Origin of the sequence: Methylomonas koyamae (assembly GCF_001644025.1) — a bacterium.
GTDB lineage: Bacteria > Pseudomonadota > Gammaproteobacteria > Methylococcales > Methylomonadaceae > Methylomonas > Methylomonas koyamae_A.
In genome coordinates, this window is the sequence record NZ_LUUK01000209.1 from 1 (window position 1) to 52,229 (window position 52,229).

At 57.9% G+C, this 52,229-nt stretch carries 48 protein-coding genes and 1 pseudogene; 31 read left to right on the forward strand and 18 right to left on the reverse strand.

Features of this window, described 5'->3' with window-relative positions; translation table 11 throughout:
* From A1355_RS26285 to mgtA, 8 genes and pseudogenes are all read right to left on the reverse strand, one after another.
* Nucleotides 1–225 (reverse strand): annotated as a pseudogene (locus A1355_RS26285) (hypothetical protein); the annotation flags it as partial.
* A gap of 502 nt (nt 226–727) precedes the next feature.
* Entirely contained in the window at nt 728–1,549 is an 822-nt protein-coding gene (locus tag A1355_RS20760; protein WP_064031194.1) for an alpha/beta fold hydrolase, read from the reverse strand.
* A 52-nt stretch (nt 1,550–1,601) separates the two neighbouring features.
* On the reverse strand, nt 1,602–1,778 hold the full coding sequence (locus A1355_RS25400; RefSeq protein ID WP_157197981.1) for a hypothetical protein: 177 nt from the start codon (nt 1,776–1,778) through the stop codon (nt 1,602–1,604).
* Nucleotides 1,779–1,794: 16 nt separating this feature from the next.
* Entirely contained in the window at nt 1,795–2,178 is a 384-nt protein-coding gene (locus tag A1355_RS20765; protein WP_064031195.1) for a four-helix bundle copper-binding protein, read from the reverse strand.
* A gap of 183 nt (nt 2,179–2,361) precedes the next feature.
* Nucleotides 2,362–2,640 carry a CsbD family protein gene (locus tag A1355_RS26290; RefSeq protein WP_231883745.1) on the reverse strand — a complete coding sequence of 93 codons (279 nt, stop codon included), beginning with the start codon at nt 2,638–2,640 and terminating at the stop codon, nt 2,362–2,364.
* Nucleotides 2,641–2,698: 58 nt separating this feature from the next.
* Entirely contained in the window at nt 2,699–2,881 is a 183-nt protein-coding gene (locus A1355_RS20775) for a CsbD family protein (protein WP_064031196.1), read from the reverse strand.
* Between the two features lie 163 nt (nt 2,882–3,044).
* The gene (locus A1355_RS20780; protein WP_064031197.1) at nt 3,045–3,605 is read right to left on the reverse strand and encodes a PRC-barrel domain-containing protein; all 561 of its coding nucleotides are present in this window, start codon (nt 3,603–3,605) and stop codon (nt 3,045–3,047) included.
* Between the two features lie 205 nt (nt 3,606–3,810).
* Nucleotides 3,811–6,387, reverse strand: a complete 2,577-nt coding sequence (gene mgtA, locus A1355_RS20785; protein WP_231883746.1) for a magnesium-translocating P-type ATPase — start codon at nt 6,385–6,387, stop codon at nt 3,811–3,813.
* Between the two features lie 522 nt (nt 6,388–6,909).
* On the opposite strand from mgtA, the gene A1355_RS20795 reads away from it, so the two are divergent.
* Entirely contained in the window at nt 6,910–7,278 is a 369-nt protein-coding gene (locus A1355_RS20795) for a DUF4870 family protein (RefSeq protein WP_064031199.1), read from the forward strand.
* Between the two features lie 67 nt (nt 7,279–7,345).
* On the opposite strand, the gene A1355_RS20800 is transcribed toward A1355_RS20795, so the two are convergent.
* The gene (locus tag A1355_RS20800) at nt 7,346–8,059 is read right to left on the reverse strand and encodes a Crp/Fnr family transcriptional regulator (protein ID WP_064031200.1); all 714 of its coding nucleotides are present in this window, start codon (nt 8,057–8,059) and stop codon (nt 7,346–7,348) included.
* 408 nt (nt 8,060–8,467) lie between these two features.
* Between A1355_RS20800 and A1355_RS20805 the strand changes: the two genes are divergently transcribed.
* Complete coding sequence (locus A1355_RS20805) at nt 8,468–8,806, forward strand: hypothetical protein (RefSeq protein ID WP_064031232.1); 339 nt, start codon at nt 8,468–8,470, stop codon at nt 8,804–8,806.
* Between the two features lie 130 nt (nt 8,807–8,936).
* Here A1355_RS20805 and A1355_RS20810 read toward each other — a convergent pair whose 3' ends face one another.
* On the reverse strand, nt 8,937–9,671 hold the full coding sequence (locus A1355_RS20810) for a Crp/Fnr family transcriptional regulator (protein WP_064031201.1): 735 nt from the start codon (nt 9,669–9,671) through the stop codon (nt 8,937–8,939).
* 493 nt (nt 9,672–10,164) lie between these two features.
* Between A1355_RS20810 and shc the strand changes: the two genes are divergently transcribed.
* The 3 genes from shc (at nt 10,165) to A1355_RS20825 (ending at nt 14,003) form a co-directional block, all read left to right on the forward strand.
* On the forward strand, nt 10,165–12,138 hold the full coding sequence (shc, locus tag A1355_RS20815; protein ID WP_064031202.1) for a squalene--hopene cyclase: 1,974 nt from the start codon (nt 10,165–10,167) through the stop codon (nt 12,136–12,138).
* Between the two features lie 167 nt (nt 12,139–12,305).
* Complete coding sequence (locus A1355_RS20820) at nt 12,306–12,614, forward strand: hypothetical protein (RefSeq protein WP_064031203.1); 309 nt, start codon at nt 12,306–12,308, stop codon at nt 12,612–12,614.
* A gap of 75 nt (nt 12,615–12,689) precedes the next feature.
* A complete protein-coding gene (locus tag A1355_RS20825) occupies nt 12,690–14,003 on the forward strand; it encodes a YihY/virulence factor BrkB family protein (protein WP_064031204.1) in 1,314 nt (437 codons plus the stop codon).
* A gap of 4 nt (nt 14,004–14,007) precedes the next feature.
* On the opposite strand, the gene A1355_RS20830 is transcribed toward A1355_RS20825, so the two are convergent.
* Nucleotides 14,008–14,559 carry a PAS domain S-box protein gene (locus A1355_RS20830; RefSeq protein ID WP_064031205.1) on the reverse strand — a complete coding sequence of 184 codons (552 nt, stop codon included), beginning with the start codon at nt 14,557–14,559 and terminating at the stop codon, nt 14,008–14,010.
* Between the two features lie 263 nt (nt 14,560–14,822).
* Here A1355_RS20830 and A1355_RS20835 point away from each other — a divergent pair, with 263 nt between their 5' ends.
* The 9 genes from A1355_RS20835 to smbP all read left to right on the forward strand — a co-directional run bounded on the left by A1355_RS20835 (nt 14,823) and on the right by smbP (nt 27,185).
* Complete coding sequence (locus A1355_RS20835; RefSeq protein ID WP_064031206.1) at nt 14,823–15,209, forward strand: DUF4398 domain-containing protein; 387 nt, start codon at nt 14,823–14,825, stop codon at nt 15,207–15,209.
* Nucleotides 15,210–15,223: 14 nt separating this feature from the next.
* Nucleotides 15,224–16,111 carry an OmpA family protein gene (locus tag A1355_RS20840; RefSeq protein WP_231883747.1) on the forward strand — a complete coding sequence of 296 codons (888 nt, stop codon included), beginning with the start codon at nt 15,224–15,226 and terminating at the stop codon, nt 16,109–16,111.
* Between the two features lie 113 nt (nt 16,112–16,224).
* On the forward strand, nt 16,225–16,632 hold the full coding sequence (locus A1355_RS20845; RefSeq protein WP_064031207.1) for a carboxypeptidase-like regulatory domain-containing protein: 408 nt from the start codon (nt 16,225–16,227) through the stop codon (nt 16,630–16,632).
* A gap of 83 nt (nt 16,633–16,715) precedes the next feature.
* Complete coding sequence (locus tag A1355_RS20850) at nt 16,716–17,003, forward strand: hypothetical protein (RefSeq protein WP_064031208.1); 288 nt, start codon at nt 16,716–16,718, stop codon at nt 17,001–17,003.
* A gap of 143 nt (nt 17,004–17,146) precedes the next feature.
* Nucleotides 17,147–17,278, forward strand: a complete 132-nt coding sequence (locus A1355_RS24820; RefSeq protein WP_082885683.1) for a DUF3096 domain-containing protein — start codon at nt 17,147–17,149, stop codon at nt 17,276–17,278.
* Nucleotides 17,279–17,466: 188 nt separating this feature from the next.
* Complete coding sequence (locus A1355_RS24180; RefSeq protein WP_064506546.1) at nt 17,467–17,625, forward strand: DUF3309 family protein; 159 nt, start codon at nt 17,467–17,469, stop codon at nt 17,623–17,625.
* A 137-nt stretch (nt 17,626–17,762) separates the two neighbouring features.
* A complete protein-coding gene (locus tag A1355_RS20855; RefSeq protein ID WP_064031209.1) occupies nt 17,763–26,456 on the forward strand; it encodes a GH36-type glycosyl hydrolase domain-containing protein in 8,694 nt (2,897 codons plus the stop codon).
* A gap of 153 nt (nt 26,457–26,609) precedes the next feature.
* A complete protein-coding gene (locus tag A1355_RS20860) occupies nt 26,610–26,801 on the forward strand; it encodes a hypothetical protein (RefSeq protein ID WP_064031210.1) in 192 nt (63 codons plus the stop codon).
* 66 nt (nt 26,802–26,867) lie between these two features.
* Nucleotides 26,868–27,185, forward strand: a complete 318-nt coding sequence (gene smbP / locus A1355_RS20865) for a small metal-binding protein SmbP (RefSeq protein WP_064031211.1) — start codon at nt 26,868–26,870, stop codon at nt 27,183–27,185.
* A 387-nt stretch (nt 27,186–27,572) separates the two neighbouring features.
* Here smbP and A1355_RS20870 read toward each other — a convergent pair whose 3' ends face one another.
* Nucleotides 27,573–28,139: a hypothetical protein gene (locus tag A1355_RS20870; RefSeq protein ID WP_064031212.1), complete on the reverse strand. Its 567-nt coding sequence runs from the start codon at nt 28,137–28,139 to the stop codon at nt 27,573–27,575.
* A 932-nt stretch (nt 28,140–29,071) separates the two neighbouring features.
* On the opposite strand from A1355_RS20870, the gene A1355_RS26295 reads away from it, so the two are divergent.
* The 7 genes from A1355_RS26295 (at nt 29,072) to A1355_RS20890 (ending at nt 37,121) form a co-directional block, all read left to right on the forward strand.
* The gene (locus A1355_RS26295; RefSeq protein WP_231883748.1) at nt 29,072–29,437 is read left to right on the forward strand and encodes a hypothetical protein; all 366 of its coding nucleotides are present in this window, start codon (nt 29,072–29,074) and stop codon (nt 29,435–29,437) included.
* Entirely contained in the window at nt 29,319–30,539 is a 1,221-nt protein-coding gene (locus A1355_RS26300; protein WP_269454768.1) for a TonB-dependent receptor plug domain-containing protein, read from the forward strand. Before A1355_RS26295 ends, A1355_RS26300 begins: the two co-directional genes overlap by 119 nt.
* A 22-nt stretch (nt 30,540–30,561) precedes the next feature.
* Nucleotides 30,562–30,792 carry a TonB-dependent receptor domain-containing protein gene (locus tag A1355_RS26455; RefSeq protein ID WP_269454769.1) on the forward strand — a complete coding sequence of 77 codons (231 nt, stop codon included), beginning with the start codon at nt 30,562–30,564 and terminating at the stop codon, nt 30,790–30,792.
* 131 nt (nt 30,793–30,923) lie between these two features.
* Entirely contained in the window at nt 30,924–31,181 is a 258-nt protein-coding gene (locus A1355_RS26305; RefSeq protein ID WP_231883749.1) for a TonB-dependent receptor, read from the forward strand.
* A 196-nt stretch (nt 31,182–31,377) separates the two neighbouring features.
* On the forward strand, nt 31,378–33,477 hold the full coding sequence (locus tag A1355_RS20880; RefSeq protein ID WP_064031213.1) for a TonB-dependent receptor plug domain-containing protein: 2,100 nt from the start codon (nt 31,378–31,380) through the stop codon (nt 33,475–33,477).
* Between the two features lie 59 nt (nt 33,478–33,536).
* Nucleotides 33,537–34,448, forward strand: coding sequence for an ABC transporter substrate binding protein (locus A1355_RS20885; RefSeq protein ID WP_064031234.1), 912 nt, complete (start codon nt 33,537–33,539; stop codon nt 34,446–34,448).
* A gap of 12 nt (nt 34,449–34,460) precedes the next feature.
* On the forward strand, nt 34,461–37,121 hold the full coding sequence (locus A1355_RS20890; protein WP_064031214.1) for an ATP-binding protein: 2,661 nt from the start codon (nt 34,461–34,463) through the stop codon (nt 37,119–37,121).
* Between the two features lie 502 nt (nt 37,122–37,623).
* Here A1355_RS20890 and A1355_RS20895 read toward each other — a convergent pair.
* Genes A1355_RS20895 through A1355_RS20910 form a run of 4 tightly spaced genes read right to left on the reverse strand, consistent with a single transcriptional unit; the run spans nt 37,624 to nt 39,124 of the window.
* Nucleotides 37,624–38,100 carry a hypothetical protein gene (locus tag A1355_RS20895; RefSeq protein WP_064031215.1) on the reverse strand — a complete coding sequence of 159 codons (477 nt, stop codon included), beginning with the start codon at nt 38,098–38,100 and terminating at the stop codon, nt 37,624–37,626.
* Nucleotides 38,100–38,549, reverse strand: a complete 450-nt coding sequence (locus tag A1355_RS20900) for a phage holin family protein (RefSeq protein ID WP_064031216.1) — start codon at nt 38,547–38,549, stop codon at nt 38,100–38,102. The genes A1355_RS20895 and A1355_RS20900 overlap by 1 nt, the downstream gene beginning before the upstream one ends.
* A 15-nt stretch (nt 38,550–38,564) precedes the next feature.
* On the reverse strand, nt 38,565–38,795 hold the full coding sequence (locus A1355_RS20905) for a DUF883 family protein (RefSeq protein WP_064031217.1): 231 nt from the start codon (nt 38,793–38,795) through the stop codon (nt 38,565–38,567).
* 14 nt (nt 38,796–38,809) lie between these two features.
* The gene (locus A1355_RS20910) at nt 38,810–39,124 is read right to left on the reverse strand and encodes a BON domain-containing protein (RefSeq protein ID WP_064031218.1); all 315 of its coding nucleotides are present in this window, start codon (nt 39,122–39,124) and stop codon (nt 38,810–38,812) included.
* A 419-nt stretch (nt 39,125–39,543) separates the two neighbouring features.
* Here A1355_RS20910 and A1355_RS20915 point away from each other — a divergent pair, with 419 nt between their 5' ends.
* The 10 genes from A1355_RS20915 to A1355_RS20960 all read left to right on the forward strand — a co-directional run bounded on the left by A1355_RS20915 (nt 39,544) and on the right by A1355_RS20960 (nt 51,414).
* A complete protein-coding gene (locus tag A1355_RS20915; RefSeq protein WP_064031219.1) occupies nt 39,544–40,599 on the forward strand; it encodes an OmpA family protein in 1,056 nt (351 codons plus the stop codon).
* A gap of 688 nt (nt 40,600–41,287) precedes the next feature.
* Complete coding sequence (locus A1355_RS20920; RefSeq protein ID WP_064031220.1) at nt 41,288–42,184, forward strand: hypothetical protein; 897 nt, start codon at nt 41,288–41,290, stop codon at nt 42,182–42,184.
* 313 nt (nt 42,185–42,497) lie between these two features.
* The gene (locus A1355_RS20925) at nt 42,498–43,208 is read left to right on the forward strand and encodes a PA14 domain-containing protein (protein ID WP_064031221.1); all 711 of its coding nucleotides are present in this window, start codon (nt 42,498–42,500) and stop codon (nt 43,206–43,208) included.
* A 395-nt stretch (nt 43,209–43,603) separates the two neighbouring features.
* On the forward strand, nt 43,604–43,930 hold the full coding sequence (locus A1355_RS20935) for a CU044_2847 family protein (protein ID WP_064031223.1): 327 nt from the start codon (nt 43,604–43,606) through the stop codon (nt 43,928–43,930).
* A gap of 25 nt (nt 43,931–43,955) precedes the next feature.
* On the forward strand, nt 43,956–45,491 hold the full coding sequence (locus tag A1355_RS20940) for a trypsin-like serine peptidase (protein WP_157197982.1): 1,536 nt from the start codon (nt 43,956–43,958) through the stop codon (nt 45,489–45,491).
* Nucleotides 45,481–46,560 carry an AAA family ATPase gene (locus A1355_RS20945; protein ID WP_064031225.1) on the forward strand — a complete coding sequence of 360 codons (1,080 nt, stop codon included), beginning with the start codon at nt 45,481–45,483 and terminating at the stop codon, nt 46,558–46,560. Before A1355_RS20940 ends, A1355_RS20945 begins: the two co-directional genes overlap by 11 nt.
* 20 nt (nt 46,561–46,580) lie before the next feature.
* Nucleotides 46,581–49,751: a formylglycine-generating enzyme family protein gene (locus tag A1355_RS20950; RefSeq protein WP_157197983.1), complete on the forward strand. Its 3,171-nt coding sequence runs from the start codon at nt 46,581–46,583 to the stop codon at nt 49,749–49,751.
* Nucleotides 49,752–49,801: 50 nt separating this feature from the next.
* Complete coding sequence (locus tag A1355_RS20955; RefSeq protein WP_064031227.1) at nt 49,802–50,251, forward strand: four helix bundle protein; 450 nt, start codon at nt 49,802–49,804, stop codon at nt 50,249–50,251.
* On the forward strand, nt 50,169–50,393 hold the full coding sequence (locus tag A1355_RS26675; RefSeq protein ID WP_157197984.1) for an SUMF1/EgtB/PvdO family nonheme iron enzyme: 225 nt from the start codon (nt 50,169–50,171) through the stop codon (nt 50,391–50,393). The genes A1355_RS20955 and A1355_RS26675 overlap by 83 nt, the downstream gene beginning before the upstream one ends.
* A gap of 28 nt (nt 50,394–50,421) precedes the next feature.
* Nucleotides 50,422–51,414: a formylglycine-generating enzyme family protein gene (locus A1355_RS20960; RefSeq protein ID WP_197471868.1), complete on the forward strand. Its 993-nt coding sequence runs from the start codon at nt 50,422–50,424 to the stop codon at nt 51,412–51,414.
* 193 nt (nt 51,415–51,607) lie between these two features.
* On the opposite strand, the gene A1355_RS20965 is transcribed toward A1355_RS20960, so the two are convergent.
* Both A1355_RS20965 and A1355_RS20970 read right to left on the reverse strand, forming a co-directional pair.
* Nucleotides 51,608–52,045, reverse strand: coding sequence for a type II toxin-antitoxin system VapC family toxin (locus A1355_RS20965; RefSeq protein ID WP_064031229.1), 438 nt, complete (start codon nt 52,043–52,045; stop codon nt 51,608–51,610).
* Nucleotides 52,045–52,229 (reverse strand): antitoxin (locus tag A1355_RS20970; protein ID WP_064031235.1); only part of this gene is annotated, 185 nt, incomplete at its 5' end. The genes A1355_RS20965 and A1355_RS20970, both read right to left, overlap by 1 nt.

Here is a 52,229-nt window from a genome sequence, read left to right on the forward strand (position 1 = left end):
GCGGCCCACGCCGGGAATCTCCAAGTTATCGATGCCGTTTATCCACTGCAGATCCAGGCGGTGTTCGTCCGCGGTAGCGGATGTATTACCGACGCTTTGCTGATAACAACATTCTGGGGATAACAAAGAAATGTCGTTGTTGGAGAAACCCGCTACCTTAAGATTATTAACAATCTTCGCGGTTTGGCCGATATCTCGGCTTATACAAAAAATCGGTTTGTACATAATATTCTCTTTGAACTAAACAGCAGCTGGTTATTTTATTGCTGTATAGCTGAGTATTTATCGCGATTTTATTAATGGCGGTGGTTTTCTAAGAAAAACGCCGTGATCAAAAATAATTTATATACTGGCGGGCATCGAAAACCTTTATCCCACACCCTGGGAATTTAAACTCTGATCGGACAGTGATTGGTTAATCACGCAATACTGTTATTCATGTGATTGACAGTAGCTTGAATTCCGCCGCGAGTCGGTGCGCTACCGCGCATTGGATAAAGCCATTCCGGTTTGTTGTGCTGCAATGGACCTTATCCCGATTAGTCGGTTCCTATAGGGCAAATCCGCGCCGGTCCCAAGAAATCGATGGTGCGTGGGGCGCCAAAGTCCGGATGGCTGACTGAGCGCGAAGCGTCACTAAGGGGTTTCGTATTGCCGCGGTAGCCCGGCCGGTCGGATGCGTTGTCGAAACGATGTGCGCGCGCCGGACCGCTTGACATCTCGCGGTTTAGGCGCTTAGAAACTCAAGCAAGTCGCCATTTAACTGGTCTTTATGGGTGTCGGCCAGGCCGTGCGGAGCGCCGGGGTAAATTTTCAAGGACGCATTCTTAATCAATTTCGTCGCGGCAATGGCCGAGGCGGCTATCGGCACAATTTGATCATCGTCGCCGTGAATCAGCAGGGTCGGAATATCGAATGCCTTTAAATCGTCGGTAAAGTCGGTTTCGGCAAATGCCTTGATACTATCCAGTTGGTTTATCAGCCCACCTTGCATGCCTTGAAGCCAAAATGCGTCGCGGATGCCTTGGCTTACTTCGACATCCGGGCGGTTGGCGCCGTAAAAGGGCGCGGTCAGATTCTTGAAAAACTGCGAGCGGTCCGCGCTAACGCCGCTCCGAATATCGTCGAATACCGAGAGCGGCAAACCGATCGGATTATTGTCGGTTTTCAGCATCAGCGGGGTCACAGACCCTACCAGCAAGACCCCCGCGACGCGTTGGCAGCCGTGCCGACCGATATAGCGCGCCACTTCGCCGCCGCCGGTGGAATGACCAACCAAGGTTATACCGCTTAAGTCCAGGTATCCGATGAGTTCCGCCAAGTCGTCGGCGTAGGTTTCCATATTGTTGCCCAACCACGGCTGGTCGGAACGACCATGGCCGCGCCTATCGTGCGCGATGCAGCGGTAGCCGCGCGCCGCCAGATAGACCATCTGATTTTCCCAGTCATCCGCGTTTAACGGCCAGCCGTGACTGAACACCACCGCCGGGCCCGAGCCCCAGTCCTTGTAATAAAGTTTCGTGCCGTCTTTGGTGAGTATCGTGCTCATGGTGGGTGCTCCTTGTGCTACGCGAGGCAATCAGAAAGGTGGTGGGTTTAGCTCAGCAAAAAACCGGATGCAGGCTGGCGCGGCACTGGATTTTGCCGAGCAAGCTTGTGTTGGCGCTGCTGTTGTTGGTCCCCGCGTCTGAAAGTGGGAAGGTGGTTTGCGCAGCCGGCGAACAGGCGGACAAGACCGCCGTGATAATCGCCGCCGACACCGGTAACTTTGGACGCATGACGGGGGTACCGCGTTTAATATTGGGCGCTAAGCATTTGCCGGCAACTGTCGGCACATTGCAGACAGGCCGCGACGCTGTCCTTCATATCGCCGATTTCGGCGCATTCCTTGGCGCAGGCTTCGCAGATTTCGGCGCATTCCTTGGCGCAGGCTTCGCAGATTTCGGCACAAAGTTCGTGCAGGCGCAGCAAAAAGTGCGAGCCGGTCAATTGAAAATTCGCGGTGGTCCGACAGATTTCGGCGCAATTCATCATCAGACGGATATGCTTGGCTTTAACGTGCTTGCCGCCGTTTTCCAGGCAATGGTTCATCGCGGTTTGCAGGCAAATCCGGTGACAGAGCTCGCAGGCTTCAAGGCAGGATTGCATCGCTTGTTCGGAATTGGAAGATTGATGCATGGGGTTCTCCAGCGTGATGGAAATACGGATGCGGCTTCGAGGCCGATCGCTTCGATCTTGTGTCAATGACCAAGCTCGAACGAGCGGAATGTCGGACCAACATCGGTGTCGGAGAGCAGCTAGCCGGTCGATGCCATCGCCGAGGGGACGGGGACGAAACTCGAACCCACTAGCCGCCGTCACTTACTTGCCTTTTTGTATGTCCTGCTTAAGATCGCCGTAGCCTTTTTGGGCTTTGCCGAGATTTTTCTGGACATTGCCTTCCACTTCCATCCCTTTGTCGTCGATGATCTTGCCGGTGACTTCCTTGACCGTACCCTTGGTTTCTTCGATCCGGCCTTCTACCTGATCCTTGTTCATCGGCGCGTCGTCTTCATGGCCGGCGGAGAAGGCGCCCAATGAGCAAACCGTGGCGAGTACGCCTATCCATAATTGGTGGCCCTTGATTTTTGGTGATTTCATGATGGTGCCCTCGAGAGTCGAGTTTCGCTTGGTGACGTCATCGCGACCGCGAGTGCTATCAGTCGTCCGCGGCTTTCTCGATGTCGTTCTTCACATCGCCGATTACCGACTGGACCTTCCCGATATTTTTCTGGACATTGCCTTCCAGCTCCATTTCGTCGTCGTTGATTAGTTTGCCGGCGACTTCTTTCACTTTGCCTTTGGCTTCTTCGACACGGCCTGTTACTTGATCTTTGTTCATGATGATTTCCAATGGTGTTTTAGTCGTATGGGAACGAGTACCGATGTTTTTCAGCACTCACGGCAGACCATACTCGCAACGCCCGGCACGGTCGGTACGTCAACGCACATAGATGTCGGGGGGGCCGATGCATGGAGGGTATCGGCGAATCCGCCGATGGCCGTTACGGTGCCACGCGATAAAACTGACCGAGCGCCTCGCGTTGCTCTTCCCATTTCTCGGAACTTTCCGGCCAATGTCTTTTATCGAAACCGGGTGCCGTTTTTAAGGTCTCCTTATCCAGGTCCAGGATGTAATAATCCCTGGGGCTGGTCCAACGTAGCGCTCGCCAGGGGATGGCAAACAGCTTGTCGCCCATGCCCATCAGGCCGCCGAAGGAAACCACCGCATATACCACTTGACCGTTTTGCGGGTCGATCACCAAGTCCTTGATGTCGCCGAGACTGTCGCCGGTGGTGTTTTTTACCTTGGCGCCGGTAATCTTGCTGGCCCGGCTAATTTGCTGCATCGACTTATTGGCCTCCCGTCCGCGCTCGATCGAGACTTCCTGGTTGGCTTGATTGAGTTCGACCTGTTTTTCATGGACTTCTTCTTGTTTTTTGGTCAGTTCTTGTTGTTTTTCGATGAGGTCTTTTTGTTTGTCTTTAACCTCGTCCGCGCGGACAGGGCTTAGCGCTAGCGCGCTCAGAAACGATAGGGCTACCATGGATAGGACTGTTTTCATAAGATACTCCGGCTTTGAAAATTGATCGGTGCGTTCCAGTTTGGCCGGACGTTTCGTCAGGCTTGCCAAACTCCGCACCGACTTTATTCAATGCGGCGGGCACTGTCGGTACGCTGTCGAACACATTTGCCGTTCGAGGTGGTAGCCGCCAAACAAGTGGGCTTGGCAATGCGCCGCCATTTAGCGGACTGCCAAGTTCCGCGAATCAGCGGCGACTGGCCCGGCGCGATTTGCCGTAATTGGCATGCCAGCGATAAAAACCTCGTTTGGCTAGCTCTACCACCAATAAATACGCCACCGCTGTCGCCGCCAGAATGAAATAAAACTGGGCCGGCGGCGGCACGAAGCCGAAATAATGGCCTAGCGGCGTAAACGGCAGGCACGCGCCGATCAGCGCAATCGACAGCGAGGTGGCAACCAACACCGGATGGGCGCGGCTTTTGAACGGATTGCCTCGGGTGCGGATGATGAAGATCACCAGCACTTGGGTACACAGCGATTCGACGAACCAGCCGGTTTGGAACAGCGCTTCGTCAGCCTTCAATACCGCTAATAGGATGTAAAAGGTCAAAAAATCGAATGCCGAGCTAATCGGACCGATCACCAACATGAAATTGCGGATAAAGTTCATGTCCAGAACCCGAGGTTGGCGCAGTTCTTCGGAATCGACCTGATCCAGCGGAATCGGTACTTCGGACACGTCGTACAGAATGTTGTTGAGCAGAATCTGGGTCGGCAGCATCGGCAGGAAAGGCAAGAATAGCGCGGCGCCGGCCATGCTGAACATATTGCCGAAGTTGGAACTGGTACCCATCATGATGTATTTCAAGATATTGCCGAAGGTGCGCCGGCCTTCGAGTACGCCGTCGTGCAGCACCTGCAAATCCTGATCCAGCAGAATCATGTCGGCCGCTTCCTTGGCCACGTCCACCGCCGAATCCACCGACAGGCCGACATCCGCCGAATGCAGCGACGGCGCGTCGTTGATGCCGTCGCCCAGATAGCCGACCACATGGCCGCGCGCTTTCAGCGCCCGAATCACCCGGTCTTTTTGAGATGGATTCACCCGGCAAAACAGATTGGCTTTTTCGACACGGATGCGCAAGGCGTGGTCGTCCATTTCGGCGATGTCCTTGCCGGTCAACACGCCGAGCACCGGAATATTTAATTGGGCGCAGACGTGTTGGGTTACCAAATCGCTGTCGCCGGTGACGATCTTTACCGTTACGCCGCTGTCCTTCAATGCCGCCAATGCCGCGCCGGCGCTTTGTTTGGGCGGGTCGAGAAAGCCGGCAAAGCCGGCGAAAATTAGCTCGCTTTCGTCGCTGACCACCGCGTGCGGATGATTTTGCGGCACTTCGCGCCAGGCGATGCCCAACACCCTGAAGCCTTCTCGCTCCAGTGCATCATGCTGTTCGTGGATGCGGGCTCGACTGGCCGGATCGAGCGGCAGTTGCGCGTCGCTGCCTTGTTGTTCGTAATGGGTGCAAAGGGTGATGATTTCCTCGGAGGCGCCTTTCACGACTAGCAAGCGGCCGTTGCCTTTATCCAGCAACACCGACACCCGCCGCCGCTCGAAATCGAACGGCACTTCGTCGATCTTTTGCCAGGCACTGATATCGATGTTTTGATGGGCCAAAATCGCCTCGTCGAGCGGGCTTTTCAAGCCGGTTTCGAAGAAGCTGTTCAGATAAGCCAGCTCCAGCACTCGCTCACTGGGCTGGCCTTGCGGGTCGACATGCTGTTCCAGTCGGATCTTGGCTTCGGTCAAGGTGCCGGTCTTGTCGGTGCACAGCACGTCCATCGAGCCCAGATTCTGAATGGCCGACAGACGTTTGACGATTACTCGTTTTGCCGCCATATGCATCGCGCCGCGCGACAGCGTCACCGATACCACCATCGGCAGCAGTTCCGGCGTCAAGCCCACCGCCAGCGCCACCGCAAACAGAAAGGATTCCAACCAGGGTTTGCCCAAAAATGCGTTGACCAACAACACGAATAGCACCAGCAGTACCGTCAAGCGCATGATCAGCAAGCCGAAACGGTGGGTGCCCACCTCGAAGGCGGTCGGCGGGGGTTGCCGGGTCAGGCTGTCGGCAATCGCGCCGATCGCGGTGGCGGTGCCGGTTTTGATGACGCGCATCTTGGCGCTACCGCTGATGACGGTGGTGCCCATGAATACGGCGTTGTCGGCGTCCTGCAAGTCTGTGGCGTCGGCCGGCAAATCGCCCGGACGTTTTTCGATCGGGTAGGCTTCCCCGGTCAACAGTGCCTGCTTGACGAACAGATCGCAGGCTTCGATTAGCAAGCCGTCCGCCGGCACCATGTCGCCAGCGCAGAGCAGGGCGACATCGCCCGGCACCACGTCGGTCACCGGTACGTCCACAGGTTTGCCGTCGCGCATCACCCGGGCCTTGACCGAAACCGAATGGCGCAGGCTTTCCGCCGCCTTGCCGGCTCGGTGTTCCTGGACAAAATCCAGGGTCACGCTGAACAGCACCATGACGCTGATAATCACGAAATTGGTGATCTCGCCGGTGAACGCCGAAATCGCGCTGGCAACCAGCAGCAGAATCACCAGCGGATTCTTGAAGCGCGATAGAAACTGCAGTAGCAGGGCTTGGCGCTGGCGATCCCGGAACAGGTTGGGGCCGACTTCGGCCAGCTTGGCGCCGGCTTCGACGGCGGATAAGCCCAAAGGCTTGGCGTCCCAAGGGCTGGGCGTCAGCCACCAAGCGGCTTGCTCGGCCGCGGCTGTGGTTGCGGTATTGGTTTTTTTCATAAATCACTCTCAAATATTTGCGTGGACGCCGCGCTTGCGTGTTGGCGCTTAGCCGGTCGCTACCGCCTATCGCGGCTTCAAACCATCGAACTAATCGTAACCAATAGATGTTCGATCGTGCCGTGCTCGCGGATCAGCGCCGCGCCGGTCAGTATGACGGACAGAGTGGTGATGCGAAACCAAGCGTTGAATTTCGATACCTAACGAGGTGTTGTCGCTATCCACGGTTGGATCCCGTGCGCAGAGTAGGGCGTTTCAGACGCATGAAACGCGTTGGCGTTGTCGCGTAACGCCGCGCGGGGAGCTCAGGCAAGGCTAACCAGTCGGGTGTATTCGGTCTGTGCGCTAGCGTACTAAGCCGGACCGGCGCTGGCCCGAATCGGCGTGCGCTAGCGCACCGACAACCGAGGATTTAAAGGCTAGATTTCAGAGTGCGAGTTCGGCGTTGCCGAACAGGGTTTCGCCGGGCTATGTCAGCCTTACGGAACGATAGAAGGGTTTTTAACGACGAGGTAAGCCACCATGAACACCACCATCACGCACGACCATCCCTCCGAGGACTTTGCCGCGCTCAAAAAAATCACCGCCACCGTCTACCTGTGCCAGGTGTTGACGTTTGCACTCGCCGGCTTTCCGTTGCTGGCCGGCGTGGCCATCAACTTTTTCTATCGGAACAACGTCAAGGGAACCTGGTTGGAATCGCATTTCAATTGGCAGATTAAAACCGTATGGGTCACCCTGGCCGGCTTTGCGCTGTCCGGTCTGGTATTGATGATCGATATTCAATTGAGTTTGGTGGTCTTGATTCCGACCTTGCTGCTGCTGATCTATCGAATCGTGATCGGTTGGAGCAATTTGACGGCCGATAAGTCATTGAAAGAACTCAGCTAAGTTTATCGGGTTCGGTTTGGCCGACGCCGATTTGCCGATTGGGTGAGGGCGTTGGTCAAGCCGGGCTTCAAGTACCGCCCAAGATGCGCCGGTAGGTTTCGGTCTCGATGCGATAGCAGTCGCAAGCGGCGGCCTCCAGGCCGCTTCTATCCAAAATCGTGATGTCGCCGCGCCTATAGCGAATCAAGGCCTGTTCTTGCAGGGACAGCGCGGCCTTGGTGATGCCGACCCGGCGCACGCCCAGTATATAGGCCAGAAAGATGTGGGTGACGTGAAAGGTGTCGGTATGGGCGCGGTCGTGGGTCATCAGCAACCACCGCGCCAGGCGGGCCTCCACTTGGTGAAACCGGTTGCAAGCCGCCGTTTGCGCCAACTGGCTCATCGAGACGTACAAATAGCGTTTCGTGGCTATTTGCAAGGAATGACTGCGCGCCAACTCCGCTAAAAACGCCGTGGCCGGCATGCGCAACGCGGAACCCGCCCCTTGCACCAGCGCTTGAAATGGCGCGATATCGACATCCAACATCAGCGTAATCCCCAACATGCCTTCGTAGCCGATCAAGCCGACTTCCAAACCGCTGCCGCCGCCCATCGGCGTTACCAGCGAAACAAAACCGCCGGTCGGAAAATATACATGCGGTATGCGCGCGCCGGCCAGATACAGCACCTCGGCAAAGGCCAAATGGACCGGTTCGCAGTGGCGTAGCACCAGGTTGCGATCGGTAGCGGGTAGGGAGTCCAACAGCCGGTTGGGAGCGGTAACCGCGAGTATCGTGGACAAAGCGTGCTCCGGGGGTGGTTTGAGGACGTCCGATTTGGGTTCGGGACCGCGAGGGCGGGTAACGCTGGGAGGCGGCTATCGCGGGCGGCGGGCCGACAGCTTGGCGGTCACAATAGCGGCAAGGCCGAGGGCTGTCTGTATGTTAGCGTACGGATCGGCCAGTGCGCGGTTCGCGCCGCCGGTGTTGGTCGGAGAGCATCGGCCTATGTGCTTTAGCGTACAGACTTCGGCGCGGCGCCGCCGTATTCTGGTCCCAGCTGAGGTGAAGCCCAGCGACCGAACGCAGACATCCGGTGACAAGTTTGATCTTCGCGGTTTCAGAGCGCCAGGACGGATTTCGCGAAGGTTCTCATGCCTGACCGATTCGCCGGTGGCGCCGATAACAAACACAACGACACAGGCAACTTTATGAAAACCACACATTATTTAATCGCACTGCTGCTGACGCTCGCTTCGCTGCAGGCGGCTGCCGCCGGCAGTCCGATGAACGAAAGTTTCACCAAATTGATTGCGCTATCCAACAGCGCGATAGAGGTGGGTAAGGCCGGCAATCAACAGGCCTTCGTCGATAGCGCCACGGTCGCCTGGGAAGCCTTGAAGCAACAAAACGAGCAAGGCAGCTCGATTCGGCTGCAACGGGCCAACGCCAAACTGAAAGCCGCGATCAAAGCCGGAAAGGCCGGTAACTTGTCGGAAGGTATCAGCGAATTGGAACAGGGTATCGTGGAAATGCAGTTGGAAAAATAATCCCGCCGACACAGGGCTGCCGAGCGTCGGCATGCCGCTGTATGCAATCAGGAAGCAAAGCCGGCTAACCCCGGCTTTTTTCGGCCCCTAGTGAACGTCGGTCCGGCAGCGGGTTTAGACCGATCCACGCTTAAGCCGGCCGGCAATCCGCAGCCTGTTGGCTCGGGAGCAGTCTGTCGGACTCGGCTTTGACCACCCGGTAGCATTCGCAAACCCGCTCTTCCAGGCCGGGCCTGTCCAACACGGTAATCCGGCCCCGGCTGTACTGAATCAAGCCGGCTTGCTGCAATTTGCCGGCCGCTTCGGTGACGCCTTCGCGGCGCACGCCCAGCATATTGGCGATCAGTTCCTGAGTCATCGTCAATTCGTTGGACGGCAACCGGTCCAGACTCAACAACAACCAGCGGCACAGCTGTTGGTCCACCGAATGATGGCGGTTGCAGACCGCGGTTTGCGCCATTTGCGTAATCAAGGCCTGGGTATAGCGCAACAGCAGATGCAACATCGCATCGTAGCGATTGAATTCCTGCATCAACAAGGTACCGCGCAAGCGGTAGGCGCACCCGGCACTTTGCACGACCGCCCGATTCGGCATGCTGCCGCCGCCCATGAACATCGCCACGCCGACCATGCCGTCGTTGCCGACCACCGCGATTTCCGCCGAGGCGCCGTTCTCCATCACGTACAGCAAGGAAATGATGCAGTTGGTCGGGAAGTAGACATAACGCAACTCGCCGCCGGACTCGTAAATCACTTGGCCGAGCGGCGTATCGACGAGTTCCAGATGCGGCAACAGCCGTTCGTATTCCTCCGGCGGCAGCGCGTTCAGCAAATGGTTCTGTTGCGGATAGTTAAGAACGGTCATCGGCGGCTTGTTTAATGGGCGGATAAATTAACGGATTCCTGTCATTCGGTTGGTGTAAGCGCCCATCGTACAGGAAAATCGACTTTCCCTACGTGCGTTAAAGAACAGAGCGAGCCAGCGGAGTTCTGTTAGGCGCGGCAAACCCGCGCGCCGCGCTAAGTGCGCTAGCGTACAGACTGCGTTCGGGCCGAACCGTAAACTGCATTTTCCCGATGCGGGCGAAAACGGTTTGGCGGTTTCGCCGGCGGCGATCGCGATCGGCCGGGTTCAAGAATGTTCGTCGCTCCACGCACTCCGGACCCTTTCCGGATTTGGCGCGGAATCGCGGAAGTTCCGGGGCCGGCGAATGGCGGCGCGCGGGGCGTAATACTCAAAGTGCCTCGAGCCGCGACAACGTATGTTAGTTGCCGCGGTTTTTTTTGACAGTCGTCAATCGACCCGAATCTCGAAAACGCCAGCCTCACCAAACCCCGAGTATGCAGAGACCGAAATCATGCTGACAGAAAACCTGACAACGCCCGAATCGGAACTTCGCGATGGCCGTTCCGACGGCAGGTCGGCGGGCTTGGATCGAGCGATCGCCAACGCCAAACGCCGTCTATTGGCCCTGCAAAATCCCGCCGGCTATTGGGTATTCGAGCTGGAAGCCGATTGCACCATACCCGCGGAATACATTCTGATGATGCATTTCATGGCCGAAATCGACCAAGGGCTGGAAGCCAAGATTGCCCATTTTCTGCGCGCTCAAGCCGGCTCGGACGGTAGCTATCCGCTATTCAAGGGCGGCGCCGGCGACCTGAGTTGCACCGTTAAAGTCTATTACGCGCTGAAACTGGCCGGCGACGCGCCGGATGCGCCGCACATGCGCCGCGCGCGGCATTGGGTGCTGCGCCGAGGCGGCGCGGCCAAGGCCAATGTGTTTACCCGTATCATGCTGGCGATGTTCCAGCAAGTTCCGTGGCGCGCGATACCGTTTATTCCGGTGGAAATCATGTTGCTGCCAAAATGGTTTCCGTTTCATCTCGACAAAGTGGCGTATTGGTCGCGGACCGTAATGGTGCCGCTGTCGATACTGTGCAGCTACCGGGTCAAGGCCCGCAATCCGCGCGGAATCGACGTCGCCGAATTGTTCTCGACCCCGCCCAACTTGGAAAGAGACTATTTTTCGCAGGTTAAAACGCCGCTGGGCAAAGCGATTTTGCTGCTGGACCGCTGTGGTCGCTTACTGGAGCCGCTGATTCCCGGATTTGTCCGCCGCAAGGCAACCTCCCAAGCCACCGCTTGGTTTACGGCCCGCTTGAATGGATACGACGGCTTGGGTGCGATATTTACCGCGATGGTCAACGCCTACGAAGCGATGGATTACCTGGGTATCCCGGCCGATAACGCCGAACGGCGCATCGCCAGGGCGGCGATCGACGGCTTGCTGGTCGTCAAGGCGGATAAGGCGTATTGCCAGCCCTGCGTATCGCCGGTCTGGGATACCGGTCTGGCCGTGTTGGCCTTGCAGGAAGTCGATAGGCATGACCACGAGCAGTCGAGCCGGCGCTCCACCGATACCGCCTTGCGCTGGCTGGCCGGCAAACAATTGCGCGATCAGCCGGGCGATTGGCAAACCCAGCGCCCCGGCCTGGCCGGCGGCGGTTGGGCCTTTCAGTTCGGCAACAGTTATTATCCGGACGTCGACGATACCGCCGTCGTTGCTTACGCGATGAGCCAAGCCGAGACGCCGGCGTTCGCCGAGCCGATTCGGCGGGCGGCGGACTGGATAGCCGGCATGCAGTCGCGCAACGGCGGTTACGGCGCGTTCGATGCCGACAACGACCATTATTTTTTAAATCAAATTCCGTTTGCCGACCACGGCGCGCTGCTCGATCCGCCCAGCGCCGACGTCAGCGCGCGTTGCATCATGCTGCTGGGTCGGCTCGATGGCGCGCACCCGGAGTATAGCGCCACGATCGCGCGATGCGTCGCTTACTTGCGCGCCGAGCAGGAAGCCGATGGTTCCTGGTTCGGGCGCTGGGGTACCAATTATCTGTACGGGACCTGGTCGGTATTGCTCGGTTTCGCGGAAGCGGGCGTCTCCGCGAACGACGCTAGCGTGCGCCGAGCGGTGGCTTGGCTGAAATCCAAACAGCGCGCCGACGGTGGCTGGGGCGAAAGCAATATCAGCTATCATGCTCCGAACAGCCGCGGCGAATTCGATACCAGCACCGCGTTTCATACCGCTCTGGCGGTACTGGCCTTGCTGGCCGCCGACGAAACCGGCGCGCCGGAAGTCGCGGCCGGCGTCGGCTATTTGCTGAACACTCAACAAGCGGACGGCGGATGGCAAGACGACTGTTTTAACGCGCCGGGCTTTCCCAAGTTCTTCTACCTGAAATACCACGGCTACGATAAGTACTTCCCATTGTGGGCCTTGGCGCGCTACCGAAACCGCCAACACGGTTTGGCCCGCGCCCGCTGAGGCGTAAAGCGATTCCGCCGGCCCGTCTCCGCCTTGTTGAACCCGATTGTGTGCAGTGCCGTAAAGACGCGGAGGCCATCCGATCGCATGCTGAACCCCAATACGTCAAGCCTTGTTATCGACCGCGCCAGCGACTTGCTGTCGCCGTTATTGGAGTGGATACGAAAATGAACGACCGTGAATTTCGCAGTGAACCGCGTCGGTTGTTAGCGGATCGGCGTCTTGCCGACCGACGGATAATTGCCGACCCGTATGGTTCGGTGGCTTGGATCGAAAACATCGAAAACGCCTATCTGGCTTGGCCCAGGCAAGATAGACGCACCGAAACCCGGCGTTGCGAAGAACGGCGCGTAGTCGATCGGCGGTTGGGACGGATAACGGGGAACGTCCGTTCGTCGCGGAATTACTCGAAGCAATTGTTGACGCGCGACGAACGGCTGTTGATCGAAAGTCTCCATCTCGGCGACGCGGAATAGTGGGCGATTGCCAGCGATTCCGTTCCGGACCAGCCGAATCCCAACTCGCGGTTGCGGCAGCCGACAGCCTCGCGCATGAGCGCTTGGATATTTAACGCTTTTCGGGCGTGGTTTTGGCGGTTGGCGCCGAAAAAGCCGTCACCCGCGTGGGCCGCGTTCCTGGACGGCGCAAAACTGCTGATGTTGGCCTGGCGGGGCTTTGCCGACGATCTTGGCTCGTTGAGAGCCGCCGCGTTAACCCTGTATACGCTATTTTCGATCGTTCCGATGATTGCGGTGGTATTCGGCATTGCCAAGGGCTTCGGCTTCGACGGCGCGACCGTGCGGCATCTGCTGGGGCGCGGTTTGAACTCGGATGCGTTGGCCGCGCAATTGATCGATTTCGCGGGAAGACTTCTGGAAAGCACGCAGGGCGAATTAGTGGCCGGGATAGGAATAGCCCTACTGTTTTGGACCGTGATTGGCTTGATCGGCAATATCGAGGCAGCGTTTAACGCCATCTGGAAAATCGCGAAGGGCCGAACCCCGGCTCGCAAATTCGCCGATTATTTGGCGTGGATGTTGTTGGCGCCGGTGGTGTTGATCACCGCCAGCAGTTTGATCGTATTCGTCAAAATCCGGATAAGCTGGCTGATGGCCGAATTGGCGCTGCCGGCGTTCGGCACTTGGCTGATCGTCGGCGCGTTAAGTTTCTCGCCGATCGTGCTGATGAGCGGCTTGTTCGCGGTACTGTTTATCGTCATGCCGAACACTAACATCAGCTATCGCGCCGGTATCATCGCCGGCATGGTGACCGGCGCGGCGTATTCCTTATCGCAATGGGTCTATTTGAGCTTGCAAATCGGCGTATCGAGCTACAACGCCATTTACGGCAGTTTTGCCGCCTTGCCGTTATTCGTGGTGTGGCTGCAAGGCGGCTGGATGATTGTGTTATACGGGTGCGAGTTGGGATTTTATATTCAGCATCGCCGGAGCGATCGAAATTGGGTCCAGCCCGCTGGTTTTAGTATTCATCTGAACAAGCTGATCGCGCTGCACGTCCTGCGCCTGATCGTCAAGAATTTAGCGTCCTTGAATACGCCGTTAAGCGCCGCTCAAATTGCCGAAAGCTTGGCAATTCCGGTCGAAATCGCCGAAGACCTGTTATCCAGGCTGGTCGCCGGCCGGCTGATTGTCGAACTGAAAAGCCGCGACGACGGCGCCCGGACTTACTTGCCGGCCATGGATATCAATGCCTTAACGATAGGCGCGGCACTGACTGCACTCGAACGATGCGGGCAAAACCAATGGCCGGATTGCCGTTTGGAGCCGGCGATCGTCGAAGCCGTCGCTGAGTTCGAGAAAGCCATGATGGCGTCCCCATGCAACCGCTTGCTAAAAGATCTTTAGCCGTTCAGCCGGGCCCGACTTCGGCCAATAAAACAAACAGCTGGGGCGGCGTGTCCGGACGCTCGTGGCGCAGACAATCGAGATGCGCCGCGAAGAGCGTGCCGTCGGATCGGATCATCGGGATATCGAAGGCCAGTCGTTTCGCCTTCGGAGAATCCATCAGATAGCGAAAATGCCGGTACCAGTCGTCGCGTTGATCGTCGGCGACCAACTTCGAGAAACGCAAGCCGGTCAACCGGCTCTCCACCGCTCCGAACAGATCGACGCCGGTCAGATTGATGTCGCCGATTTGATCATTGGCGTCGATCACCACATAGGCGCTTGGGGCAAACTCGAACAACGCCTGATAATGATCGTGCAATTCCGCCAGCGCCCGATAGGTGCGCTGCCACTCGTCGTTCTGCATCTCGAGCTCGATTTTATGCACCAGCAGTTCGTGCATCAGCACGTCGGCCGGTTTGGAATCGGCTTTCTCCGGCGACAAACTCACCACCAGGGCTTCGGCCCTGGCTCTGAGCGACTGCCGCCGCTCGACTCCATCCCAAACTTGGTCCATGCCTTACCGACTCCCGCTATTCGCATCGGCGCTTCGCGCCATGTACGCGATTGGGCTTATGTACGTTAGCGAACTGTGTTGAATCGCACAAAGGCGTTTAATCAAGTCCGACGCTTTCCCGAATCGCTCCCATCACCATCCTACCATCCGCGTTAGTACCGAGCGTAAAAATCTCCCAGGCCGACGCGGAGTTCGAAGCAACGGTAGCGCCGGGAAAGCCGGGCAGCGATGCCATTCGATATTTCATTCACCGGACAAAAGTCATGACACCCATAAAAAACCCCGGAACCGCCGTCGCGCTGGCGAGCCTCGCCATGGCAATGGCAACCTTGATTGCCGGATGCGCCAGCGTGCCGCCGCCGACCGAACAATTGGCCGTGTCCAAGGCGGCGCTCAATAGCGCCACTAGTGCCGGCGGCAATGAATACGCGCCGATCTCGCTAAGATCGGCCGTGTTGAAAATGGACGCCGCCGAGCGGGCGATGACGCAGCAGGAATATTTACAGGCCCGCCAACTCGCCGAACAGGCTCAGGTCGATGCCCAATTGGCCGCCGCCACCGCCCGCGCCGCCAAGGCTCAAAAAGCCGCGAGCGAATTGCAGGAAAGCAATCGCGTGCTGCGCGAAGAAATCGACCGTAAAGCCCAGTAATCCCAATGGAGAGAATGATGCAAACCTACCGAATGTTTCCACTGACGTTGTTAACCGCCGCGATCCTGTCCGGCTGCGGCACGGTGCCCAACCCGGCATTGACCGATGCTCATAACGCTTACAACAACGCCCGCGTCAATACCCAAGTCGGTACGCTGGCCGAACTGGAAATGAAGCAGGCCGACGACAGCTTGAAAAAAGCCGACCGGGCCTACGCCGAAGACGACGAGGATGAAGCCGTCAATCACTTTGCCTATGTCGCGACGCAACAGGTGGCCATCGCCCAAGCCACCGCGATCCGCAAAGTCGCCGAAACCGCGGTCAGTAACGCCGAAGGCAAACGTAACCAAGTGCGCTTGGATGCCAGAACCGCCGAAGCCGATGCCGCCAAGCGCCAAGCGGCGCTCAGTCAGCAAACCGTGGATAGACAAAACACCGAATTGGCGGTGGCCGGCGTCAACAGCGAGCGCGATCAGGCGCTGCTGGCTCAACAGGACATCTTGATCAACCAACTGAACGCCAAGAAAACTGCGCGCGGTTTGGTGATCACGCTGGGCGACGTGCTGTTTCGCAGCAACAAGGCACGCTTGCAGAGCGGCGGACTGCGCAACGTCGATAAACTAGCCGACTTTCTGAAACAGTATTCCGGCTACAAGGTCTTGATCGAGGGTTACACCGACAGCAAGGGCAGCGCCGAATTTAACGAAGAACTTTCCGACCGGCGCGCCTACGCGGTGCGCACCGCGTTAGTCGACGGCGGCGTGAACAGCGATCGAATCATGACCCGAGGTTACGGCGAAGAATATCCGGTGGCGGACAACGACACGGCTGCCAACCGGCAATTGAATCGCCGGGTGGAAATCATTTTGTCGGACGAAAACGGCAATCTAGCCAGCCGCTGACAGGTCGAAATGGCCGTCAAATTGCCTCAAGCGAAGACCGGCCGGCACCCGGTCGGCTTCGGTGGCCGGACCGTGTTCCAATCCTTAACGCACCGCTACTCGGAGTCACGATCATGAACAGACCTTATCCGGCCTTAATGTTAGCGTGCTTGCTGTACGCCGTATCCGCCCACGCCGAGTTGATCGAGGAACGCAGTCAAGGTCAGGTCAGCTTTATCAGCGGCGGTATCGGCGAGGACGAGCGAGCGGCCTTGAAAAAGGTCCGCACCGACTACAACCTCGGCCTGCTGTTTTCAACGCAAGGCAGCGGCGAGTATTTGAGCGATGTCACGGTCAGGATCAGCGACGGCAACGGCGCAATCGTGCTGGATACCGTTTCCGAAGGCCCGATGCTGTTCGCCAAACTGAAGCCGGGTCGCTATCAGGTCAGTGCCGAGTATGCCGGCCAAGCGCTTCGCAAACCGGTCACGGTCGACGCCAAACACCGTTCACCGTTGTCGTTTACGTGGTCGAACCCCTAAATCGAACGGCGAATGGGCCAAGGGCCATTCGATATCGCAGCCGTTGAATTGTCGTTCAAACTCCCATCATCAGCGAGACATCCATGAAAACTAAAAACGAATACATCGAAATATTGGCGACTCAGCTCAGAGAGTGGAGCGCGGATATCGATCAGTTATCCGAAAAAACCGAGAAAGCCGCAGCACTGGTAAAACTGAATTACATCGAGGAACTCAATGCGCTACGCGCCAAGCAACTGGCCGCCGAAGCAAAAATGACCGAACTGGAGGCGTCCGGTCATGAGGGTTGGGATGCGATGAAACTGACGGCCGACCGGGTGTGGGATGATTTAAGAAGCAGTTTGGCCGATGTCGCCGCCAAACTGAAATAGCGACGGCAAAACGGCGGCGACCCCGCGAGCCATGGCTGCCCGGCGTCGGCCGCTGAAAACGCCGCACGTATGTGCGACAGCGTACAGACTCCCGCCGGGGCCAAGCGCTAAGCTACAGGCTCGACTTTTCGCGGAGATAAGCAATGCATCCGGCAATTGAACCTGTATTGGCGCTGGTGATTGGCCTATTGATTTTAATCGTGCCCCGGTTTTTGAATTATTTCGTGGCGGTGTATTTGATTGTCGCCGGCGTATTGGGGCTGATACACCGTTGAATGGGCAAAGCGTTTCCGGTCGGCAAGGCTAGATCGTCGGCCGCGCCGGTCTTGGCGAGGATTTACCGAGCCACTTAGCGCGCCGGCAAATCCGCTGGAAAGCGGGTAACGGTTAACGCCGCTTGGTCACCGGGAAAGGTTTTGCCGCGTTATTCCTATCACAGCCTCGCCTCATTTGGAGAACCATCATGTCACTCAGCACCATTCTGCTTGTCCTGTTAATCCTGATGTTGTTGGGCGTTATTCCGGTCTGGCCGCACAGCCGATCATGGGGATACGGACCCAGCGGCGGCTTAGGCTTGATATTAGTCATCATCCTGATTTTGGTGGTGCTCGGCAGGATTTAGCCTGCCGGTTTTGCTAAACCTTGGGCCCACCGGTATTTGGGTCCAAGCCGTTCTTCGTCTCAATCGTCTGGCGAGAACCCTATCGACCTCGCCAGCCCGGTCGCGCGACCACACTATCCCACTCGGAGCGATCATCCATGGCCAAACGGCGAGAACAACGGCGGCATGTCAGAAGCGAACATCCCGGCGGCGAGGAAGCGCCGATTCGTTTTGAATTGTTCAACACGGAACGGCTGGAACAGCATGCGGTCAGTCTGGCGCGCGCCCAAAAAGTCACGCATTTGAAGAAAGGCCGCAAGCTGATTCCGCGCGTTCGCGAGAATGCCTTGGTATTGTTGGAGGCCTATAAAGCCGTGGCGCGCGCGGTCAGGCAACAGCATGCCATCACGCCGGCGGCGGAATGGTTGCTGGACAACTTTCACGTCATCGAAGAGCAGATCAGCGACATTCACGTCGATTTGCCGGAAAGCTATTCGCGGGAATTGCCCAAACTGGCCGAAGGCGTGTTGGCCGGCTATCCGCGGGTATACGGTATCGCCTGGGCCTTGGTGGCCCACACCGACAGCCGGTTTTCGCCGGAATTACTGACTTTGTTCGTGAATGCTTACCAAAGCGTCGAGCCGCTGACGCTGGGCGAATTGTGGGCCATTCCGATTACGTTGCGGGTGTTACTGGTCGAGAATCTGCGCCGGCTGGCCGTGAACATTATGCGTTCGCAAAACGGCCGGCGCTTGGCCGACCAGTTTGTCGATGAAGTCGAACAAATCGTCGCGCGTAGCGACAGTCCGGAGCCGGCGATTCCGGCCGGCGTGCTGCCGTCCGAGCCGTTGCGGCAAGCGTACGCGGTCCAAATCCTGCAGCGCTCGCACGACCCGCATCCGGCGGTGGCGCTATCCCTGGCATTTCTGACCGACTGGCTCGCCGAACAGGGGCTGAGTCTGGACGACATCGTGCATCAGGAACATGCCGCGCAAATCGCCGACAATCTGACGGTGCGTAACATCATTACCAGCATGCGGGCGATTTCCGCTTTCGAATGGCCGCAATTCGTCGAAGACGTTAGTCTGGTGGACGCTTGTTTGCGCGGACACGCAGGCTATCTGGCGATGGACTTTCTGACCCGCGACCGCTATCGCCATGCGATAGAGGACTTGGCCAAGCGCTCGCCGGCCTCGGAAGTCGAGATTGCCAGACTGGCGATCGCCGAAGTGCAAATTGCAGTTGCCCAGGATAGTGACGACGAACGTCAAACCGAACCGGGTTATTACTTAATCGGTGCCGGCCGTTACCGGTTCGAAACCAAGGTCGGTTATCGGCCGGGCCTGAAACAACGCCTGTTACGCTGTTACGTCAGCCACGCCGGTACCGCCTATGTGGTCAGTTTGGCGGTATTGACCTTGCTGCTGTTGCTGTTGCCGTTGAGCGCATCGGCGAGTGCCGGCTTGCCCGGCTGGCAGTTATGCGCGTTGGCGTTGGCGTTCGCGTTTCCAGCTTCGGACATCGCCATCGGCTGGATGAATCATTTTATCGTGGCCGGCTTGCCGCCCAATCACCTGCCGCGCCTGGAACTCAAGGACGGCGTGCCCGAGGCCTTAAGTACCTTCGTGGTGGTGCCGACGTTGTTCGTCAACGCCGCCGGGGTGCTGCAACAAATAGAGCAAATGGAAATTCGCTATCTCGCCAATCCGGACGGCGCGGTGCGCTTTGCGTTGTTGTCGGACTGGGCGGATGCCGAACAGGAAAGTCAGCCGGACGACGCGGCACTGCTGGCGGTGGCGGTCGAGGCCATCGCCGCGTTGAATCTGAAATACGCTCGGCAACGGTTTTATGTGTTTCACCGCAAGCGGCTCTGGAATCCCAGCGAAGGCAAGTGGATGGGTTGGGAACGCAAGCGCGGCAAGCTTCAAGAATTCAATCGCCTGCTGCGCGGCGCGACCGACACCTCGTTTCTGCCGATGGACGGCGTGCCGGCCAGCGCGCCGCCGGGCGTGTGTTACGTCATCACGTTGGATGCCGACACCAAGCTGCCGATGGGCGTGGTCGCGCAACTGGTGGGTGTGGCTGCCCATCCGTTGAATCGGCCGGTATTCGATGCGACCAGCCAAACCGTCGTCGACGGCTACGGCATTCTGCAACCGCGCGTCACGCCGACCCTGCCGCAACGTCAGGAGCGCTCGATGTTTCACCAGATCTTCGCCGGCGCTTCCGGTACCGATGCCTATGCCAGTTCGGTCTCCGAGCTGTATCAGGATCTGTTCGGCCTGGGTACCTACAGCGGCAAGGGTCTTTACCACGTGGACAGCTTCGCGGCGGCATTGGCCGGGCGGGTGCCCGACAATACTCAGCTCAGCCACGATTTGTTCGAGAGCGTCTACGTGCGTTGCGGTTTGGTCAGCGATATCGAGTTTTTCGAGGAGTTTCCGTCGCATACCGAGGTGGCCGCTTCGCGCGAACACCGCTGGGTGCGCGGCGATTGGCAGCTGTTGCCCTGGATCTTCGGCGCGCGGGGCAAGGGCATGCCGATGATCGGTCGCTGGAAAATGCTGGACAATCTCCGGCGTTCGCTGTCTGCACCGGCGGCGTTCTCGGCGCTAGTGCTCGGCTGGAGTTTGCCGAACGCGCCGCTGCTGGCCTTGACCGCCTTCGTACTGATCGCGCTGGCCTTTCCGGCGGTGTTGGCGATAACCGCCGGTTTTAGCGCGCCCCGGCGCGGCATTTCTATCGCCACTCATCTGCGCGGCACCGGCGAAAACGTGGCGTGGGCATTGTGCAACAGCCTAGTGGCGCTGACCTTATTGGCTCAGCAAGCTTGGCTGATGGCCGACGCCATCTCGACCACGCTGGTCAGGCTATTCATTACCCGCCGCAAACTGTTGAAGTGGGTGACGGCCTTGCAGGCCAAGGCCGGCGCCGGGCACGCCTTGAAAAATCTGATCCGGCCGTTGAGTCATTCCTCGTCGGTGGTGTTTGGCGCCGGCGCGCTGGTGGTGGTGTTCAATCCGGACGCGATCGTCGCGGCCGCGCCGTTTTTATTGTTGTGGTGGTTGGCGCCGGTGGTGGCGCGGGCCTTGAGTTTGCCGCCCAAGATCGATAGCGCGGAAGTACTGTTGCCGGCCGACAGTGCCCGATTGCGTTGCCACGGCCGGCGCATCTGGCGGTTTTTCACTACCTTCGTGACCGCCGAGGAACACTTTTTGCCGCCGGACAATTTTCAGGAAGACCCCCGGCCGGTGATCGCCCATCGCAGTTCGCCGACCAATTTCGGTTTGTATTTGTTGTCGATCGTGGCGGCACGGGATTTTGGCTGGCTGGGTTTGACCGATGCCATCGAACGGTTGGAGGCCACGGTTGCGACGCTGGCCGGGTTGCCGCGCCTGCACGGCCATTTCTACAACTGGTACGACACCCGCGATTTACGGACGCTGGAGCCGCGCTACGTGTCCACGGTCGATAGCGGCAATCTGGCCGGCCACTTGTTGACGCTGGCTCAGGCCTGCCGGGAAATGGCGAATCGGCCGCTGGATTTGTCCAACGCGTTGATCGGCTTGGCCGATACCCACGCTTTATTGAGCGACGCGTTAGCCAAACTCAGCGACGATCGGCGCACGCTGACGGTGAGCTTGGCGGAGTTGCGCCTCAAAGTCGCCGATCTGGGCGAATTGCTCGGCGCGCGCCCCGCCGATGCCGAGGAATGGAGTCGATTGTGGCGGCGCCTGACCGATTGCGTCGGCGCCTTGCACGATCTGGCCAACGCCCATGCCGTCGAGCGCGGCGATAGCCAGGGCAACGAAGTGCTGGTGTGGGCCGGTTTGCTGCGAGACGACATCCGCTCGCATGCGCGTGATGTGGCGACTTTGATGCCGTGGATTCATTTTCCGGCGCGCTACCACCCCGCATCCGACCCGCCAAGCCATCGATTCGATCTGGACACGCCGCTGTGCCATCTGCCGGAGCGCTACGCGCTGTGGGCGAATCGCCAGGCGTGCGCCGAATCGGAGCCGGCGAGCTCCGAGAATACCGCAACGCGGGTGTTGCTGTGCCGGGCCGGCGAACAGGCCGATACCTTGCGTCAGCGCCTCGATCTGCTCGCCGAGCAGTTGGAAAGCTGGTTCCGCGAGATGGACTTTCGATTCTTGTACGACACCAGTCGCCACATGTTCGCGATCGGCTACCGGGTCGCCCAAGGTGTCATCGATTCCAGTTACTACGATCTATTGGCCTCGGAGGCCCGTTTGGCAAGCATTATTGCGATCGCCAAACGCGACGTGCCGAGCAGTCATTGGTTTCATCTGGGCCGGCGGGTGACGCGGGTCGCCCACGGTACGGTGTTGCTGTCCTGGTCCGGCTCGATGTTCGAATATTTGATGCCGTCGCTGGTGACCTTTACCCCGCGCTACAGCTTGCTGGATCAGACCTGCCGGCTGGTCGTGAAGCGGCAGATCGCCTACGGCCGGGAGCGCGGCGTCCCCTGGGGCGTGTCCGAATCGGCGTTTAACGGCCGAGACGTGTATTTGACCTATCAATACTCGGCGTTCGGCGTGCCCGGCTTGGGCATGAAGCGCGGCTTGGGCGAGGAACTGGTGATCGCGCCCTACGCGACGGCCCTGGCGGCGATGTATTTGCCACACGCCGCTGCGGAAAACTTCGCGCGTCTGGAGCAAGAAGGCGGCGTGGGACGCTACGGTTTCTACGAAGCCTTGGACTACACACCGATTCGGCTGGCGGAAGGCCAGCGGGTGGCTCTGGTACGTTGCTATATGGCGCATCATCAAGGTATGTCGCTGGTCGCCTTCGCTAACGTGGTACACGACGGGACGATGCGCCACCGCTTCCACCGCGCGGCGTTGATTCAGTCCGCGCATTTGCTGCTGCAGGAACGCATCCCGCACGGCGCCGACACCAGCGTGCCGCCGCTGTTGCAGGAGCTGTCCGATGTCAAGGAGACCGTGCAGCCGCCGGTGCGGCGCTTGTGTTCGCCGATGTCGGCGGTGCCGTCGACTCAGCTGTTGTCCAACGGCCGTTACGCGGTGATGATCACCGCCGCCGGCTCCGGCTATAGCCTGTGGCGTAACCAGGCCGTAACCCGTTGGCGGGAAGATCCCACCGGCGACGCCTGGGGTAGTTATCTGTATTTGCGCGATGTCGAAACCGGCAAGGTCTGGTCGGCCGGCTATCAGCCGACGGCGGCCTGCCCCGACCATTACGAGGTGGTGTTTGTCGAGGACAGGGCACGGATTACCCGCACCGACGGCTTGATCGTCGCCACGCTGGAAATCGTGGTGTCGCCGGAAGACGACGCCGAAATTCGCCGGTTGAGCTTAACCAACAACAGCGCTTACTCGCGCGAAATCGAAATCACGTCTTACGCGGAAATCGTGTTGACCACCCCGGCCGCGGATATTGCCCATCCGGCCTTTTCCAATCTGTTCGTGCAAACCGAATACTGGCCGCAGACCCGTGCCTTACTGGCGCATCGTCGTCCGCGCGCGCCGGACGACGCGCCGGTTTGGGCCGCGCACGTACTGGCCGATCGGCAAAGCGGCGACGGGCTGCAATACGAAACCGACCGGGCCCGTTTTATCGGCCGGGGCCAAACGGCGCGCGCGCCGCTGGCGGTGATGGACGGCAGGCCGTTGAGCAATACGGTGGGCTGCGTATTGGACCCGATATTCAGTCTGCGTACCCGTGTGAAAGTGGCGGCCGGCGCGACCGAGCATCTGACCTTTACCACGCTGGTGGCGGCCTCGCGCCAAGCGGCGGCGGATTTGGCCGACAAATACCACAATCCGGTGGCTTGGGAGCGGGTCTCGGCCTTGGCCTGGACGCACGCGCACGTGCAATTGCACCATTTGCGTACCAAGCCCGATGAAGCGCAATTGTTTCAAATGCTGGCTAACCGCTTGATTTACGCCGATCCGTCGCTGCGACCGGCCGGTAAGCTGTCGCAGACCAATACGCTGAACGTCGGCGGACTTTGGCGACACGGGATTTCCGGCGACCGGCCCATCGTGTTGTTGCGGGTCGGCGAACCGGAAGAGCGCGGCATCGTCGAGCAATTGTTGCGCGCGCACGAATATTGGCGCATTAAGGGATTGGCCGTGGATTTGCTGATCTTGAACGAGAAGGAAGTGTCCTACGTCGAGGACTTGCAGGCCTTGCTGGAAAATCTGGTGCGGGAGAATCAGGCCCGCGCCGCCGCCGATCAGGGCCAACAGGGCGCGATTTTCGCGTTGCAAGCCAGCGTGCTGTCTCTGGAAGAGCGGCGCTTGTTGCAAACGGCGGCTCGGGCGGTGTTGGTCGGCCATCGCGGCACCTTGGCCGAACAGTTGTTGCGTCATCCGCGGCCGGCCTCGCCGTTCATTGTCCATAGAGCGGCGCGGGCGGCGGAAGTCGCCCCGGTCCTGGCGGTGCCGGACCTGGAGTTCTTCAACGGCCTCGGCGGCTTCGCCGAAGAAGGCCGCGAATATGTGATCGTGTTGGATAAAGGCCAATGGACGCCGGCGCCTTGGATTAACGTGATTGCCAATCCGGGATTCGGTTTTACCGTTTCGGAGCTGGGTAGCGGTTGCACCTGGGCCGGCAATAGCCGGGAAAACCAACTGACGCCCTGGTCCAACGATCCGGTCGGCGATGCGCCCGGCGAAGTGTTTTATTTGCGCGACGACGAAACGCAGGAATTATGGACCCCGACCGTGTTGCCGATTCGGGTCGAGAATGCCGGCTATCTGATCAGGCACGGCCAGGGTTACAGCCGCTTCGAGCACGTCTCGCACGGCATCCGTGCCGAACTGCTGCAATTCGTCGATCCGGACGATCCGATCAAGTTGTCGTCGTTGATTCTGACCAACCAGTCCGGCCGCCACCGTCGCCTGACCGTGACGGCCTATCTGGAATGGGTGCTGGGTGCCTCGCGCAGCGTGACGGCACCGCATATCGTCACCGAACTGGACTCGGATACCGGCGCTTTGTTGGCCTATAACCCCTGGGATCCCGAATTCGGCCAACGCGTCGCGTTCGCCGATCTGGCCGGCCGGCAGACGACTTGGACCGCGAATCGCGGCGAATTCCTCGGTCGTAACGGCAGTCTGGACGCACCGGCCGGCTTGTCGAGTCGCAAACCGCTGAAGAACCGGGTCGGCGCCGGCTTGGACCCGTGCGCGGCCTTGCAAACGACGCTGGAAATGGCGTCTAAGCAACGCATCGAGATCGTGTTTTTGCTGGGACAGGGTCGCGACAAAACCCATGCCGTCGAGTTGATCCGCCGCCATCGGGCTTTCGACATGGCAAGTCGCTTCGCCGTGGTGAAGCAAGCTTGGCAAGGCGTTACGCACCAGGTCCAAGTCGAAACGCCGGACCGCGAGCTGGACATTCTGTTAAACGGCTGGTTGCTGTATCAGACCCTGAGTTGCCGGATGTGGGCGAGGGCGGCGTTTTATCAGGTGGGCGGCGCCTTCGGTTTCCGCGATCAATTACAGGACGGCATGGCCTTGGCGGTGAGCCGGCCGGAATTGACGCGGGAACATCTGTTGCGCGCCGCCGGCCGCCAGTTCGAGCCGGGCGACGTGCAGCATTGGTGGCATCCGCCCACCGGTCGCGGCGTGCGTACCCGATTTTCCGACGACCGGGTCTGGTTGCCGTTTGCGGTGCGGCATTATTTGCAGGTCAGTGGCGATACTCCGGTGCTGGACGAACTGATCCCGTTTCTGGATGGACCGCTGTTGGCGGCGGACCAGGACGATGCGTATTTTCAACCGGGCCAAAGTCAGCGTTCGGCCAGTTTGTTCGAGCATTGCGCCCGAGCGTTGGACTTGAGTTTGACGACCGGCGCTCACGGCTTGCCGTTGATCGGCAGCGGCGACTGGAACGACGGCATGAATCGGGTCGGCAATCGGGGCCAGGGCGAGAGCGTCTGGCTGGCCTGGTTCCTGATCGCGTCGCTGTCGGCCTTCGCCGAAATTGCCGAGGCGCGCGGTGAATCCGAACGGGCAGGCCGCTGGCGCGAGCACGTCGAGCGGCTGCGAATCGCGCTGGAAGCGGAAGCCTGGGACGGCGCCTGGTACCGGCGCGCGTATTTCGACGACGGTTCGCCGCTGGGTTCGGCGACCAACGCCGAATGTCGCATCGATGCCATTGCCCAGAGCTGGGCCGTCATCTCCGGCGCCGCCGAGCCGGAACGGGCGCGGCGGGCGATGGCGTCGGTGCGCGAATATTTGGTGCGTTACGGCGACGACCTAGTGCTGTTGTTCACGCCGCCGTTCGACAAGACCGAACGCGATCCCGGTTATATCAAAAGCTATCCGCCCGGCATTCGCGAGAACGGCGGGCAATATACTCACGCGGCGATTTGGTCGGTGATTGCCTATGCGCTGCTCGGCGACGGCGACCAAGCCGGCGAATTGCTGTGCATGCTTAACCCGATCAAGCGCACCGCCAGCCGCACCGGCGTGTATGCCTATAAGGTCGAGCCCTATGTGCTGGCGGCGGACATTTATTCCGAAGCCCCGCATGCCCGGCGCGGCGGTTGGACCTGGTACACCGGCGCGGCCGGCTGGTTCTATCGGGCCGGATTGGAGACCGTGCTGGGTTTACAACGACGCGGCGACCGGTTGCTGTTCGCGCCCTGTATTCCGAAAGGTTGGCCCGCTTACCGGATGGAGTATCGGCATGGCGGCAGCGTTTACGACATCCACGTGGACAATCCGGACAGCGTATCGCGCGGCGTGGTCGGTCTGGAGTTGGACGGGGTTGCGCAATCAATTGCCGACGGGATTGCGTTGCTCGACGACGGGCAACGGCATCAAGTGTCGGTCGTATTGGGCAGCAACCTATAGCGCTAGCAGAGCTTAGTGGCGCGAGCCATCTGTGCGGCGCCGTACCGACCGGCGCGGGAGAAACCGGTATCTTGATGACTGAGCGTGGAAACTGAATATTCTCCGCTTTGACCCTGGCCAATTCGGCTTGGGTCGGCCATTCAGGAGTTCGACATGAATAAAGTTCCCAACCAACACCCGGCGCAAGCAGACGAAATCATGGTCGTCGAGATTAGCGGTAATCGCCGTCACGACATCGCGGAGGATTACGAAGACGATATGCAGATGACTGCCGGCCGAGACCGGGGCGGGTTTATCCCGGTCAGGCGCAACGCCAAAAAAGCCGAAAAAAGCGACCGTTATTGAGATCGCCGATGTTGATGCCGGAATCGGCGCCGGGCAATGTCTAAACTCACTTACCAGGAAATCCTTATGAAGATTGTTTCGAACCCATTGATCGGACTCGGCGGCGCCATGCTGTTGAGCGTTTACACTTGCAACGTCCAAGCGGCCGATAGTCACTTCGCGTTGGCGCTGGAGCATGCCAACGCAGCCGGCAGTGCCGGCGACGTCAAAAGCATCGTGGATCATGCCGATGAAGCCAAGGTGCATATCATCGTCATAGATGAGCATATGAAAGCCAGTCTCAAGAGTCTGGATGCGGCGATCGGGCATGCAAAACAAGGCCATGCCGACTTGGCGAAAAAATCCTCGGAAGACGCGGTGGCGCATTTGAACTCCGCTAAGTAAGGCCGGACGGTCTTCGATGCCGATGACAACGGCGGGCTAATCCCCGCCGTTTTTTTATGCGTGGCGGATCGTGAGTCGCTGACCTTACCCCGGTATACCAACATATAGCTTTCGCGCTTCAAATTTCGGCACATCCGCTCCCTGTCGCCCGCCGGGTGATGGATAGGGCGAGGGGATAAAAAAACCGAAATTTTAAGTGCGATGGCTATAGCGCGCGGTTAGAGGCTTCAGCCGCAAACCAGGGAGTTGCGAGGATAGACGCTTGGGGGAGGCAAGGGAATGGAATGGCGCGATCAGCTCAGCTTATGAGTCAGCGGCGCCGGAAGAGCCAGCTAAAAAAAGGCCGGCGCGAGCATCAAGCTCGCGCCGGCTATCCCTAACTAGAACTTAGGAAACCTTCGATTTAGCTCGGCCGGTGTACAACAAGCCCAGCAAGGCGCTGGTCATCATCCACACCGAAGCGGGTAGCGGTACGGTGGCGGGGCCATCGTCCGTGGCTTTCGAAGGACTAATGTCGAACGCGTACAGAAAGTGCAAATTATCGAATTCCTCCGTGTCGGCGAAAGCCAACATCACCGCATCCGAACCCAAATTGGCGTTGCCGAATGCGGCGCTCCAAACGCCGCCGGACAACATGCCGACTTGGAAATTGCTAGAGCCCAGCAAGGTGCCGGAAGCGGTCGCGGTGCCGATATGGTAATTGGCTCCGCTGGCAACGAACGATACCGCGCCAACACCGGTAAAGGAGAGGACGGGCGCGGCCGCGCCGATCATCGCCGTGTCTTCGAAAATTCCGAAGGTATCGGTCAGCGAAGGGAACGGAAACGATGACGTGCTAAACGACATAAAGTTAACGTCGCCGTCGTTCGGTGCCCAAACGCTAGCGGAACTAGCGCCGGAAACCGCCAATAGGCACGCGGCGAGCGAGGTCTTTAAATAGGGGATCTTTTTCATAGGTATTTCTCGATAGGTTTAAGTGAACAAATTGCCATCCAATGGCGCTTACCCCTCGGCCGGTTTTGCCTGGCAAGACCGGCTTTGACAGAGTTCTTGCGACCGTGCGTTTCGCGGAGCGCTAACCCCGCTTGGTTTTTGTGTCGGGCGCGCGCCACTGGCAGCCAAGGCAATAGCAACGCGCCGGTTGGATCGTGGACGTTAAGAAAAGGGGTGCCAGTGCGCGTGGGCAAGCAAACCTACGCTTCGACGCTAGGTGTGGTGGAACTACGGGTGGGGCGACAGCGGTTTGCTTGCCGCTGATTACCAATACTTGGGAGCGTTGAACCCGCTGTCCGGCAAATCGGAAACATGCAATCCAATGATCGCGATCCGTGCCAAGGATGTGAATTTAATCGGGTCGGGTATTGATTTCGGTAAAGTCATGTTGCCAGTTTAAGCACTTGTAGTGGCTGCGTCGGTACGTTATCCAACATTGCGATCAGCGCGATTCGCCGGCGCGGTCATGTGCCAATTGATGTTTGAGGTACTCGTGCCGACCGCGAATCAGTTGCTGAGGTTGGTCACTTAAAATCGCTTTGAGCCATTTTTAGTTGTCAATCTAGTCGGTTGTCGGGATCGCCTTGTCTGATTGTCGAGAACAACGATGACATAACGCAGTAACCCTACCCCTGCGGGGCTACTTCAGCCGCCAGCGGCGGATGGTACGGCCAGTTTTTCGAACGGACGGTAATTTTTCAAGTGGCTCCGTACTATGATTAAGTAAACCGAATTTTGGAAAATACACGAAAAGAAATAAAGTAGGGGCGGTTTGAAACTACCCATTTATTGGGTATTGCGAAGTACTCGATCGCACTGAATGATCGGAAGCATGGGCAAGGTAGATTGCGCATTTTTTCAGTAGCGGCAATCGCTTGTGCGCGTCAGGGGGCATGATGAAAAGTTTGACCGTATCTCTTGTGATCGCCGCGCCATTATTGATTTGGGCGACGGTCTCGCTGGCCGCATCTTCTACCGAGGAAGAAGACTTGGCGCAGGTTTACGGCGGCGAGGAAATGGGCAGCGCCACCGGTACTCGGCAGCCGGTCGGCAAGGCGCCGGCGGTGGCGTCCGTGGTCACCGCGGCGGACATCAAGGCCATGGGCGCGACGGACATCGACGAGGTGTTGGAAACCGCACGTGGCACGCAGCTATCTTGGATACAACCCGATTTATACGTTTCGCGGTGTTTATTCCGGCTTCAACCCGCAGGTGCTGATGTTGATCAACGGCGTCCCCATCACCTCCTACACGGGTGACAGGAACTTGAGTTGGGGCGGCATGCCGGTGCAGGCCATTTCCCGCATCGAAGTGGTACGCGGACCGGGCTCGGCCGTATATGGTGCAGATGTTTTCGCCGGTGTGATCAACATCATCACCAAGACCAAGGACGAGATCAACGGCACGGAGGTAGGCGGGCGGGTCGGCAGTTTCGATACCTATGACGGTTGGGCCTTGCACGGTGCCGAATGGGCGGGCTTCGACGTGGCGGCCATGGTGGAATATCACAACACTGCCGGTCAAAAATCCATCCTCGACGCCGACGCGCAGACCGGATTCGATCGGCTGTTCGGCACTCATGCCTCGCTGGCTCCGGGCCCGGTCAATCTGTCGCGAGACAATATGGATGCACGATTGGATCTTTCCCGCGGACACTGGCGCTTCCGTGGCGGCCTGCAGCATCGCGACAATTACGGCAGCGGGGCCGGCGTGATACAGACCCTAGATCCGGTGACCATGATAGGCAGCGATCGTTGGAATGCCGATCTCACCTACCAGAACGCTGACTTCGCCGAGAATTGGGAGATGATGGCGCAACTCAGTTATTTGGATGGCGACCAGCATAATACCGGGGCTTTTCCTCCAGGCGCTCGCTTACCCATAGGTGCCAACGGTCTGATCGATTTCGCCAATCCGGTGCAATACGTCACGTTTGCCAACGGTTTCAGAGGCGTTCCGGAAAACTGGGAACGTCACGCTCGCGCAAACCTTGCCGCCGTTTATCGAGGCTTTTCGGCGCATACCTTGCGTCTGGGTGCCGGCTTCAACTACGACAGCATTTACAAGGTACGGGAGCAGAAAAATTTCGGTCTGGATCCGGTCACGGGAACCCCAATTCCCTTGCTGCCGGGCACCCCGCTGGTGGATGTCTCGAACACGCCGCTAGTTTATCTGCCGACCAAGGATCGCACGGACGCGTTTTTCCTGATCCAGGACGAATGGGCATTCGCTAGAGACCGGCAGTTGACTGCCGGTATGCGTTACGACCGCTACTCGGACTTTGGCGAGACGGTCAATCCACGAGCGGCCCTGGTTTGGGAGACCCGTTACGATCTGACCACTAAGCTGATGTACGGGTAGTGCCTTCCGCGCACCGGCCTTCATTGAGCTCTATAACGTCAACAATCCCGGAGCCAACGGTAATCCGCGCCTGAAACCGGAAACCATGGATAGTCTCGAGCTGGCGTTCGACTATCGCCCCTTGGACAAACTGCGCTTGGGCGTCAATTTCTTCCATGATTGGTGGAAGGATATTATTCGTTTCGTGCCGGACATCGGCTCAACCACCATAACGGCCCAAAATACCGGCAGCCAAAACGGCTATGGCGGCTAGCTGGAGGCCGAATGGAAAGCCCTAGACACCCTCAAACTGGCGGGAAACTATTCCTACCAAAAGTCCACGGACAGTACTACCCATCAAGATGCCGGCTACGCGCCTCATCATCAGGTTTATCTACGCGCTCAGTGGGAATTTTTGCCCGACTGGCAATTCACCCCCAGGTTAAATGGATCATCGACCGCGACCGGGCCGCCGGCGACACTCGCCCGGCCATGGACGATTACACCTGGGTCGATTTGACTCTCCGCCGCAAGAATATCCACGATCAATTCGAAGTGGCCTTCTCGGTGCGCAATCTGTTTGATGTGAATGCCCGCGAGCCTAGTCCGGGAGCGGCCATCCCCAACGACCTGCCCTTGGCGGGGCGGGGAAATCAGAGTTAATTTTTAGCCATAACTATAATTAAACCCAATTTTAGACGTGACACTAAATGAAACATGGCATGGAAGAGTTCAGGGCTAACTACTTAAAACCGGCAATGTGTCAAATTTGATCGGCCAAAAAGGTCGGGTAAAGGCAACGAGGGCACGATCGTTATTTTCCAATTGCGGCACAAATGATTGCTCAAAAGGAGGCGTCATGAAAAATACGGTCGCAAGTCTCGCCGCCACGGTGCCGACATTGCTTTGGATCACGGTCTCGCTGGCCGCGCCGAATGCCGAGGAAGAAGACTTGGCGCTGGTTTACGGCGACAAAAACACCGTCAGTATCGCCACCGGCAGTCCGCAGCCGTTGCAACGCGCACCCTCGACCGCGACGGTGATCACCGCCGAAGACATCGCGGCGATGGGCGCCAAGGATCTGGACGAGGTGCTGGAAACCGTGCCGGGCGTGCATGTCGAGCGCTCCTACATCGAATACACACCGATGTATCAATTTCGCGGCATCGTCGGCAACCCCACCAATCCTCAGGTCTTGATGCTGCAGAACGGCATTTCGATAAATACCCTGTTTCGTGGCGACAGGGGGCAAGCCTGGGGGGGGCTGCCGCTGGACAACATCGCCCGCATCGAGGTGATTCGCGGTCCCGGCTCGGCCCTATATGGCGCCGATGCTTACGCCGGCGTCATCAACATCATCACCAAAACCGCCAAGGACATCGACGGCACCAAAATCGGGGCGCGCGGCGGCTCGTTCGCTACCTGGAACACCTGGGCGCAACACGGCGGCAAATGGGGCGAGGTGGAGGTCGCGGCCTACGTCAATGTCGGCGCCACCGACGGTTTCAAGAAAACCATCATCGAGGATTCCCAAACGTCGCGCGACCAGTTTTTCGGCACTCATGTCTCCGAGGCGCCGGGGCCGGTCAACACCGGCTACGATAGCGTAGACGCCAACCTCGATCTGGCTTACGACAAATGGCGCTTACGCTCCGGCTATAAGCTGCGAGACAATCTCGGCATGGGGGTCGGTCAGACGGCGACGCTCGATCCCATCGGCACCGAAACCAGCGAACGCATCAACGCCGATTTGTCCTGGAACGACGCGCAATTCGCCAAAAACTGGGGGCTGGGCTTCATGGCCAGTTTCCTGCACTACAAGGAAGATGCCAATAACTATCACATGTTCCCTGCCGGGACCCGACTCGGCCCGTTTAATTATCCGGACGGCATGATAGGCTCGCCGGGACGCTGGGAGCGGCAAATCCGGATTTCGGCCTTCGCCAACTATACCGGTTTTACCGACCACAACCTGCGCATAGGCTGGGGCCACGACGACCTGAACCTTTATAAAACCCGGACCTTGAAGAATTTCTTTTTATTGCCTAACGGCTTACCCATGCCGACGGGTGCCGTTACCGACTATGGCAGCATCCAACCGCATATTTTGCCCCATACCCGCATCGACGATTATTTTTACCTGCAGGACGAATGGAGTTTCGCCCCGGATTGGACCTTGACCGCAGGGGTGCGCTACGACAGTTATTCCGATTTCGGCGCTACCGTCAATCCGCGACTGGCGATGGTCTGGAACGTCGATCTGGACCTGACTGCCAAATTCCTCTGGGGCCGGGCCTTTCGCGCGCCGTCTTTCAACGAGCAGTACGGCATCAATCCGTCCGGGGGAGGCAATCCCGGTCTGCAACCCGAAACCATGGACACCTACGAGGTCGATATCAGTTGGCAGGCACGCCGCGATACCGAAGTAAACCTGAGCTTTTTTCAATACGATTTGGCTCAGATCATTTCTGCCGTCGCCAATCCAGCGCCGGCGCCAGGACTCGCTTTTCAAAACACCGGCAAACAATATGGTCGCGGACTGGAACTGGAAACTACCTGGGATGCCACCTCTTCATTGAGGCTGACCGGTAATTATTCCTTCCAGACCTCGATCGACGAAACCCACAATCAGGATGCCGGCTACATGCCGCACCACCATGTCTATGCGCGCAGCGACTGGCGTTTCATGCAACCCTGGCTGGCCAGCGTTCAAGTCAACTGGGTGGGCGACCGCAAGCGTGCCTACGGCGACGCCCGGCCGCCGATACGCGATTACACGACCATCGACCTGACGCTGCGCACCGATAATAGTAAAAAGGGCTGGGATTTCGCGGCGTCGATCCGCAATCTGTTCGATGCCACGGTACTGGAACCCAGCCTGGCGCCGGGCACCTCACTCCCCTATGATTTACCGATGCCTGGGCGTTCGTTTTATCTGCAAGCGACTTTTTCGTTTTGAAGCCGATGACCAGATTCCTCTATAGCCGACGGCGGCACAACGGCTTAATAGCGGCGCTGATGAGTCTTTTACTGCTGACCCCTATCCCAACGGCCGTCGCCTTTCAGACGGGGAAAACAGCCGTTGCGATCATTTATCCCGACATCGCCGAGCCCTACCGCACCGTGTTCGAACAGATTATTAGCGGTATCGATTCCACAACCCAGACTGTCAAATATGCCGTAGCGCCGGACGTGAACATCAATGACCTGAAAAACGGTTTACGCCAACAAAATATCAAGGTGGTCATCGCGCTTGGGCGACAGGGCATGGGCATCGCCGCCAGCCTGGATCGAGACATCGGCGTGGTGATGGGCGGCGTCATTACTGCGCCGGACAATGGCATCCGCGATTTGCCGTTACACAGCCTGTCGCCGGACCCGGCCTTGTTGTTTGAGTTGCTCAAAAAACTGTTGCCAGCCACGCGTCGCGTGTTCGCGGTTTACAACCCAAAGCAAAATGCCTGGCTGATACGCCAGGCAAAAATGTCGGCGCGCAGTCTAGGCTTGGAACTGGTGACGTACGAAGCGCAGGATTTGCATAGCGCGGTGCAAGGTTATCAGGACTTTTTCAACAACGCCGACAGTCGCCAAGATGCGTTGTGGCTACTTCAGGATTCCACCACGGTAGAGGAAAGTTCGGCACTGCCCTTGGTGTTGCAGGAGTCCTGGAACCGGAACCTGGCGGTTTTTTCCAGCAATTTCGGCCATGTCCGGCGCGGGGTGCTGTTCTCGCTTTATCCCGATAATGGCAAAATGGGCGGTCATCTGGCCGATATGGCGTTAAGGTTTCTGGCGTCCGGCGACTACGGAGAGCACGGCGTGATTTTGCTACGGGAGGTGCTGACGGCCATCAACCTACGCACCGCCAAACACCTTGATATCAATACCAGTCGACAGCAAGATTTCGATGTGGCATTTCCCGATGAATAATCTTCCCGGACCATGAAACCACAGTTCGCTTCTTTCCTGGACAAATACACATTCCAACGCCAGCTTGGCGTTACGATTGCTGTCGGTATTTTTTTGCTGGCATTGTTCGCTTCCGTTGTCGGATCGTGGCTCGGCAATCAACGGGTGCGCGGCAACTTGCTGGATCAGGGGCGGGGTATCACCGCCAGCCTTGCGCGTCAAAGTGCGCTGGCTCTGGTTTACGCTTCCGGCGATAACGCGACGGAAGCCGTCAACACCACCTTGGCGTTTCCCGGTGTCGTCGGCTTGGAAATCCGCGATGCCAACCGGCAAGTATTGTTAAAACGCGGAACGACCGATTCCAGCGAGCTTTTCCAAGCGCCTGCCGCGGCCGATATCGGCAAGGCCGACCCGGCGCAAGCCGTCTTTCTCGATGCCGAAAGCCCAAATTCATGGCGCTTTATCGCGCCGGTGTATTCTCAACCTGCCAGTTCGCCCTTCAATGAAATCGTCGCGCCGGAGTTGCTCGGCGAAGTAATCGTCGTGGTAAGTAAGGCGGCACTGGTGCAGACGACCGCCAGCATTTTCGTCGCCAATTTGACGACATCCTTTTCTTTTGCGCTGCTGTTTCTGGCCCTGATCCGCATGTTGACCAAGCGGATGACGCAACCGCTGATTCGGCTATCGGCGGTCATGAGACGCGCCGAAGCCGGCAAATCGTTGGTACGGGCCGCGTTGGCCGGGCCGAGGGATATTGTCGACATGGCTCAAGCGTTCAACGGCATGATGTCGGTACTGGAGGCACATGCCGCGGAAAATGCCCAAATCTACGCAGAGTTACAGCAAAGCGAAGCCCAATACCGTCGGATCGTGGACACGGCGAACGAGGGCATATGGGTTCTGGGGCCGAACGCCAGAACCAGCTTCGCTAATCCTAGAATGGCCGATATGCTCGGCTACACTTGTGAAGAAATGCATGGCCGGCCAATCACAGACTTCATGTTCGAGAAGGATGCGCCGGATCACTTGATAAAAATGGAGAACCGGCGACTAGGTCTTGCGGAGCATTACGAACGCCGCTTCCGCCGTAAAAACGGGCAGGCGGTGTGGACGGTTGTTTCTGCCGCTCCCATTCTTGACGACGAACAGCGCTTTCAGGGTTCTTTTGCGATGTTCACCGACATTACCCAACGCAAACAAGCGGAAGACGAACTGAGACAATACAAGGACCAACTGGAGGAGACAGTACGGCAACGCACGGCGGAGCTGTTGCTGGCGCGCGATGCCGCCGATGCGGCCAACAAGGCCAAGAGTATGTTCCTGGCCAATATGAGCCATGAATTGCGCACCCCCATGAACGCCATTCTCGGCTTTTCCAGCATGATGCGCCGCGACCCGCAACTCAGCAGCCAGCAAGCCGAAAACCTGGAAATCATCAACCGTAGCGGCGAACATCTGTTGAACCTGATCAACGACGTGCTGGAAATGGCCAAGATCGAATCGGGCCGCCTGCAACTGGAAATAGCCCCGTTCGACCTCGGTGCTATGGTGCGGGACGTCGTCGAAATGATGCAAATCCGCGCCAGGGAGAAAGCCTTGCAGCTGCTGCTCGACCAGTCGTCCGAGTTCCCACGCTATATCCGTAGCGACGAAGCGAGGATACGGCAAATTCTCATCAATCTGATCAACAATGCGGTGAAATTCACCGAACACGGCGGCGTGACGATGCGTCTGGGCGCCAAGAACAATGCCCGGTATCATCTGCTGATCGAGGTCGAGGATACAGGTCCCGGTATCGCGCCGGAAGACCGAAGCCGTTTGTTCGAGCCCTTTGTACAACTGGGCGAGGCGGACGCGCAGCACGGTACCGGCCTGGGTTTGGCTATCACCCGCCAACTCGTGCAGATGATGGGCGGCAGTATCAGCGTCGAGAGCAGCGTGGGTAAGGGATCTCTGTTCCGTGTCGATCTACCGGTGGAAACGGCGAGCGGCACCGACATTTTGGGCGCGGAACCCCGGAAACCGGGCGAAGTGGTAGGACTTGCCCCAGGCCAACCCCGATATCGGATCATGATCGTCGAGGATCAGCACGAAAATCGGCTATTGCTCAGCCGGCTGATGACAGGCCTAGGACTGGAAGTCAAAATTGCCGGTAACGGCGCGCAATGTCTGGAACTGTTCCAGTCTTGGCAACCCGATTTGATCTGGATGGATAGGCGCATGCCGGTAATGGACGGTATCGAAACAACGCAGCGACTTCGCCAGTTACCGGACGGCCAGACGGTCAAAATTGTCGCCGTCACCGCCTCGGCGTTCAAGGAACAGCAGCAGGAAATGCTGAACGCCGGCATGGACGACTTCGTGCGTAAACCTTACCGCTTCGAGGAAATCTACGACTGTCTGGCGCGGCAACTGGACATAAAATTCATGTACCACGAGAGTGCGGCCGAAGAGCAGCCCGAGCCAGTCGTTTTAACCGCTATGATGCTGAAGGTTTTGCCGGCTGAATTGTGTAACGATCTGAGAGAGGCGCTGGTGAGCCTGGACATCGAACGCATCTCAGCCATCATCCAACAAATCGGCGAGATCGACCCAAAACTAGGTCTTGCCCTATCCCGGCTTGCGAATGTTTTCGATTACCCGAGCATACTGTCGGCGTTGAACGGGTTAGGGGAGGCTGGCGACCGTAATTGACCGGAATCCTTACTTTCATTGGCGCACCTTTGGGGGCCGTCGATAAGGCTTTCGCTTGATTTTTATAACTATTCAGCGCGAAGTAAAAACGCCCTCTCCCAACGGAGCGGGGGGATGAGCACCTCAATGTCAGCTATGCCGTTCGCTGAGCGGCGTCGAAGCGAAATGGCTTCGGCTCCGCTCAGCCGCCGCCTTATTTCGGTTCCGTTCATCCAGCGGCTTACATTGACTGTAACCGGTTAACTTAACGCCACGGTAACGACCCTCCCCCAAACGCCCTCTGAATGGTTACGAATTTTTCAGGCTACAGCATTGGATTCGTTGGTCAAGATTGCGGTTACCACCTCAAAAGATCTGCCGCTCGTGACGGGTGGTAACGTCGGTTTTTTCGAACGGATGGTAATTTTGCAAGAGGCTCTAACGTAAAAATTTATGTGGCTTGACGATTTTCTGATGGGGGGGTTGTTGGAAACCCTAGCGGATAGGATGCTATCGATTGCGACTAGGGACGGGGCGGGGTTGGATCGCTGCTACCAGAGCTTGCGAGCTTATCGGGTGCGGTCGGCGGCATCGAACGCCGAGCTCGGCGCAATGCGGCGCTTGTCCGGATTCGGGATGAGTGCAGGTGCTTTGCCAGCCAGGCGATCGGTAAGGCTTTGTACAAGGCATGGGCCGAGAGCAACAGGCTCAGCGCGGCGCTCAGGGTGGTTCGGCTGTGGGGTTCGCGTTGACCGAGCCGGCCGGATGATGGCGCGGAACTCGGTGGCGCCGGGCAGTGACTCAGTTCGCCGGCGACAAAGCCGATGCCGCCGGCCAACAACAAGCTGGCGGGGGCGGTCATTTGTTTGCGCAGGCTGCTGAGTAACACTGCGCCGTCCGTTTTGATGGAGCGACGCCGCTCGGCCAGTTGCCGTTCGGCATGGCTGATTTGCGCATCCAATGAGGGGCCGGCGGGTTTGGATAGTAACCGGAACCGCATCAGCGTTTGTCCCGATCGGCAGGGCGGTCGGCCAGGGGCTTGAGACTGCGTTGCGTGGCAGGGAATTGCAAAAAGCGGGCGCGGCGACGGATGATGCCGAACAGGCTCAACGCCAGCACTAAATTGCAGGCGACCGCCAACCAGATGGCGCTGCTGGCCCGCAACTCATGTTCGATTAGCCATTGCACGCCGGCTGCCAGCGAGCCCAGCCAAGCCGCGCTGAGCAGCAAGCCCAGCATGACCGCGGCAATCAACATCGTCACCAGGCTTTGGCCGGCCCGCCGCGTTTCCAGCGCGGCGAGCCGAAAGCGATCGTGACTCAAATCCTGGTATTCCGCCCACAGCGAGCCCATCTGAGCCAGCAAGCCGGCGTCGGCCGGCGATTCGGCGGGCATCGCCGAAAAAGCGCCGGAGTCGCCGCCCGAGTTGGCGGAAGTTTTCGGGGCCATGCCGGGCAGCGCGGTTTAGCGGCTGCTCAACAGACGGCTGAGCAGGAAGCCGCCCGCCACCGCTATGCCCAATGCCGTTACCGGATTGTCGCGGATATAAACCTGGCAGTTTTTTACGATGCGCTGCTCGGCCGTTTTCAGCTGTTCGCCTTTTTGGTCCAGCGTTTCGGCCGCTTGGTTGGAGGCGTTGGCGATCATATCGACCGCTTCGTGGGCGTAATTGGATGCTTTATCGATGGTTTCCATAATGGTTTTCCTGTTTATTTAAGGCGCATGTCGTTCTTGACCGACTCCACGCCCTTGACGCTGCGGGCAATCGATACGGCTTTGTCGATGTCGGACCGCGTGCCGACGAAACCACTCAATTGCACGATGCCCTTGAAGGTTTCCACGTTGATTTGACCCGAACGGAGGTTGGGTTCGTCGAACAGCTGCGCTTTTACCTTGGTCGTGATCACGCTGTCGTCGATGTATTCGCCGGTTCCTTCGTGTTTATTGGTGGACGCGCACCCGGCGCTTAAAAGTAGTGTCAGTGCCACCAGCAGGGCGGAAACGGATTTAGTCAGTGTTTTCATTGGTATGCACCTAAGAGGAAATGAATCGGGCCGCTTCGAATCGGTTCCGGATGATTCCAACGCCTGGGGTCTGGGTTGGATAGAACGAGTGAAGCCGTGGCGTCACTGTAACCGGGGCGCGTCGGATAGTCGGTGTGCTAGCGAACATAGTTTGCAAGGCAATTGAATGATCGAATGCGTAGGGCGCCGGCCGCCCATGGTTCGGCAAATCCGGCGCTATCTGGCTATGTGCGATACCGCACCGACAGCCGCTCTCTGTTGCGAATAAGCTACTTAACAGCTTTTTTACAACACGGCGCCGTATGCTTCTGTCCGCTCGTGGCAATACCGGACACAGAGCAGCTCGGAGGCCACACCGGTCAGTTTGGCCGGGCGGCGCGGCGAGTTTTGAATCCCCATTTTTACTCAAAGGAACGATTATGCTGAAAAAACACTTATTGCCGTTCGCGCCCTTGGTCGGTTTCGCGATCCTGCCTAGCGCTCACGCGGTGGAGCCCTATCAAGATAACCGCTGGTACGTCGCGCCGTTCGCGACCTTCATCAATAGTGGCGGCGATCGGCGCGCCAGCGACGGTTGGGGCGGTGGGGTCGGTGTCGGTAAAATCATCGATGAGCACTTTAACGTCGAGTTAAAAGGTTTTTATCAAGGCTTTGGCGGGTCGAACGGACCTTGGGATTTGGTCGGCGGCAGCGCCGACCTGCAATATTATTTGTTCCGCGACAAGTTCTCGCCGTACGCGGTCGTTGGCTTGGGCGGCATGAACACCTGCGCGTCCGCCAACTGCGGTATCGGATTCATCGGCGAAGCGGGCGTCGGCGCCAGTTACGAAGTCAACGACCATTTGCTGATACGCAGCGACGTACGTTATCGCTACAACAACAATTTTAATGCCCAGGTGCAACCCGGCACCGACGAATTCCACGACATGACCGTCAATTTAGGCGTGGTGATTCCGTTCGGCGACAAACCCAAATACGCGGCGAAGACCGACACGCGCGCCGCGCCGGCGCCGTTTGCGGTGGCGCCCAAACCCGATTGCAGCACCTTGGATTCCGACGGCGACGGCGTGAACGATTGCCTGGATAAATGTCCCGGCACCATCAAGGGTGCTATCGTCGATGCCAAGGGCTGCGCGGTTCGGCTGATATTGAAAGGTCAACATTTCAAATACGACTCGGCCGAGCTGAGCTTGAATGCCAAGGAACTGTTGGACGGCGTTGCCAAGGACTTGATCGCGTTTCCGCAGAAAAACGACATCCAGGTGCAAGGCCACGCCAGCAGCGAAGGCAGCGATTCCTACAACATGAAACTGTCGCAACGTCGGGCTCATGCGGTCGTCGACTATTTGAAAATGAAAGGCGTGACCAACAAGCTATCCGCGCAAGGTTACGGCGAAACTCAACCGATCGCCGACAACGAGACCGAAGCCGGCAAGGCCGAGAATCGCCGGGTCGAGCTGATCTGGATCGAATAGCGGCGATACCGGCGGTCGCCGGTCCTTGGGGTTCGGGCAATCCGAGCGCCTCGGACCGGCGATCGCGCGTCGCAACGACCGACGCTAACGGCTTGGGCAAGACCGTCGTGCGGTCTCTAAGCCAGACGTTGCCTAGGTGTTGATCTTCAATGCGCGATGGGCGCCTAGCCTCCCGCCGCGTGAAAATCCGTCCGACGCCGACTGGGGCTTCGGCATCGAATCGGTGCCTTGTTTCCCGCTCGAGGCTCGCTTCGTGTATCCTTGTCGCCGCCCTGCCGCTACCTAGTCGAAATTTCCTCGGTCCGGCGCCGCACACAAACCTCGGCGTAGACCAAACGGAACGAAGTCCCCAACTCGACTGTCCATCTTCCTGCGGCGCGTTACTTCTCGGTACGCGCGCGGACCTCGCCACGCCAAATTCGAATTCACCAAACCCAAGGAACCTAAAACGTGTTGGACCCGCAAAACCGAATGTCCAGCCGCCATCGGAGTGATCAGGTCGGGTACGGACTGGAGAATGTCTTAAGACAGGCGGGTGGTGCGCGCTTCGGAAGGCATGTTCCGAATGGCGCCGCATGCTTCGTTGGGCTCGGTTCGCTACCCGCGTCAAGCGGTCAGTTTCACGATACAGACCTTAAACCGGCGATGTTCCGCTCGTTGCCACCCCCTCAATCAGGAGAATCATCCCATGGGCTCATCAAGCCAATACCGTTCCGTCTTTTCCGCCGCGACCAGGCAGGAACGGCAGGATAACTTTGACAATTACTGGACGTTTACCCAACAACACGGTGGGGAGTTATTGGAAGCGGAGCGCGATTTAGCTAAAAAACGCGCACGCTTGCAGTATTTTCAAGAGCACCCGGTGCGCTTGCGCAAGCCTTTGGCCAATCCGGACGCGTTTTACCGGAACTACGTAACGATGCAAGACGATCCCCACGCCTTGGATAGACTCACGTTAATGCTGACGAGTATTTACAAGTTTGCCCGGCATGAATGGGTCGGCATCAAAGCAGCCTGGGAAGTGGTGCCGACGATGGCCGATTCGCACAGTGTCGAGGATAAAATCAGCCGGGTGCATTTGGCCGAGGAATTTTGCCATTGGCGCTTGTTCGACGAAATGCTCAAGACCTGCGGCCTGGACCGCGTGGAATGGGCGCCGTTGAGCCCCGGCAAGGAATGGTTTTATCGCCAGTTCCCGAAATTACCCGGCTATTTAATGGATACCCCGGCCTTCGTTACCGAACTGATGGGCGTGACCTACTATTGCCATTTGCACCGCCTGTTCGACGACGTGCTGGCCGAAGAGCCGGAAGTGCGAGACCGTTTAAAGGCTTTGCTCGACGAAATCACGATAGACGAGATCGCCCACGTTGGGCAGCGCCGAAACTTTATCGGTCCGATCGGAATTCGGATTTCCCGGATTTTGGTGAAACCGTTTTATAAACTGTTTTTCAACGATATTCCCGAAGTGGCGTTGTTATTCGACGTCGAGCAAATGATAAAACACGGCGAAAGCTTTGATTACAACGATTTGCCGGAGTATATGAGGGCCCGCAGTTGGATACCGTCTTACTGCAAAGCCTAGGGAAGCGCAGAGCAAATCCGTAGTTAGGCCGAATCACCCGCGAAAATGAACCTGCCGGTGTCTTGTACAGTACACCGGCATTTTGCGCATCAGTCCGAGAATATCCCACGTCGTAAGCCCGCATCGGAAAATCCGCGGACGTTTGCCGGTGAAACGCTACTGGCGATGAGCGGTTTTGATCGGCTGAATACCGGCGCATTCCATACACCCCCTAAAAACCGTTCTATTTGTGTTACAAATAAGCGCCCGGTATGGTCACCGGTTTTGGTAGGCAAGTCGTTTGTATCGTCCTCTTGCGTCTTAGGAGAAATGTATGAAAACTCTGTTTGCTGGTTCTTTAGTGCTCGGATTACTGGCCGGTATCGGTTCCGCCCGTGCCGACGTGGTGTTAACCAGCTCGATTGCGCTACCCAGTCTTTCGGGTAGCGGTTTGAGCGGCAGTTATTATGCTTTTAATTCTTGGCCGGGAAATCTGGCGACTACCGAAACGTTGATTGGCCAGAGCAGTGGTCCGACCGCGACGTTTACCGCGACTTCGATTTGCTTCCCCACTTGCAATACGACCATCGGCGACGATTCGACACTGGCGCAATATCTTGGCGGGAATGCGGTGAACCTGTCGCCGAATAGTGTGAGCAATCTGTCCGATCACGGACTGGTGTTAACCGGTTATTTAGCCGTTACGGCCCCAGGGACTTATCAATTCAGTCTGGCTTCGGACGACGGCGCGAGATTGCAGATCGGCGGCACCACCGTCATCGATGCCGATGGCGACCACAGCCTGAGCGGCGGTTCCGCCAACGTCGAATTCACCAACAGCGGCTTGTATGCCTTCAAGGTGCTGGCGTTCGAGGACGGCGGCGTTACCGGGCTGACGGTATTGCAAAACGGCAACAGTTTGTCCGCCAGCCAGCTCTACGCCTCGGCGGTACCAATCCCCGGCGCCGTTTGGCTGTTTGTCTCGGCGATCGGCGGCATCGGTTTAGCTTCGCGCTGTGGGCGAGGATCGTACAAGCGGCGCTAAGCGCTCGAACAAGGCTGGCGTAAATGTGCATGTCCAACTCGGCCGTCTATGGAACGTCGTCGCCGGACGCCGAGCGACCTAGGCAGCGCTATCTCGCTCGTCCTCACTGAATTTGCCAGCGTCGCTCTAGCCGACGTCTGAACCCTATACCATCCGAGTCCGGGAGGGGGCTGCAACCCTGTTTATTTGCAGGAACTTGGAGGCGTCGTTCCGACCCTGAAGAATCTTTGCAAAGGCTAGTACATTGTCGGCACTCTGGGCGATCCCGGTAAATTTTGATTTATCTTGAAAACTTAGCCAACTGCGGCGAATATTAGCGAGCATTTGTCGTGATGCCTTGAGCTAAGCCTCGCGAAACACGATTGGCGGAAAATACAACAAACCAGGAATTAGGTATGTCCAGAACGATAGAAGCATTAAAATTTGGAGATGAAACGATATACATCGAAGTATCGGACGTCGAGGCACGGGGCGGCGCCAGTCATGGCGACAAAGATTTACAAGATGTTAATGCCTTGGATGACATTGTCGATGCCGCCGAGCAGATTCGAGGAACCATCAAGGCCTTGGCAAAAACGGTGCAAGGCGCTTTAGCAGAAAGCCAACCCAAGGAATGGACGTTAGAGATCAATCTTGGCTTTAAAGGCAGTGCCGGTATTCCATTTCTGGCCGAAGGTGAAGCCAATGGCGCGGTCAAAGTCACTGCCAAGTGGCAGAAGTAAGCTCCAACGCTGATCGGAAGAACCGGTGAGCGTAAAAAAAAGCTTGGTTGCCGTTTGGTCCGGTGCTCCGTTGCATGGTCATAGCAAATTCATTGGCAGTGCGTGTTTTGTCAGCCCAAAATTGTTGTTGACTGCAAAACATGTTGTTAGAGACAAAGCCTCAGGCAAATCGTTTGAAGACCTGCGGTTGCATCTGGTGGACGGACGTGCAGAGGTCGAAATCAGCTCAGCGAATCTGCGCTGCCATGACGATTTGGATATTGCCATTATCGCATTGGACGAACCCGATTTAGAGCAAATTCATAGTCGCATAACGCTTAAAGATAATGACTTTCGCAAACTGAAAGTCGATTTTTTCGGCATTAACGATACCAACAAGAGTGCCGATGCGTCCTTCGATCACTCCGTCGGTATCCTGGATCAAGATCGACACGCCTATCGCTTCGACCATCGCGTCAAAAAAGGATTCAGCGGCGGTGCGGTATCGCTGCATGGTCAGGACGAAATCATCGGTATCATCAGTCAACGCGCGTCAGACGATCAAGAAACCTTATTCATTCCGCTTTACAAATGCCGAGACTGGTTGCTGGATACCGCCCAGGAACTGGGTGACACCCATTTGCAAGATTACTTAAAACCAGCACCGTTGCCGCAGCCGCAATTACCAATCGGCGACTATTTTCTCCATGCAATTCCCTTTATCAGTCGCCCGCGGCACGCCTACAGCCATATCCTGGACAATTTGCTCGGCACCGATTCCATGCCCGCCAAGTCAATAAAAGCCTGCTTTTGTGTTTTTCAACACCTGGAGGATTCCCCGTTGGAATTCGGCGATGCACTTGGAAATCGCCTAGGGACCGGTGTGAAAGACGGGATCAATCGTGAATTGCTGAATGGAAAAAACAACTATCAGTTAGATGCTCTTCCTGTTAGTCCCTGGAATTTCGATCGTGAAGACGACTTTGTTCGTGCCTGTCTGCAAGCTATCGCGAATGCCACGAGCCTAGATTTGGCACTTAATCCAGACGATGACAACGCGAGCGTTTGCAAGCAAATTGTGGCCAAAATGAGAGTGCGTAAAGTGCCCCTGATTTTGCTTTCCGATGGTTCGGGTTCCCCGATTTCGGCAAAGTGGTTTGGTTTGTTGAACGGCCGTATCGTTGCCAGACTTAATCGTTGTCAGCGCTGGGTGGCAAATTTCAACCAATTATGGCAAACAGAAGCCAACCAACTCGCGGAGGGTCAACATTTATTAAAGTTGGCGCTAATTTTTTGTCTGCAGGTCGATGCGCGTTTGACGCCATCCAGTCCCGCGTGTTTTGAATTGCAAAAAATCACACCCAACAATGTGGCGGCTTGGCTGGATCAGACTCAAGGGCTGTTACGCGCCTCTCAACAGTTTCCTAGCCAAGTAATTAGCCGGTTAGTAACCGATTTTCGAATCGAATTCGGCAAAGCTCAAGGCGAAAGCAAAGACGAGTATCGAATCAGCTACTACAAATTTCGCAATGACTGCGAAGCCATCATTCAAAACAAACTAAAAATGTCCCATGACCGCTAATATATTTAATTTCGCCGGCCAAGGTCTGGTCAGTCAACCGGAAGAAGCCAACTGGAACCAGTTGCAGCAACGTCTACTTGCGCCGCTGGATAATCCGGCCCACTATCACGTCGCCGACCCTGGCTTGGTCGAAGCCGTCAATACCGCATTGTTGCTCGGCATGCCCTTGTTACTGACCGGCGAGCCGGGCGTCGGCAAAACTCAGCTTGCCTATCGCATCGCCTACGAATTGGGCTGTGAAACGATTTATTTTCCGGTCAAATCCACCAGCACCGCTCAGGATTTGTTCTATAGCATCGATCATTTGCGCCGCTTGCATGCGGCACAGGCTGAAAAAAATCCGGAAGCGCAGATCGACATCCGCCGCTTTCTGCAATTTGAAGGTCTTGGTCTGGCCATTTTAAGGGCGATGCCGCCCTCGACCTTACAAGCCTTGAATCTCGCCGACAAAGCCTGGAAAGGCAAAACCGAGCCGCCGTCGCGTCAGCCGTCGGTGGTGCTAATCGACGAAATCGATAAGGCGCCGCTGGATTTTTGCAACGACATGCTCGAAGAGGTGCGGCGTCTGCAATTTGTCGTTCCGGAACTGGGCGAGCAGCCGTTATCTATCTACTCTGATCCGAATAAACCCGATCCAGCCGAAAGTAAATACCGCCCACAGTTGGTGATCACCAGTAATTCGGAAAAAGGTTTGCCCGAACCTTTCCTGCGCCGTTGTGTTTACTACCACATACAGCCGCCCAGCGAAGCGCAACTGCATACCATCGTCGAACAACGCCTCGGTGGACAGGGCAGTCTTCCAATCAAGCTCGGCGAGACGGCAATTAAAAACTGTGTCGATTTTTTTCGGTTTTTAAAAGACCAAAACCGCGTTCAACTGGAAAAGTCTCCCTCGACCGCCGAACTGTTGAATTGGTTGCTGATTCTCGACCAACGCGGCGTCAACGTCATAAAAAAAGGCACCGAAGACGATCATTGGCAGTCGCTAGCCAAATCCTGCCTACTCAAACACAAAGACGACGCGGCCCGCTTTGACGATCTGTTGGAACAGTGGCGCAAACCGTCATAACACCTAGCCTGAGAGAGGACTTGTCCTCGCCACCCGCACGCCAATGGCAATCGTTGCTAGACGGCTTGCCGGCGTTTCTTGGCGTTTGGCAGCGGCACACACGGCAGAGTGTCACATTGCAACAGCAGCGCGACTTGCACTATCTGTTCGCCGTCTGGCGCCAGCAAGCCGATTTGCCTGTCGACCTCGAAGCCTATGGCTTGCGCATTAGGCCGTTGCTGTGCCGAGACCCCGACCAGCAACAACAGTTTCTCGATGTCTGGGCAAAACATTGGGGATCGTCAACCGCCGCTAAACATGAGACGTCGCCGGACGCGCAAACTCGCCAACAAGCCGAACATCTGATCGAACAGCAGCGCTCCGGTACGCCACCGGCTCAGCAGCGCCGCCGCACTCAAATTATGCAATTGGGAATTTTGCTGGTGCTGCTGACAGTGTTGGCCGGCCTGATTTATTGGCAGTTTTATCGTTCGGCGCCAGTCGCGCGGATCGAGCCTCAACCGCTGCCGCCCATCGTTCAACCCGATACGCTCGTCAAACCCAAGCCAAGGGCAAACGACAATGGCACCTATCGGCCTTATTTAACCGAAATACCCATACGCCAGTTGCCGCCAGGGTTTCCGGTTGAAGGGCCATTACGTATCGCCGGCTACTGGGCTGCAACCGTCTCGAATGTCGCTTTACTGTTGCCGTTGCTCTGGCTGTGGCAGCGCCGGCGCGTGCAATTTCGGCGGGGCAAGTCTCCCCATGCGGAAGATTTGCGCTTACGCGCGCCTCGGGCTTCGCTGGCGCCGTTGCTGGGCGCCAACGCCAAATCGCTGTTCGGCCGCTTACGCTTTGCAGCCAACGGCGAACGGCGCATCGACTGGCGGCAAACCGTAAGCGCCATCGCTCAATCCGGCGGCGCGCCGCAATTGATTTTTCGCCAACGCCCGCGCCAAGCCGATTTTGTACTGATAGCCGATCGCCGCCACCGAGACGATCAAAACGCCTGGCTGCTGACCCAATTGGTCGATACCCTCAAACAGGCGCAGATTCGCGTGCATCGCTACCACTTCGATCGCCATCCGGAATGGCTGTGGCCGGACAAGCAGCGGGGGGCGCGGCCCGAAACTCTGCAGCAGGTGCTTTGGCTGCATCCCGGCAGTCGGGTACTGCTGGTGGCCGAACATGAAGTCATGTTTTACCGACTGACCGGCGAGCCGCAAAGCTGGTTGCAGGCCTTCAAAGCCGTGCCGGAATATCGCCTGGCCTTGACTACCCGACCCCACGCCAACCAGCTCGATCGACTACAACTGGCCCATTACCGGTTTACCGTCATCGACAAACTGTCCGATCTCACCCCGTTGCTGGATTTTGCGACTCATCCACCAACAGCGGACAGAGCCGATGAAACGTTTGCGATGCCAACCGACTTCCGCCGCGAATGGTTGGGCACTCTACCCCCGGTGCAACTCCAACCAGTCTTGGACTGGATTAGTCATCGCTACGGCGGCGGCGTTCGCCGCTTGTTGGGTTTTTTGGCCGTTTACCCCGCCTTGCACGGCGACTTGAGCCGGGCTTTGTTCGATTACGCGGCGGCGGAAAGCAAGGGCTTTACCGCCGAAAGTCTGTTGACGACGTTGGGTTTGCCCTGGTGTCGCCAAGGTTGGTTGCCTGGCTGGCTGCGACGCGCGTTGCTGGCGGAAATGACTCGCGACGATCGGCGCTTGGCGAGGCGCTTTTTCCTGCGATTGTTCTCCGGCAAACAGCCCGCCGGCCACATTGTGCAATTGCAGTTGCAAAAACAGCCGGCCTGGTGGCGCGTCTGGCCGAGGTTTGGCGGGCGGCGCGGCGAGCTGAAAAGTCCATGGCGCGACGGCATTTTTGCCGAAATTTTGTTGTTGCCGCGTTGGCACTGGCTGGAACAATTGCTGCCGCGCCGCTTGCTGGCGGCCTTGCCGAATATGCTGATAAGCGCTTGGCCGCGGCGTTTTGCGTTGGTTTTATTGACATTGGCTTATGCCGCCGCAGTCAACGCCCTCTGGCAGCACTACGGCAAACCCTGGTACGCCCGGCAACTGCTCGCCGAGCATATCGCCGCTGATCGCGACGTGACCGTAACCATCGTTCACCATCCCGGCGGACTCGCCGCGGCGCAAGCGTTGGGCCACGGCTTGGCGGCGATGGGCTACCGGATTGCCAGGACGCCGGACAACACAGTCGAGGTCAACCGTATCGATGCCCCGGCTCCGCTATTGGATGAGCTGCTGGACATCGCCAAGCACATGACCTGGGGCGGGGATTTTGAATTGGCCAGCGAAACCGCCGCGCCGCTGATTTATCTGGCGGCCATGCCGCGAACCGGCCAGGTGTTTCGCGATCCGATACCGACCGCGCGGGTGCCTGCCGCCTATCCTGTACAACTCGACTGGCAAGCGGCTCAGGACATCAAACCGCTTGATCGACGCGCGCCGGACATCGATTGGTCGGTGCAAGCGATTCAGCCCACGATGACTCCGATAACCGCCGGAAAATTTCGGATGGGTTCGCCCGCCAACGAAAAGGGTCGCTACGACAATGAAGGCCCCCAGCACGACGTCAACATACCCGCTTTCCAACTCGCCGAAGCCGAACTGACGTTCGACGAATGGGAGCGTTGCGTGCAAGCCAAGGCCTGTCGCGCGGTCGAGGACAATGGCTGGGGGCGCGGCAAGCGGCCGGTGATCAATGTCAGTTGGGACGATGCACAAAGCTACATTGGCTGGCTGAATAAGCGCCTGGATTTGTCCGGCCCTTCGGCTTACCGCCTGCCCAGCGAAGCCGAGTGGGAATACGCGGCCCGCGCCGGCACCACGACGGCTTATTATTGGGGGCAATCGTGGCAATGCGGTTATGTCAACGCTGGCGAATTCGGTCAATGTAAGGGCGTTAACCAGACTCAGCCGGTAAAAAACTACAAAGCCAATGCCTTTAAACTTTATGACGTGTCCGGCAATGTCTGGGAATGGGTACAGGATTGTTGGCATGACAACTACAACGGTGCGCCCGGCGATGGCCGGGCCTGGGAGCAAGGCGCTTGTGAGCGGCGGGCGCTGCGCGGCGGGTCGTGGAACAACTTTCCGTCGCTCCTGCGTTCCGCCAGCCGCTACGGGTTCCGGCCGGTTGCTGCCATCAGCTTCACCGGTTTTCGGCTCGCCAGGACCCGTTAAACTTTGGACTTTTCTGTTTTTCCCTTTTCCGATTTGCGAGGTAAGCGCCGATGAAAACCGCCAACTCCGCCCAGGCTACGCCGGTAGCCATTCACGATTGCCATCAGCTGCTGGCCTGGATCATTCCGCAATTGGATCATTTTCCGCAGGCACGCCGATTTACGTTGGGGGAAAAACTGGAGTGGTTATTGATGGACGTGCTGGAGTTTTTATTGGAAGCCGCCTACCAAAAAGGCGACGCCAAGTTACAAATGCTGGCCCGCGCCAACCGCAAATTGGCGGTTGCCCGGCATTTGTGGCGCTTGGGATTTGAACTGAAAGTCTGTTCGTTCAATGCCTATCAGCATGGCGCCGAGTTGATGGTTGACTTGCGCAAGGCGCTGTTTTCCCGGATAGTGGTGACGGGGATGCCGGAGCATGCGGGCGCTGCGCGGCGGGTCGTGGAACAACAAACCGTCGAACCTGCGCTCCGCCAACCGCAACAGGAACCGGCCCGATGAAGCTAACAACAACACCGGTTTTCGGCTCGCCAGTACACCCAGCCCCTGGGCCGGAACGCCGTCGGTCATGGCTGGCGGCGGTGTGCTTTTGGGTGTCCATTCCCGCATCTCCAGAACACGCAGGGACGGGTGCGTCGAATAGAACGGCACGGAGGTTCGGCGCCGGTTGCGTGCTAGCAGCCGGCGCATTTTTTTTGCCGTTGCTGTTTGCCACGCCGTTATTGGCCGAACAGTCCGCTATCAGGCAAGCGTCGGCACAGCCTCCGACTGACAAATCCCTTAGTGCCGAGCTTGGTTCCGTATGTAACCCGCGAGCCGATACCGGCCCGGAAATGGTATTGATCGCCGCCGGCGATTTTAAAATGGGTTCGCCGGAAGGCGAGGCAGGCCGCTACGACGACGAATCGCCTCAACATGCGGTGACGATCAGCCGACCGTTCGCGCTCGGCCGTTGCGAGGTGACGGTCGGTGAATTTCGCCGCTTTGTCGAAGCCACGGCGTATAAGACCAGCGCCGAACGCGGGGCGGGTTGCCGAAGCTTAGATAAAACAACGAATAGCTGGAAGGAAAATCCCGCCCTGAATTGGCGAAATCCCGGCTTTGCGCCTTATGACGAACGCCATCCGGTGGTCTGCGTCAGCTGGGACGATGCCCAGGCCTATATCGCCTGGCTGAATCGAGAATTGGGCTTGCCGGCTAATACCTACCGCTTACCCAGCGAAGCTGAATGGGAATACGCGGCCCGCGCCGGCAGCGACACGGCCTATTTTTGGGGCGATGCCGAGCAATGCGGGTTTGCCAATGGTGCGGACCAGACGACTAAACAGTCGAATAGCGACCTGATCGACAAAGCTTGGACTTTTGCGGATTGTAGCGATGGCTTTGCGTTTACCGCGCCGGTGGCCAGTTTGCAAGCGAACGGTTTTGGTTTGTTCGATACGACCGGCAATGCCGTGGAATGGGTGCAGGATTGTTGGCACGATAAATACGATGGCGCGCCAAAGGATGGCTCGGCCTGGGAGCCGGGCACTTGCGAGCAGCGGGCGCTGCGCGGCGGGTCGTGGCTCTACAGACCGTCGAACCTGCGCTCCGCCTACCGCGGCAGGGGCCGGCCCGATGAAGCTAACGACGGCACCGGTTTTCGGCTCGCCAGGACTCTCTAAGTCTTCGGTCTTTTTACTTTTTCCCTTTTTGTTTTTGGGCGCTGTTATCAGCGATTGAGGCTCAGGTGTTAGTCATGGCGGCAGCTTGATCCCGGTGTCGGCTGTGGGCGATTGATCGTTAATCCGGGTAACAATTCCTCGGCTTGGATGCCACATCTTTATTATTGCTTCCCGGCAACCGGAGCTGTTTTGGCTATGTTACCAAGCAGTGGCTTGAAAACAGAATAGAAAACCAACTCACCCAACTCTCAACCCGCAATCCCGGAACCCCGAGAAATTTGCGTTCATTGTTGGTCCAGTCTTGCGACCGGGCATGAGCGGCCAGCCACAAGTCGTTGTTGCCTATCGGCTGGCCGGTTTTTTGGAGCTCGGCGCGGATTTGCCCGTAATGATCGCCGGCTGCTTCTGGCAAGTCGTAGACCGGAATCAGGCCGGTCAATTCTTCAATCGCCGCAATCGCGCGGTTCCGCGCCTGGCTTTTCTCGGCGCGGAAGCGCAATTCGCCCAGGGTAATCAGCGACATAGCCAGTTCGCTGGCGGAGTGGCGGGCGAATCGCTCGCGCACGGCGGGTGGGCGATATTTAGCGATATAGATGCAGATGTTGGTATCGAGCAGGTAACGCGGCGGCATCAAAACCCTTCGCGCTCTTGGGGCTGGCTGTCGTCGCGGCCTTCGGCCATGAAGTCTTCGGGGAAGGCGCTGAGTGCGTCGAATGTCGCTGCCGCGTTGATGGGGGTTTCGCGCAACACGATTTCGTCGCCGCGACGAAAGATTTCCACGCGGTCGGCGTTAAACCTAAAAAGAGCAGTTTGGC

Coding starts and splice junctions, on each gene's coding strand:
- A1355_RS26290 (WP_231883745.1), bottom strand. CDS start 2,640: ATGAAATCACCAAAAATCAAGGGCCACCAATTATGGATAGGCGTACTC.
- A1355_RS20935 (WP_064031223.1), top strand. CDS start 43,604: ATGTCCAGAACGATAGAAGCATTAAAATTTGGAGATGAAACGATATAC.
- A1355_RS20795 (WP_064031199.1), top strand. CDS start 6,910: ATGAACACCACCATCACGCACGACCATCCCTCCGAGGACTTTGCCGCG.
- A1355_RS20765 (WP_064031195.1), bottom strand. CDS start 2,178: ATGCATCAATCTTCCAATTCCGAACAAGCGATGCAATCCTGCCTTGAA.
- A1355_RS20810 (WP_064031201.1), bottom strand. CDS start 9,671: ATGACCGTTCTTAACTATCCGCAACAGAACCATTTGCTGAACGCGCTG.
- A1355_RS20760 (WP_064031194.1), bottom strand. CDS start 1,549: ATGAGCACGATACTCACCAAAGACGGCACGAAACTTTATTACAAGGAC.
- shc (WP_064031202.1), top strand. CDS start 10,165: ATGCTGACAGAAAACCTGACAACGCCCGAATCGGAACTTCGCGATGGC.
- A1355_RS20900 (WP_064031216.1), bottom strand. CDS start 38,549: ATGGCCCCGAAAACTTCCGCCAACTCGGGCGGCGACTCCGGCGCTTTT.
- A1355_RS20880 (WP_064031213.1), top strand. CDS start 31,378: ATGAAAAATACGGTCGCAAGTCTCGCCGCCACGGTGCCGACATTGCTT.
- A1355_RS20910 (WP_064031218.1), bottom strand. CDS start 39,124: ATGAAAACACTGACTAAATCCGTTTCCGCCCTGCTGGTGGCACTGACA.
- A1355_RS20860 (WP_064031210.1), top strand. CDS start 26,610: ATGAATAAAGTTCCCAACCAACACCCGGCGCAAGCAGACGAAATCATG.
- A1355_RS20850 (WP_064031208.1), top strand. CDS start 16,716: ATGAAAACTAAAAACGAATACATCGAAATATTGGCGACTCAGCTCAGA.
- A1355_RS20835 (WP_064031206.1), top strand. CDS start 14,823: ATGACACCCATAAAAAACCCCGGAACCGCCGTCGCGCTGGCGAGCCTC.
- A1355_RS24180 (WP_064506546.1), top strand. CDS start 17,467: ATGTCACTCAGCACCATTCTGCTTGTCCTGTTAATCCTGATGTTGTTG.
- A1355_RS20915 (WP_064031219.1), top strand. CDS start 39,544: ATGCTGAAAAAACACTTATTGCCGTTCGCGCCCTTGGTCGGTTTCGCG.
- A1355_RS20955 (WP_064031227.1), top strand. CDS start 49,802: ATGAAAACCGCCAACTCCGCCCAGGCTACGCCGGTAGCCATTCACGAT.
- A1355_RS20825 (WP_064031204.1), top strand. CDS start 12,690: ATGAGCGCTTGGATATTTAACGCTTTTCGGGCGTGGTTTTGGCGGTTG.
- A1355_RS20855 (WP_064031209.1), top strand. CDS start 17,763: ATGGCCAAACGGCGAGAACAACGGCGGCATGTCAGAAGCGAACATCCC.
- A1355_RS20895 (WP_064031215.1), bottom strand. CDS start 38,100: ATGCGGTTCCGGTTACTATCCAAACCCGCCGGCCCCTCATTGGATGCG.
- A1355_RS20925 (WP_064031221.1), top strand. CDS start 42,498: ATGAAAACTCTGTTTGCTGGTTCTTTAGTGCTCGGATTACTGGCCGGT.
- A1355_RS20840 (WP_231883747.1), top strand. CDS start 15,224: ATGATGCAAACCTACCGAATGTTTCCACTGACGTTGTTAACCGCCGCG.
- A1355_RS20780 (WP_064031197.1), bottom strand. CDS start 3,605: ATGAAAACAGTCCTATCCATGGTAGCCCTATCGTTTCTGAGCGCGCTA.
- A1355_RS20885 (WP_064031234.1), top strand. CDS start 33,537: ATGAGTCTTTTACTGCTGACCCCTATCCCAACGGCCGTCGCCTTTCAG.
- A1355_RS24820 (WP_082885683.1), top strand. CDS start 17,147: ATGCATCCGGCAATTGAACCTGTATTGGCGCTGGTGATTGGCCTATTG.
- A1355_RS25400 (WP_157197981.1), bottom strand. CDS start 1,778: ATGCGTCCAAAGTTACCGGTGTCGGCGGCGATTATCACGGCGGTCTTG.
- A1355_RS26295 (WP_231883748.1), top strand. CDS start 29,072: ATGATGAAAAGTTTGACCGTATCTCTTGTGATCGCCGCGCCATTATTG.
- smbP (WP_064031211.1), top strand. CDS start 26,868: ATGAAGATTGTTTCGAACCCATTGATCGGACTCGGCGGCGCCATGCTG.
- A1355_RS20775 (WP_064031196.1), bottom strand. CDS start 2,881: ATGAACAAAGATCAAGTAACAGGCCGTGTCGAAGAAGCCAAAGGCAAA.
- A1355_RS20890 (WP_064031214.1), top strand. CDS start 34,461: ATGAAACCACAGTTCGCTTCTTTCCTGGACAAATACACATTCCAACGC.
- A1355_RS20830 (WP_064031205.1), bottom strand. CDS start 14,559: ATGGACCAAGTTTGGGATGGAGTCGAGCGGCGGCAGTCGCTCAGAGCC.
- A1355_RS20870 (WP_064031212.1), bottom strand. CDS start 28,139: ATGAAAAAGATCCCCTATTTAAAGACCTCGCTCGCCGCGTGCCTATTG.
- A1355_RS20845 (WP_064031207.1), top strand. CDS start 16,225: ATGAACAGACCTTATCCGGCCTTAATGTTAGCGTGCTTGCTGTACGCC.
- A1355_RS20965 (WP_064031229.1), bottom strand. CDS start 52,045: ATGCCGCCGCGTTACCTGCTCGATACCAACATCTGCATCTATATCGCT.
- A1355_RS20905 (WP_064031217.1), bottom strand. CDS start 38,795: ATGGAAACCATCGATAAAGCATCCAATTACGCCCACGAAGCGGTCGAT.
- mgtA (WP_231883746.1), bottom strand. CDS start 6,387: ATGAAAAAAACCAATACCGCAACCACAGCCGCGGCCGAGCAAGCCGCT.
- A1355_RS20920 (WP_064031220.1), top strand. CDS start 41,288: ATGGGCTCATCAAGCCAATACCGTTCCGTCTTTTCCGCCGCGACCAGG.
- A1355_RS20805 (WP_064031232.1), top strand. CDS start 8,468: ATGAAAACCACACATTATTTAATCGCACTGCTGCTGACGCTCGCTTCG.
- A1355_RS20945 (WP_064031225.1), top strand. CDS start 45,481: ATGACCGCTAATATATTTAATTTCGCCGGCCAAGGTCTGGTCAGTCAA.
- A1355_RS26675 (WP_157197984.1), top strand. CDS start 50,169: ATGCGGGCGCTGCGCGGCGGGTCGTGGAACAACAAACCGTCGAACCTG.
- A1355_RS20820 (WP_064031203.1), top strand. CDS start 12,306: ATGAACGACCGTGAATTTCGCAGTGAACCGCGTCGGTTGTTAGCGGAT.